This is a genomic window from Flavobacterium esculini, from assembly GCF_048284325.1.
Taxonomy (GTDB): Bacteria; Bacteroidota; Bacteroidia; order Flavobacteriales; family Flavobacteriaceae; genus Flavobacterium.
Genome location: NZ_JBLVPI010000005.1, coordinates 173,015 through 229,302, shown reverse-complemented (window position 1 = coordinate 229,302; position 56,288 = coordinate 173,015). Strand labels below are relative to the sequence as shown.

Here is a 56,288-nt window from a genome sequence, read left to right as displayed (position 1 = left end):
AACCGAACACCCATTGGCATCCGTTGCAGTATAGGTGTAATTACCCGCAGCTAGATTTGTTGTAGCGGTTGAACCAAAAGTAATGTTTCCAGTTCCACCGGTAGGTGTGCTTAAAACTACAGCTCCTTTTTCGCCAAAACATTTAGGTTGGGTTGCCGTAGCCGTGAAACTGATTTCAGTTGGCGCCGCATTGATGGTCACTGATTTTTGAACCGAACACCCATTGGCGTCTGTAATGGTTACAGCATAAGTTCCAGCAATAACACCAGAAATATCTTGAGTAGTCGCTCCATTGCTCCATAAGTAACTGTAAGGACTTGTTCCTCCAGAGACAGTTAAGTCAATTGATCCGTTACCCCCGCTACAAAGCACCGTTGTTGTGGTAGCCAAAGCTGATAAAGCAGCGGGTTGTGTTATAGTTGCCACAGCATTTGTAATACAACCTTTGACATCTGTAACTTTTATAGTGTATGCTCCTGCTACAAGACCTGTTGCTATTGCTGTAGTCTGTACGGGAGTGCTATTCCACGAATAGGTATACGGTCCAGTTCCGCCTGATGATGTAGCAGTTGCAGATCCGTTGTTCCCTCCGTTACAAGATATATTTGTTTGTTGAGAAATAGAAGTAACAAGTTTATTAGGAATAAATATAATTTTAGATGTCGTATTAGAAGCGGGTGTTGGAGATCTTGAATCAGTAACAGTTAGGCTGACAGTAACATTTCCTCCAGTGGTAGTGTAATTATGAAGTGGACTTATTGCTGTAGAGGTTGTTCCGTCTCCAAAATTCCATAAATAGGAAAATGGGGCTTTTCCACCATTTGTAGTATTGGAAAATTGTACAGCTACACCGGTATTAGTAGTGCAAGCGACTGAGTAATCATATTGAACGGCTAAAGGAGCGGTAAAAACGGTAGTTGTGCCAAATTCACATTGTGAGTTCGAATACGTTTGACAACCATAAGTTGAGTTTGCATTAAGCTGTGAATCACCATTACCTGGTTTCCAAACTACTAATATATTTGTAAACGACAACGTTTGACCACAAACCCAGTTTATAGGAACAGTTGTCAATTTAATTTTCCCACCAGATGTACCTTTTGTAGATGCTAAAGTTCCAACATATGTATTAATCTGTATAGGGGTACCACCTCCAATGGATAATGTTGCAAATACTCTTGTATTTGGAATGTCATTATTTTGATTTTGGGTATAATTCAACCAGATAGTTACACTGTATGTATCTAAACCAGCTGTACAAGTAGGGTAAATATCCTCTAGGGGAGTCCCATCATTAACAGTAGCACTAAGATAAACATTTTTAGCAGTTATATTGCCGGAAGGACATGAATAATTACATGATCTTAAATCAGGATGATTAGTATCAAATTGTGAATATATATTACCAACAAACATAAATAAAGTCAGTAAAAGAAGGGTAATTTTTGCTTTCATACAATCAAATTTTAATGTATCGTTTGTAATATTTAATTTTAAAATAAGGGATATTTAATTAAATAAAATCAATTTTAAGTATCATCTTATATTTGTTTAAATTGATACTGTTTTGGTGTAAAATCATAATATTATATGCTAAACTAACTAGAATGATTTAATTAGTTTTTTTTTTTCTACCAATTACCTAAATACTCGTTGAAACGACATTTCTTGTTAAAATTAAAATAAAAAAGGCTACTTATTAGCCTTTTATAAGGTGATTTTAATTTCTTTTTTTTTATTCCTGTTTCTTTTAAAGAAAAGTTTAACATTTCAAATCTATATTTTAAATTAATATTAACAAATAAAAATTAGTATAAAATACTTAATCAGTTGATTATCTAAAATTTTAATTATTTTTTTGTAAGACTAATGGTGTTTTTTAACACGAATACTTAAGTTTTTTATAAGATTAATAATCACAAAAGAGTGTTGTTTTTATTATTTGTGTTTGAATAAAAATTAGATTTGAAAAATATTTTGTAATTTGTAATCTTAAATAAATTGATGCAATGCCATTGATGAATAAAATATGTAAGTATGAAAAATTTAATATTAATACGGCATGCAAAATCAAGTTGGGAAGCTCCTTTACATGATAAAGATCGACCGTTGACTCATAAGGGAATGAAAGATGCCCATTTGGTATCTTCTCATGTAAGTGATTTTATTCCTAATTCATATGTGATGTGGAGCAGTACAGCTGAAAGGGCTTTAGAAACAGCACTTATTTTTGCTCAAAATATAGCATATCCAATAGAATCTATTGATTTTAAAGAAGCGCTTTATACTTTTGATGAAAATAAATTAGAGAAAGTTATTAAATCTTGTGATAATGGTATAGAAAGTGTTATTCTTTTCGGACATAACGAGGCTATTACAAATTTTGTTAATAAATTTGGAGATGCTTTTATTAATAATGTTCCTACAGCTGGATTTGTGTCTTTACAATTTGACACAGACAACTGGAATACCATTAAAAAAGGCAAAACAAAAAAAATAATATTTCCCAAAGAATTAAAATAAAAAAAGTGTTAGAACATAAATATATTGATAGAGAAAAAAGTTGGTTAGCATTCAATGCAAGAGTACTTCAAGAAGCTGCAGATGATTCGGTACCGTTATTAGACAGATTACGCTTTTTAGGTATTTTCTCTAACAATCTTGATGAATTTTTTAGGGTTCGATTTGCAGCCATCAGACGATTAAGCCTCTCAGGAATATCTGGAGAGAAATATCTTGGTGGTATTTCGGCACAACAATTAGTGAAAGATATTACCGAAATAGTAATTCAGCAACAATCTGAAAGTCTACGAATTTTAAACATTATTGAAACTAAGCTGGAAACGGAAAACATATTTATTATAAATGAAAGTCAAATTTCCCGCGAGCAGGAGAATTTTTTAAAAGACTTTTTTATTCAAAAATTAAGTCCCGAATTAGTAACCATTATATTAAATGATTTAGCCGAATTCCCGTTATTAAAAGATACTTTAGGATATTTGGCCGTGAAATTGGTTATGAATCATACCTCTGAAGTTCGATATGCCGTTATTGAAATTCCAAAAACAATTAATCGATTTGTTGTTTTGCCTTCTAATACTGAAAAACAGTATGTAATTCTTCTCGATGATGTGATAAGACATAATTTGAAAAGTATCTTTAATATTTTCGATTATCAAAGTGTTTCAGCGCATATGATTAAAATTACTAGAGATGCACAATTAGACATTGATAGTGATTTGAGTAAAAGTATGATAGAAAAAATTTCTACAAGTGTAAAAGATAGAAGAATAGGGGAGCCTGTTCGTTTTATTTATGACCAGTTGATTGAAAAAGACACACTCCAATTTTTCTTAGATAAGATGAAAATTGTTACTACTGACAGTATTATTCCAGGAGGTAGATATCACAACAGACGTGATTATATGAATTTTCCAAATCTTGGCAGATTTGATTTACTGTACCAAACTAATGAACCGCTACCGATTCCTGGATTAAGTCTTGAAGGAAGTATATTAGAAAAAATTAGTACTAAAGATTATCTGTTAAATGCACCTTATCAATCTTTTTCTTATCTCACTAAATTTTTGAGGGAAGCGGCTCTTGATCCAAAAGTAACTTCAATTAAAATTACGTTATACCGATTGGCAAAAAATTCTCAAATTATAAGTTCTCTTATAAATGCGGCCAAAAATGGAAAAAAAGTAACTGTTCAAATCGAATTACAAGCTCGTTTTGATGAAGCTTCTAATATTTCGTATGCAGAGCAAATGAAAACAGAAGGAATTGAACTTATTTTTGGAATAAAAGGACTGAAAGTTCATAGTAAAATATGCGTAATCGAAAGAACCGAAAATGATAAAATCAAACGTTATGGTTTTATTTCTACTGGAAATTTTAATGAATCAACAGCAAAAGTATATACTGATGTGACTCTTTTTACAAGTCACCAACAAATTTTAAAAGACATTACAAAAATTTTCGAATTTTTCGATATTAATTATAGAGTACATCGATATAAACATCTCATCGTTTCTCCTCACTATACCCGTACTCGATTTTACAAGCTGATTGATAGGGAAATTTTGCATGCTTCAGCAGGTAGAAAAACACATATAAAATTAAAAATGAATAGTTTATCCGATTTTAAAATGATTGATAAATTATATGAAGCCAGTAATGCTGGAGTAAAAATTCAACTGGAAATTAGAGGGATTTGCTCTTTGATACCTGGAATCCCTGGGATGAGTGAAAACATAGAAGCAATAAGTATTGTTGATAATTATCTGGAACATTCCCGGATTTATATTTTTGGGAATGCCGGACAAACGGAAGTTTACATTTCTTCAGCTGATTTTATGACTAGAAATTTGGATGGTCGAGTAGAAGTTACTTGTCCTATTTATGATCAGGAAATAAAAAATGAGCTCATAGACAATTTCGATTTAGGTTGGAAAGGAAATGTAAAAGCGAGATATCATTCTTATAAATTAGATAATAAATACAGAGTACGAAATCATAATCCAGTTTTTAGAGCGCAATTGGAAACGTATAAATATTATCGAAATAAAATTGACGTTTTAGAAGAAATTGTTTAAAAAGTGGTTTCATATTTGCTATTGTCCTCGAATAAAATAAGAAACTAAATTCAAATCATAAATTAAGAATGATTAAATTAAAAAAATATGCTGCAATAGACATCGGTTCAAATGCGATGCGTTTATTGGTTGTAAATATTGTTGAGCAAGATGGGAAAGAACCCCAATTCAATAAAAGTTCTCTTGTACGTGTACCGATTCGTTTGGGACAAGATGCTTTTACTGTTGGTGAAATTTCTCAAGAGAATATGGAAAGGATGTGTGACGCCATGAAAGCATTCAATCTATTAATGAAAGTGCATAAAGTAGAACGTTATATGGCATTTGCAACTTCAGCGATGCGAGAAGCCTATAACGGTAAGGAAGTTGTAGCAATGATTAAGAAAAAAGCGGATATCAAAATAGAAATCATTGATGGAAAAAAGGAAGCTGCCATAATTGCTTCTACTGATTTGCATCATTTATTAAAAACAGATCAAACGTATCTTTTTGTTGATGTTGGTGGTGGAAGTACTGAATTCACCTTGTTTTCCAATGGTAAAATGATAAATTCGAGATCATTTAAAGCAGGAACAGTTCGGTTGTTGAATGAGATGGTTTGCGATGTTGTTTGGGATGAAATTGAAAAATGGATAAAGACAAATACTCAAGAATATGATGAAGTTACTTTGATAGGTTCTGGTGGAAATATCAATAAACTCTTCAAGATGTCTGGGAAAATTCAGGAAAAGCCTTTGTCTTATATTTACATGAATTCACAATATGCTTTCTTGAATTCGCTTTCTTACGAACAAAGAATATCAGAATTAGGATTAAATCCAGATCGTGCCGATGTAATTCTCCCAGCGACAAGAATTTATCTAAATGCAATGAAATGGAGTGGAGCAAGAAATATTTATGTGCCTAAAATTGGACTTTCTGATGGTATTGTAAAAGCGATGTATTACGGAAAAATATAAGTTTTAAAATGAATAAAAACAGACTTGAAGCTTTTAGCGATGGTGTTTTGGCTATCATAATTACCATTATGATACTGGAAATAAAAGTTCCGGAAGGAGAGAATTTCAGCGATTTACTATCGCTTTTCCCTAAATTCATAAGCTACATATTGAGTTTTGTTTATGTGGGTATATACTGGAATAATCATCATCACATGTTACAAAGTGTTACTAAAGTAAATGGTAAAATTCTTTGGGCAAATCTTCATTTGTTATTTTGGTTGTCATTAATTCCAGTTTCTACAGGATGGATGGGGGAACATAATTTTGCCAAAGCTACTATTACATTGTATGGAGTAATTCTTTTTTTTGCAGCAATAGCTTTCTGGATACTTCAAAATGTGATAATATCTAGTGAAGGAGAAAATTCTATATTGGCAAAAGCGCTTGGAAAAAATCTTAAAGGAAGTATTTCTAACCTTTTATACCTAAGTGCAATAGTAATTTCCTTTTTTTATGAAATTTTAGCTGCTTCAATTTATATTATAGTGGCAATAATTTGGCTTGTGCCTTATAAAAGAATTGAAAAAGTTATCAATTCTAAAGAGTAATCTAATTCTAATTGCATAAAATTATACGTCTAAATCTAATCCAAATGTTGTTCGTAAGAGTTCAATATTTGGATTTATTTCAAGAAACCTGTTGTATCGGTCTTGGTCATTAAAGTTTCTTTTACTTTCAACACTTTCATTTACAATAACGGTTATGGTAATATCATGATTGTGTAAATGACCTTTCAAATGCCCTAAAAGGCCATTCAATTCTTTTTCAAAATCTAATTTTGAACCTTCATTTGGTAATTCAAGTGTGATGGCTGTTCCATTCAGTTTAGGATCGTTGATAAGTAATAACGATTCCATAATTTTATACCCTTTATCTCCTAAACGTTGTGCATATTTATTCCAATACAATAACATTTCGGTTTCAGTAAAAGATTCTGTTGGCAAATGAGCAACTTCTTTTACTATTCCTTTGTTACTTTCTTCTAATGCTTTTTTGGCACGAATACTAGACAATGAAAAAGCCGAAACTTTTGGTTCATTAGATTGTGGAATGTCAATTTTTACCGTAGGAGTTGGAACTGGAATTGTAGGAGCATTAGTTATAGCTTCCGGTTCTTTTTCTTGAACTGATGCTGCAATAGCAGTGTTTGCAAAACTTTCGACTTTAGCTTTTGAACTTTCTACAATTGAGTAATCGTTATTTCTAAAATAAGTAGGAGGAATTATAAATTGCTCAACTTTTTTTTTTCTCCATCAAAAGTGATAGAGGCAAGTTGCATCAGGCAAAGTTCAACAAGAAGTCGTTGATTTTGACTCAGTTTGTATTTTAAATCACAATCATTTGAAATTTCGATTCCTTTTAAAAGAAAATCTTGACTGCATTTTTGCGCTTGCACGCCATACATTTGTTGTGCTTGTTCCCCAACTTCTAATAAAGATAAAGTAGCAGGTGTTTTAGAAACTAATAAATCTCTAAAATGGGAAGCTAATCCAGATACAAAATGATGTGCATCAAATCCTTTGGCAAGGATTTCATTGAAAGCGATTAATAAATCTGGAATTTTATTTTCCAGAATCAAATCGGTTACATTGATGTATGTTTCGTAATCCAAAACATTCAAATTCTCCGTAACTGCCTGACGTGTTAAATCTTTTCCACAAAAAGAAACTACTCGGTCAAAAATAGATAAAGCATCACGCATCGCTCCATCAGCTTTTTGGGCTATGATATGCAAAGCATCATCTTCGAAATTAACTCCTTGACTGGTAGCCACTTCAGCAAGATGTTCTTTGGCATCTTTTACGGTAATTCTTTTGAAATCAAATATCTGACAACGAGAAAGTATCGTTGGAATAATTTTATGTTTTTCGGTCGTAGCCAATATAAAAATGGCATGTTTTGGCGGTTCTTCCAGTGTTTTTAAGAAAGCATTGAAAGCTGCCGAAGACAACATGTGAACCTCATCAATAATATATACTTTGTATTGTCCCGTTTGTGGTGGAATTCGAACTTGGTCAATTAAATTCCTGATATCATCAACAGAATTATTGGAAGCAGCATCTAATTCGAAAACATTAAAAGCGAAATCCTCATTTGGATCATCGTATCCTGGCTGGTTAATTTTTCGAGCCAGAATACGGGCGCAAGTTGTTTTACCAACTCCACGAGGTCCTGTAAATAAAAGGGCAGAAGCGAGATGATTGCTTTCTATGGCATTCAACAAAGTATTGGTAATGGCTTTTTGTCCTACAACATCTTTAAACGTTTGAGGACGATATTTACGTGCCGATACAACAAATTGTTCCATAGAATTTTTATTCGAAAGCAAATATAGGTTTTAATTTAATGATGGAAAAATTTGCAGCTTGAAAGATTTTATAATTTTTAAAATGGTCTTTAGTTCCAGAATTCCCTAGCCCAGATAGAAGTGAAAATCCTTATGAGCCGGGGTTCGGCGAATAAGATTGTAACGGATAGCTGGAAATAGCTCTTAATTAAATTGTAATTTCGAAAATATCAATATTTCAAAATCTGATTGAATCATTAGTTAAGAAGGGCTCTCGAAGAATTCGAAAGTTTTAAACCTGATAGTGGATATTCAGGTACTCCTTTTTGTTGGATCAATACTTTGAATTTCATTCCCATATCGATCAGTAATCTATAATTAATAAGTGATTCCTGCAGGACTGATGCCAAATCAGTTGGGTTATTATTCAAAGTTAAATTTTGATATTCTTTGATGCCCAGCGCCAATAAAAACTGTGCTTGGTCCACAATCCCACAACAATCCAAGCCGAATTGCGAACCCCAATGCGCTATTGCAGAAAAGTTGATGTGTGTTGTTATGTCTTGTTGCCCGATAAATTGATACGGATTGTCGTTTTTGTGGTGTTTGTAATAGCATAAGAGGGTACCGCAACTTCTACGATTGTTGTATAACTCAGCCGATAAGGAACCATAATCGATGGTAATTACATACCCTTTTTGTAAAGATTGAGAAATTTCTTTGATCCATGATTGGGCTTCCAAATTAATTTCGGTACGAAATCCTTCTGGTAATTGTACATTTAATGCCGTTAAATAATCGGTAAGTTCTTTTTTGGCGGGTTTTAGAATTTCAATGAAATCTTCTTTATAATCTACGAATACTTCCTTAAGTTCGTTTTCCATAATTACCTGATAAACGGAGAAATTATCAATCAATTCATTGGATAAAATACAGCCGTTTATTTCAGGAATATCTTGAATTGAGCTGTACCAACTCACTTTTTCATGCAAGTGTTTCTTTTGAGTTTCCTGCATGGTGGCACTTTTCTCGATAATGCAGTAAGTTAGGTTCTCATACAAAAGGTGATTAGTCTTGAGATAATCTAAAATATCATGACACAATAAACCTGTACCTGCACCATATTCAACAATTTTAAAAGGCTTTTTTTCTAAGTTTTGCCACATTTCTTCTATTTGGCGCGCAATCATAGCTCCAAAAGCGGTAGTAAGATTGGCACTGGTGTAAAAGTCACCATCCGCCCCAATCTTGTTTTGAGTAGAATTATAATATCCCAATTCCGGATAATATAGTGCCGTCTCCATAAAATCCCGAAAAGATAATGGGCCTTCTTTTTTGATTCGTTCTATTATTATTTCGGAAAGCAACATCGGATTTATAAATTAAATCATGAAGTTTTTTAGGTAAAATAACTTACTGGTAGCCTTTTATAAAACTAAAAAAAAAGAGGTCAAAATAAACCGAATTTATTTTTATTTGTTTCTTCCCTTAATGCTGATATCATTCAAAACTCTGGCAGCATCATTCTCGGAATTTGCTGCAAAACCAGCTACAAACACCCCTTTTTTACCAGAACTCGATTTTATACCGTAAACCGTAGCTTCATCATCAGGGTTACTATCTCCTTCATATCGATAGATGTGCTCGATTTCATAGCGATGTGGATTTTTGATAATGTCTTCTTCATGAAGATTAAAATCAAACGTAAATCCCATTTCACTCAAATCGTCTAAAGCTTCAGAAACACTGGCATAATGATATATATTTGACATAATACTAGATTTATGGTTAATGCTTAAAGGTAACTATTTTATTATGAATTCATTGTCAAAGAGTTGTTAAAGTAAATAATCTAAAATCAAAAAACAGAAATTAAATGTTGTAAATTCGCACCGCAGACCGCCTTATCGTCGTTTTGAGCAATCAAAAGGGAGGAAAGTCCGGACACCATAGGGAAGCATAACGGGTAACGCCCGTCGGGTTGAGTAATCAATTCAGGACAAGTGCAACAGAAAGTATGTACAGGTAATGCTGTAGTGAAACCAGGTAAACTCTATGCGGTGAAATATCAAGTATATCAGCATTTAAGGGCTTCTCGTCCGTTGTTGAAGGGTAGATAGCTTGAGTCCCGTAGTAATACGGGATCTAGATAAATGATAAGGCTCCGATTTATCGGGGACAGAATCCGGCTTATAGGTCTGCATTTTTTTATTAAACCATTTAATAAAAGTAAGGATTGTGAAATCTAAAAAGAACCATTAAGAAATTAAGTATTATTAAGTCGCAAGGCTTAATTTTCTAAATTTCTTAATGGTTTAATTTTTTAAATAGCAGGTATGAAAACAAGAATTGGGATTTTAGGTTTGGGTGGAGTAGGTGGTTATTTTGGAGGATTATTAGCCAAAGCTTATTTTGAATCAGATACTATCGAAATCATATTTATTGCTCGTGGTGAAACCCAAAAAACAATAGCCCAAAATGGATTGAAAATTATTTCTGATACTAATCAAGTAATTGTTTTTCCAAATTTAGTTTCTACTAATCCAGAAGAAATTGGTCAACTCGATTACCTTATTTGTGCGACTAAAACTTATGATATCGAATCCAGTTTTGCATCTATGAAAAATTGTATTGTCCAAAACACAATAATTCTACCTTTATATAATGGTGTTGATGCAGCGGAACGGATACAAACACTGTTTCCAGAAAATATGGTTTTGCAGGGCTGTGCCTATATTGTTTCGATGATTATATCTCCGGGAGTTATTAGAAAATTTGGGCATTTTGAAAAACTGTTTTTTGGTTCAAAAATGGCTGCCATTTCTAAATTGAATGCGTTACAAATCGTATTAATAAGTGCTGGAATAGAAAGTTATCTTGCAGAAAGTATCGAAGAAACGGTTTGGGAAAAGTTCATTTTCATTTCCCCATTGGCTTCGGCTACATCCTATTTGAATCAAAATATTGGTGCTATTTTGAATAATCCAGTTAACAAAGCTATTTATATTTCACTGCTAAATGAGATTACTGCTGTCGCTTTCGCAAAAGGATTAGCGTTGCCAAAAGACATTATTGCCCAAACGATTGTCAAATTGGAAAAATCTCCTCAAGATGCCACTTCATCGATGCACAGGGATTTGTTAGCAAATCGGAAAACGGAAGTAGCTTCTTTGACGGAATATGTGGTAAACGAAGGTATAAAATATGGTGTGGCAACACCTACTTATCAAATGATTTTGGAAAAGTTATTAAAATAATACTAATTAGATTATTCTTCATCATCGTTTTGTTCAGATTCATTTTCAGCACCTTCCGTGTCGTTATCAGAGTTTATTTCGAAGAAACTAAAAATAGAACCGCCGTAACTTTTCTGGAACGAAAAATGAATCATGTGGTCCAGTTTGGTATATTTCGAATGTTCGATTACCATCATTCCTTCTTCATTAAGCAATTCTTTTTCGAAAACTAATAAGATAATTTTTTCGAAAGTTTTTTGGTCCAAAGCATAAGGTGGATCCGCAAAAATAATATCATAAGATGTTTTACATCTTTCCAAATAAGTGAAAACATCACTTTTTGTAGCTGCAATATTAAAATCATATTCGGCTGCGACTTGCTTGATGAATTTTACACAACCAAAATCACCATCAACAGATGTGATTGGAGTGCTTCCTCTTGAGGCAAATTCGTAACTGATATTTCCTGTTCCTGCAAATAAATCTAATATTTTAAGTCCTTCAAAACTGAAATGGTTGTTCAAAACATTGAATAATGCTTCTTTAGACATATCGGTAGTGGGACGAACGGGTAACCCTTTTGGTGGAAAAATGCGTCTTCCTTTGTATTTTCCTGAAATGATTCTCATGAGTTGAAAAGTATAAAATGATTTCTGTTTTCGGCCTCAGAAAAATAATTGTTCCATCGCAAATCTTCCACATCTATAAGGGAAACATTGCGAATGTATTTGTAAGCGATTTTGAAATAATCACTTTCGGTATCAATATTTCCGATTAGTTCCAATGGGAAGTTTTCGGGATTTAAATTCAATTGTTCGGCTGAAAATAAAATGTAATACAAGAAATCTTCGGGCGTGTTGTAATCAAAAGAATTGAAAAGTAATAATTTTTGGTTTTGAACCACAATGATTTCAAAGTGACCAGAATTGATGTGAATGAACATCTTTTTATCATCTTTATTTTTGGATGCAACTAAAAGTTTCGAAACCAAAATACTATTGGCATGTTGGTACTCGAAAGAACCAAATTGGTCAATAAAAAAATTATTGATATTCACATACGGAATATAAACTGAATTCATCTGATAGTTTGGAATTTCATCGAAATCGAAAAAGTCGGTTTCAAAAACTTTGGTATTGTATTGTAAATAACTGCCCAAAAAGTTCTCGTCAAAAAGAGCTGTGGGAACAAATGTGGAAAGGTTGTTATTGTGAATCACCAGAATTTCGTCATACGAATCCTTTAATTCCGGATAATCCCGAAATGCATCACCAAATAATTCTTCAATTTTTGTAGCTTTATGAAAGGTATCAAAATGCACTTCGCTAAATGAAGTTACCGTGTTGTTTAGCGTGTCAAAACAACAAAAAGAAAGTCCAGTCAAGGAAACTTGAATGGACAGTTTTTTATATTTTTTTTCGGTGATGTTCGTATTTTGTATTGACATAATTTGATTTTCAATCCATTTCTACCTTATATATAGTACAAGAATTAAATGCGGTCACAAACTTACAATTTTTTTTGATTCTAATGCCCATTTATGCAATTGCCTCGATTTTCATACTTATATTTGATGTTCATTTATAGTAATCAACTTCACATGAATTCCTCCTTGTTTTACAGTCTTTTACAGAGAAAATTTCCTTTTCAGCCCACTTATAAACAAGATATTTTTTTTCAAAAAATTGCTATTTTTTTAACTGAAGCCGATAATAAGACTATTTTCGTTTTAAAAGGATATGCAGGAACTGGAAAAACAACCGTTATTTCTACGATTGTAAATAGTTTATTGGACATCAATAAAAAATATGTCTTGCTGGCGCCAACAGGTCGCGCGGCAAAAGTGATTGCCAATTATTCGAACAAACCTGCTTTTACGATTCATAAAAAAATCTACTTTCCCAAGAAATCTTCCGGTGGGGGCGTTTCATTTACGTTGCAACAAAACAAACACAAGAATACGATTTTCATAGTTGATGAAGCTTCGATGATTTCGGATACCAATTCCGATTCTAAGTTATATGAAAATGGTTCGTTGCTTGATGATTTGATTTCGTATGTATATTCGGGAACGAATTGCAAGATGATTTTATTGGGTGATACCGCTCAGTTGCCTCCTGTGAATTTGGATATCAGCCCCGCTTTGGACATTCGCACTTTAGGAATGAATTATGATAAGGAAGTAGAACATATCGAATTGGATGAAGTGATGCGTCAGGAAGAAAATTCCGGGATTTTGCATAATGCAACCGAACTTCGGGAATTATTGAAAGATTCATTTATAGATGAATTCAAATTTGATGTCAAGAAATTTAAAGATATTGTTCGGTTGACTGATGGGTATGATATTCAGGATGCCATCAATTCCGCCTACAGTAATTATAGTATAGAAGACACCGCTTTTATTGTTCGTTCCAATAAAAGGGCGAATCAATATAATGAGCAAATCAGAACCAAAATTCTCGACAAAGAAAGCGAACTATCAACCGGAGATTTCTTGATGGTGGTGAAAAATAATTATTTTTGGTTGAAAGATTCTGATGAAGCGGGTTTTATTGCCAATGGTGATATTATCGAAATATTAGAAATTTTCAATATCAAAGAATTGTATGGTTTTAAGTTTGCCAAAGTAAAAATTCGAATGATTGATTACCCCAATCAGATTCCATTTGAAACCGTATTGTTAATGGACACCATAAAAAGTGAATCGCCGTCTTTAACGTTTGAAGAATCCAACCGATTGTATCAGGAAGTATTGAAAGATTACGAAGGTGAAACCAAATTCCAAAAATTCCAAAAGGTAAAAGCCAACGAATATTTTAATGGCTTGCAAGTGAAATTCTCGTATGCAATTACATGTCATAAATCACAAGGTGGACAATGGAATACCGTTTTTATAGAACAACCGTATTTACCGGATGGAATCAATAGAGATTACATTCGGTGGTTGTACACTGCAATGACTCGAGCAAAAAATAAATTATATTTGATAGGATTTAAGGATGAGAATTTTGTGGAGTAAAATAAACACAGATTTCATAGATTGACACAGATTCCTGTCTTATCAAATTTAAAATCTGTGCTAATTTGTGAAATCGGTGTTAGACTTTAAAAATAATTTGTATGAATACACTAAACGACTTGCATAAAATTTCAGGTTCTTTTTCGAATACCGAAAAAATGCCGGTGCTGTTTCTAGGGCACGGAAGTCCGATGAACGCGATTGAAGAAAATCAGTTTGTGACGGGTTTTCGAAACTTGGCTAAAACGTTACCACAACCGAATGCCATTTTGTGTATTTCGGCGCATTGGTTTACCAAAGGGACAAAGGTTACCGCAATGGAAATGCCAAGAACGATTCATGACTTTGGAGGTTTTCCGCAAGCGTTGTTCGACGTGCAATATCCAGCAAAAGGAAGTCCGGAATTAGCGATAGAAACCAAACAATTGTTGACACCGGTAGAAGTAGAGCTGGACGAGCATTGGGGTTTGGATCACGGTGCTTGGAGTGTCATCAAACATTTATATCCCGAAGCGAATGTTCCCGTAATTCAGTTGAGTATTGATTATACAAAATCCGGGCAATACCATTTTGAGTTGGCTCAAAAACTAAGTGCGTTGCGTACCAAAGGAATCCTGATTGTAGGCAGCGGAAATATTGTGCATAATTTAAGGTTGGTAGATTTTCACAATTTCGATAAAGACAATTACGGTTACGATTGGGCAATTGAAGCCAGGGAAACCGTAAACAATTATTTACTCGACGGGAATTTTCAACCGTTAATTGATTTTGAAAAACAAAGCAAAGCGTTTCAATTAGCGATTCCTACACCGGAACATTATTTGCCTTTACTATATACCTTGGGATTAAAAGGAAAATCCGAACAACTGAGTTTATTTAATGATAAATTATTGGCGGGTTCTTTAAGTATGACCTCTGTGAAGATAATGTAGATTTACTTATTTTTTTTTTGAAGTACAAACTTAAGCGTATCCACAAAAGCTCCATCAACACCATTATCGATTTCAAAATTCTGGTAGGAGGGATCTGCCATTATTTGTAAATTTTCTAATTGAAGTGAGTCTATTTTTGCAACATACTGCCCTGATTTTAAACCTAAGAAACTAAAATAGCCATCAGGTTCCGAAAGAATATGGGTGATAAATGTACCGTTCAGGTCATAAATAGTGACTTTTAAGCCACCAATTCCAGAAAGTTGCTGCTTTTCTTTTTGATACACCATTCCAGAGACTTCTCCCACAACTACAACAGGAATTTCAATTATTTTTAATTGATTGGGATTTAAAGTACAATTTAAAGTTTTGTTTTTTATGCGCCAAGCAATGGAATTAACCTTGTTGGTATTAAGTTCTACATAATTTTTAACATAGGGTTCGATACCAGTTACAATGGTGGTTCCGTCTGGATTAATGAGCTGACGATCACCACCAATTAATACAACTTTAACTCCTTTTACCAAAGGTTCTTCAGCATCTCTTTTTCCATTTCTATTGATGTCTAAAAATGGAATAAATTTTATACTTCCTCTACCCACACTTATTCGGTTATTAAAACTTACAAAATCAGATTGGGGTTCAAAGATTATACTTCCGGCAGCAGATTGCGAAAAAGAAGCACTATTTTTATAAAAAATACTAGAAAATCCGGTATTGATACGATCGAAATTATGCGTGAAACTAATTTGAAAACTACTATTTTGATTCTTAAAATTATAATCTAAAGAGGCTTGTATATAGCCTTTTTTAAAAATTGGTTTTCTCAATTGTGTTTGCAATGTGGTCATGGCATCAGCATCATATCCGTACCGCAATTGTGGTACAAGGACAAATTTTTCAGGAAGTTGTAAGGATATAGAAATATTACTGTATACTAATGGTTTGTGCGTTTCGGTAAAAAAGGCATTGGTCGTAAAATTAAAATTAAACCCAAATGAATTTCCCGAAAGCAAAAATTCGGAAGTGGTAAATTTTGTGGTATTAAACAGGTTTTGTTGAATTGTAAATCGGGAATTCCCTGAAAAGAAAGGACCGCGTATCGGCATCGAAATACTTGCTTTCCGAATTTCAGAATAATTGAATCGAATGGCTTGTTGGTTCTTGTCGTATTTGCTATAATCAAAGTCAAATCGAAGGTTTTTCGCAGTCGTATAGTTCAAATTTATTTCATAAAGAACTTTAGCATGATAACTCCCCAAAAGAAATAATTGGGAAGCCAATCGAATGGAAGAATTTAAAAAGGGAATAATTTTATTAGATTCAAAAGAGGAAATATATTCCGCTCCAGCGCCCAAAGTAATATGATTGGAAAGACCATAATTTGCTTTTGCACTACTAAAAACACTACCTTCTCCATCCTCAATAATCCCGGAACTAATTGTATATTCGATTTCCTTTTTTGGAAGAAAAAGAGCAGGAACTACAAATTGATTGCTAAAAAATTGCTCTTCTCCCCAAGGTCCATAATATCTTAGAGTAACTTCGGTTCGTCCGTACATTAGAGGAACGTTAAACGAAAAAAAACCGTTTGTGTCCGCCTGGAGATAATCGATTAATACATTATTGATGTAAAGTTCAACCATCCAATTGGCTTGGGTATGTTCGCTCAAAATATAGGTGCCGAAAGATTTTCGGATTCGAGTAGAGGCATTCGATAGCTGTACTCCGATAATAGGAAACAAAATTGTCGCTTTAGAAGGAGCTGAAATTTTCCCTAGTGTAAGTTGCTTAATATATTTGTTTTCATTATTCACATACCGCCATCGATAAAACTGGTTTTTAGCTACAATGGCCTGGTTGCTGGTATAATTTAGGGAAGTGGTCAGTTCGCCTCCAGCTACAATACTGCCTAAATTGAGGAGCATTCTTTCTGAATGACTTCCTCCTGATTGCTGGATTGAATTAAAGGCCCAATTTGCTGTCCCAAAATGAAGTAGTGGTTTGTCTCGTACTACTGTCGTATCTGCTATAAATTCCAATTTCATTTTGTTTAAATTATCTCGCATACTTTGTAAACGAGCTTCTCTAATAGCAGGAAGTTCGAGTTTTGAAGACAGGTTAACTGATAAACTTCTAAAGCTGAAGCTGTTTTCCAGATTAAATACTTCATTAAAATAAGAAGCTTTCAAGAATAAATTGGTAGTGGTAGAAATTAAATCATCAGATTTTAAACTAAAGACCTGTTCCTTGTAGGTAATCTTGTTGGTGCTTTGGTCAATTTTGAAGGTATTCTTTTGATTGATAAAAAATCCATCAATAACGCTAAAATTAGAATTTGGATTATTTTTTATTTTTATAAAATCGAATACTTCAGATACCGAAAGATAGACTTCGGATTTGCATATTATAGAGGAAATTTCGCTATCTCCAATATATTTGACTTTGAGTAGTACTAAGACTTCATCACACTCTTTCTCTTGTGCCGCACCAGAAAAGGATATCGTGCAGAACAATAAAAGGTACAGGATAAAAGACAGTTTAGTCATGTAGAGCGTAGAGATAGCAAGTACTTTTGCTAAAGAAAGTTAATTTTTAAGAATGAGTTGTGGTTTGGCACAGTAGGAGGTTTTAATCAAAAATCTTGATACGATGTAATTACTCAATACTTTAACCAAATTGTTAAGTAGTAGGATTTTTGCCTGACTGGTTGCAAACCAATGTCGTTAATGAGTTGTCCCTTATGTAATTAATCAGAATTTGTTTGTTCATAAGTGTTTTCAATTCGAATTTTAACCAAAAAAGCCGTCAAAGTTCTTGTGAAGGTGTCCAGTTCAGTGACTGAATCTTTTAAATAAATACATATATTTGATAACTCTTCTTTAGATATATTTTGAGAATCCACATGATTAATCAGACCTTGGATTCTGCATATAGGACTTCGAACTTGATGGGATACTTTAAAGAGTATCTGAGTAATGGAATTTAGGTGTTTCTCTTTTTCTGTATCTTTTTGTTTCCTTATGTCTTTGTATCGAAGAATAATAAAGTAAGATATCCAGATAGTAAGAATTGACAAGGATCTGTCAGTAAAAATACTATAATGCAACTCGGCATTATAATAAATGGCTGTGTCAATTATAGTTAATGTAGTCGATAGGATAGCAAATCTAATTATTTTATTTTTGCTTAATGTATAGGAAATAATTAAAGGAACTATATACAAAATTGCAATTGCTGCACCTGGAGGAACTATCAAGTCTATTATGAAGATAAGTAGGATTAAACAAATGATAAAATATTTCTTCATTTTTAATTTTTTAATATTATTCAATAGTCTATCAATTTAAAGGTTACGTATTTTTGATTTTTTTCGCTTGCAATCTAACCTTTGGATTGCTATATTTTATACAATGTAAAGGGAGAACCCTTTTTATTAATACTTCCCTAGTGCTACATGTAATTTTCTCTCAAAAATTACTCGAACCGACGAAAATTATCATTAAAAACTAATTACACCCAACGAGTTTAATTGCTAATTTTTAAACGTGATTTCATAAAAATCGAAAAGAATAACAAAAGAAGGATTCTTATTTGGTGCCATTAATAACCATATCAAGTGCATAATCTTTTCTAGCTGACAAATCCAAGAATGACTCGGCGTAAACAGTCACTTGATTTAGAGTGTAATAAATAACCTGTAGTTTCCCTTTGGAAAAATCGATACTGGGAATACTATTTAGTTTAATTTTGGTTTTGCGCAAATTTCCCGGAGCATATACTGCAAAGCCTTTTATTAGACCTACATTAGTGCTAATTCCCTCTGGAGAAATATAATTGACATTTAGTTCCCCATAAGCCGATTGATTGCCTGAGCGGTTAATATCCAAGTACAAATCCTGGGAGGGCAACAACGCCAAATTAGATAGGGTCACTGTTGTAGTAACTGGTCCTATCGTAATAATATTTGCAATTGATATTCCATAAACAGGTGTTAATTGAATGTTTAAAACTTTTTGTTTGAGTGTATCCTTTACGGCTGTTTCGTTTTCTAAAAGTTCCGTTTTAGGAACCGCACGGAAATAAAGATGGGAGCGGTATTCGCCTTCTTTTAATTCGCTGGTTTTGATGAGTTGAATTTTTATTACTTGTGATTCATTGGGCGCCAAAGTGATGACTCGGGGATAAAAACGAAGATATGGAGAGGCGAAATTTTGATTATCTTCTGGTTCTTCTATCGTATTAAATTTACCATCTTCATCCATTTGAATCTGATTGTAGGACAATCTATACGTTGTAGTATCCTTCCCAGTATTGGATAAATTAACATTTTGAACTCGGCTTTGAATTCCGTCAAAGAGAATGCGTTTTGGGAATACCATTAAATCGCCTTGCGCCAGTAATGGAAACGAAAAAATTAATAAAAGGACTATAATAAGAACACTTTTTTTAGTCATGAGAATATTTATTTTATAGTATTTTACCTTTCTATGGAAAGCGACCTTAAATTATTTAAAAAGGTGCTCATTCCTAGAGGCCGCTAAAAAAGTCTTTAAAGAATTAGATTTCATTAAAAGAGTAGAAAATAAGATTTTCTACTCTTTTAATGAAATCTTGAAAATGAGATTTTTTAAATAAAAATCTCATTTTGCTTAGTTGTCAAAAATATCTAATTTTACTAAAAAGAGATACTTTTTCAATACCGTCCATTTCTAAGTACCCTCTTTTTATTAAATGTTAGTTATAATTCACGGTAACAGCAAAACCAGCAGCATTTAGATATGTCCCAACAACTTGTTCCGAACCAACGGTTAGTAAAGCTCCAACAGTGAACTCTTGTGATCCACTAACTAAAGTTCCAGTTGTTCCAATTGAACTTTCAAAAGTACCAACTGACATTGTTTTTGTTCCCGTGCCTGTAGCAGTAGTTGTAAGAGTAAGAGCAGTAGGCAATGTAATTGTATAGGCATAAGTTCCTTCACCTGATACATTAAATTTAGCAGCAGTAGGAGATCCTGTAGTTGTAGTCAATTTAACACCTCCAGTAGCTGTTCTAACACCTAGGGAGCTCAAAGCAAGTGTGCCTCCAGTCGATAAGGTTGCAAAGGAGCCAAAATTTAATGGGGTTGTAGTACTAATTGCAATTGGAGCAACAATAGTTGTCGTAGTATTAGCCGAAGTTGCAGAAGCAGGTGCGTTTTGTGCCAAAACACTTGAACTGAACAGAGCAGACAAAGCCATAATAGATAAAAGTGATGTAATTTTTTTCATGGTAAAAGAATTTGGGGTTAGAATTAAGAAGCAAGTACAGGCTTTGCCTTGATCCTTAATCAATTTAAATAATTTGTTTTGCATTGGCAAAAGCACCAACTACGTTACAAATGTATTTAGTCAGTGTATATATGTAAAACGAAAAGTAACAACTGATATCTACTAAGGCATAAGTGAAAAAAAGAAGAAAAATACTTTTAATAAAAACTAAGAAAAGTTTTATTTTTTAAGGTTGCTTATTTTTAGATTTTAAAGTAAAGTTGATAGTTTAACTAAAATAATTTTAATAATTTAAGCTTTTTTAGAAAAAGGTGTTATATCTGTATTTTTTTTTATTTTTTAAATAAAATTGAATTTCCATTCATTTTAAAAAATAAAAAAAAGAATATTAATCGGGTATAATTCGATCCAGAAATTCTTTTGTAATGGGTTTTTGTTGAAAGGAAACCACATTTGGATCCCTACAAACCTTAGCAATATCGAGATTATCAATTGTGTTTGAAATAATAAATACTTTAGCCTTATTTTTTACATTCAGCGGCAGTTTGTCATAAGCTTCCAGGAATTCAAAACCCGAAAAATGTGGCATGTATAAATCTATAAAAATTATCTGAGGCATCTGGTTCGTATTTTCCTGATTTTCTTCTAAATAAGCAAGTGCTTCACTTGCAAGTGAAAACTCGATGACTTTTTTTCCAAAATTATTGTTGAGAATCATTCGAGAAGAGCAGTAGCGTTCGATGGGATTATCATCAACAATTATTACTTTTTCGAATTTTGGTTCTAACTCGTTTTTCATATTTTTTGTTTTTAAGTGCAATCATAAAGGGAATACTCATCGTTTTTAAAACGAAAAATAAACTCCATTATTTTAGTATGAAATTGTTATTCTTTTAGTTTAATAAATTTATTGAAATCCTCTTGACGTCTTTTGGCTACGGCTAAAAGCACACCATTAGGAAATTCACAGAAATAGCCTTCTTTTTTAGAAATTTTCACTACATGCCGCAGATTAATAATATACGAGTGGTGAATTCTAAAAAAATAGTTGGGATCTAGAATCGCACTGTATTCCCCTAAATTTTTACTGGACATAATCTTCTTCCCATTCCGGAGAAAAAAAGTAGTATATCTTCCTTCGGCCTGGCAGTAAATAATTTCTGCCTTCGGAATGAGTTCAATTTTATCCAAAGAGGATACAGCAACATAATCATTTGGCTGATTTAAGGAGTTTAATAACTCAATGGCCTTAATTTTCTGATTTTGATAGGATCGCTCCATTTTAGTTCTTTTAATTACTTTGTATACAGCTAAAAGCAGAGAATTAAAATCGACGGGTTTTAAAATAAAATCAATCGCATTTTGTCTAAATGCTTTTACAGCATCTTGTTTATTGGCAGAAATAAATACCAGTTTTGGAATACTTAGTTCTAATTCATTGAGCATATCAAAAAAAGTATCTTCTTTAAAGGAAATATCTAATAACACGAGATCTGGTTTTTGTAATTGTATACTATTGATTCCTTCAATTATAGAGGTAGTTTCGTTTACTATTTTAAGAATCATAAAGTTTTCATTCTCAAATTCTTTAATGATTTGTAAAGTGTCTTTTTCTTTCGTAATAATTACGGCATTAATGGGGATCATAGGTGTGTACTTAAGGGATAATTTATCTTTAAAACTGACGAATACCATTAATTTTTAATGTAGAGTATTCATTTTAAGTATAATAGGAAAAAGATAAAATGATAATTTTGTGTTTCGAAAATAAAACAATAAATAGCAATATTATGCAGTAGTTCTTTTAAAAAAAATAAAAGTAATAATCGTTACGTTTCCTGTATTAAGTGTGGTCAAAAAGGTTGTTTTGCTAAAACAGTATCATTTTTTTTAATTTCATTTTGGTGTTTCCATTAACAGAATGGAATTTCCAGTTCTTTATTTGTGCTCGTAAAAGGATTAAGAATTCACAATCAAATAGTAGTCTTTTGATCCGTTTGAAGGTGATTAGAATTCATATATTTTAATACTTTTCAAGCAAGGTAGCATTGATTCTCGATAAAAAGAACTGTTTTTGAAAATATGTGCTTTACTCTGAACCTTCACCCAGATTACCAGTTAGTTATAATCTCGTAGGGGATTTAATTATTATTAATATTATTATAAAATAGACTCGTATTGTTTTTCTAAAGCAATTTTATATTTGTATCCAGAAGCCAATGTCTCGATGATTCAGATAAGAAATCCAGGTAAAACTATTTTGAATTGGCTGAGAAACTAAGTACTTTGCGTGCCAAATAAATTTTATTGTAAACAATTATTTAATGGACGGGAATTTCCAACCATTGATTGATTTTGAGAAACAAAGCAAAGCATTTTAATTAGTGATTCCTTCGCCCGAACATTATTTACCTTTATTATATAGTTGGGATTAAAAGGAAAAAGCAAGGAACTGAGTTTGTTTATTGATAAGTTATTGGCGGGTTCGTTGAGTATGACTTCGGTGAAGATTATGTAGGAAGGTTTTGTGGGAATAAATCTTATATTTGAGCAATAATAAAAGTATTCATTTAACAGACTAATAAAATGAAAATTATGTTGACGCTTGATAATTTAGAAAAAATATTTTCAATAATAACAGGGATATTAACAATATGTATCGCTATATGGGTATTATTTGTTGGTCAATCTCAATTTGAAGAAAATTTAAAAATTTCTGAAAAACAATTAAATTTATATAAAGTTGAAAGACAATTAGCAGTTGAATCTGGTGCTCCAATTTTAGCAATCTCAAAAAGTGGATTTACACCAGTTTTCGAAAATAATTATTATGAATATATTTTTAAACTTCAAATTTTGGGGACAGACCAGCTTATAATATTAGAATTGAATTATATGCAATAGTATATGACAAGAATAATAAATTAAATATTATTGATAAATTTGATGAAGTTTCAGCAAATCCCATGACAAAAAACATGGAATGGGATGTTGGTCGGAATTTTTCAACTTCAATTAGATCTAAAATATATCTATACACAAATATTGAATTTTTGGATATGACTACAAAAAATATCCGAAAAGAATCATATTTGTTCTTTATTCCTGAGCATAAATATTTAAAAGATGAAAAAGAAGGAAGGTTAATTAATGCTTCTTCTGCAGAAAAAGATTTGATTAAAAATTTTATAAAAAATCAATAAAATATATTTGATTAAGATTACTCCTTTTAGAATTTTAAGTTAATCTAGTAAGTGAGGATTTACAGTTCGTACCGCTAAACAAAATAAAAAACACATCACAGCTAGTTTAAGTACAGCTTCTTCTTTTAATAATAATCAATCCCAAAATCAACCCCTCAAAACTACTTATTGTGAAAACACCAGACGATAAAAAATTAGATAATCCTGTTTGGTTTTCGTTATCAGAAACGCATCAAAGTTTTGCGGTAGATTATGGCAATATAAAATTCTATCATCCGGATTATTGTCCGTTTGGTGGTTTTGAAAAAGGAAATGCGATTGCAAACTCTATAGATGAATATTCTACTAAGGTTGACAATTTTTTTATTGTTGGAGAAAAGCCGGAACTTTCAAATCTATTAAAAATAAATAAAGAATTGATTTGTCTTCAAATGATTGTTTACAATCCAATTGATATTGTAATTGAAGACCAAATCATAAAACTTACTGCCGAACATATTGATGCTTTATATAAGTTAGTGAACTTGGTACAACCGGGTTATTTTAAAAATAAAACGGCTTTATTAGGTAATTATTACGGTATTTTCAAAAACGATAAACTTGTTGCCGTGACTGGTGAACGGATGCAAATGAATGATTTCATTGAAGTAAGTGCAGTAGTTACACATCCCAATCATACCGGAAAAGGATATGCTAAACAATTAGTTACGCATGCTGTAAATGAAATTTTCAAGCAAAATAAAACGCCTTATTTACATGTGATTGAAGATAACAGGGGAGCAATACAACTGTACGAAAAATTGGGATTTACAATTAGACGAAAAATTAGTTTTAGGAATATCTCAAAGTAAACTTAGGTTGAGAATTGAGAACAATTTTGTAAATCCTAAAAACATACTAACTTAGCACCCAGCTAACCTGATCATTCCGTTTGGAACTAATAAAAATTAAAAATAAAACTTTGCTACTTTCTTGGTGGCAAAATGAAAAATATAAAAATGAAAATAATAGCAGTTATTCCCGCCCGTTACGCTTCCACACGATTTTCGGCAAAACTAATGCAGGATTTGGGGGGTAAAACGGTCATTTTAAGAACCTATGAAGCAGCCATAAACACGCATTTATTTGATGATGTTTTTGTGGTAACAGATTCAGATTTAATTTATGATGAAATCGTTTCTCATGGTGGAAAAGCCATTCGAAGCATCAAAGAACACGAATCAGGAAGTGATCGAATTGCGGAAGCCGTCGAAAATCTGGATGTTGATATTGTGATTAATGTGCAAGGAGATGAACCTTTTATTGATGCGGAACCTTTGGCAAAAGTCATTGAGATTTTTAGAAATGATTTGGATGAAAAAGTGGATTTAGCTTCGTTAATGCGCGAAATTACAAACGAAGACGACATCAATAATCCCAACAATGTAAAAGTAGTGGTAGATCAAAATGGATTCGCTTTGTACTTTTCCCGTTCGGTAATTCCATATCCAAGAGAGAAAAATGTGGGTGTTCGTTATATGCAACATATCGGCATTTATGCCTTTAGAAAAGAGGCGTTATTAGACTTTTACAGTTTGCCGATGAAATCATTGGAAGCATCCGAAAAACTGGAGCAACTTCGTTATTTAGAATTTGGAAAAAAAATCAAAATGGTCGAAACTACTCATGTTGGAATCGGAATCGATACTTTGGAAGATTTAGAAAAAGCAAGAAAGATGCTTGAGTAAATTAAAAAAACGCAGATTCACAGATTGCTAATTAAATCTGCGAATCTGCGGTTGTGTTTCCAGAAGTTATGAATAGGAGTAATTTTCATTCTAATTTTTCAATTACAATTAATTCATTGTGTATTTCAATTCTGGGTATAGTTCTTATTTTGAAATGATTCTCATAAAATTCAGAAACATATTTTTGATTTCTTATATTTTGGGTTTCATTCAAAATCATCGTATTGAAAAGAATGAAACCTCGACTTTTTAAAAGAAAGCAGATGCGGTTGATGAAAAATGTTTCAAATAAAAAATTGGGCATTGTGGTATCTTGAAAAATATCAATTATAATCAAATCGTATTTATTTTTGGTTTTCAAAACAAATTCAAATGCATCTTCAATAACAATATCAAGTTGGGGTATTTTATCTAAGGCAAAATATTTATTTGCCACCTTAATTATATCCGAATCAATTTCAACTCCGGTTATTTTTCCTTTATATTTAATTTCATCAACCAAGGTTTTTATAACGCTGCCTCCGGCCACTCCCAAAACGAGAATATGTTCCATTGTCGCTATTTTTTCAAAGCCAATGTTTTTTAGACCAATTCTTAAGATTCGTTGTAAACTTCCATACGAATAATTGGCATTTTCAGAATCTAAAACTAACTCCCCATTTGCCCAGGTCACTTCAATCGATTTGCTCAATGATGATTTTGATTGATAAATTTTTATTGGAATAAGGTAACTGAATATTTTTTTTATCATTTGGGATAATTTTGCTCAAAAAATAGTTGAGCTGTAAGACTATTTAACGTAAGATATTTCTAGTTATTATTAAAGCTAATTACTGATACTTCACAAAAGTAAAATAACCAAGTAAACTAATTCTTATAAATTAGTTTTTCGACTTGGTACAAATGTATTGATTATTCTAGTATTGTTATACATTATGGTACGGTCAAATATGTATTAATGACCTAATGAGATAAATGAAAATCACATGATTTTAAAGCAAAAAAAAACCTAAAACAACACGTGCTTTAGGCATTTTCTAACTAAATTGAAAATATTTATTTTGAACAGCTTAGACCACTGTGTTTTTTAAAATTCCAATTCCTTCAATCTCCAATTCCACTACATCACCAGGTTCCAAAGGACGGTGAACTGAAAAGTTATTTTCTATCAAACTTCCCCAACCTACAGTTCCAGATCCTAAGATATCTCCTGGCATAAGGTTTACATTGTTTTCTGAAGCGCGTTCCATCATTTGGGGAAAAGTCCAATGAACGGTTTTATAGTTGCCTTCACATATTGTTTCCCCATTAATTCTGGAAGTCATTTTTATATCGAACCGATCGTCTGTGCTTTTTGGCATAGCCAAATGTTCCGGATGCGATTCCCTTGAAATACTGCAACGGTATTTTTCAAACTCATCTTTGGTAACGATGCAAGGACCAATAGCATTAGCGAAATCCTTTCCTTTATGTGGGCCAAGTGGAACAGTCATTTCATGTTTTTGGATGGCACGGGCTGTCCAATATAGGAGTAGAAGGTAAAATTCCTGAAAAAGGATATTTTTTTCAATAAAAGTTAAAATAATACCAAAAAGATAAAACCAAAAGTTTTTGTTTTTCGTAAGTATAATTAAATCTCTAAAATTATACTTATGAAATTTTTTTTTATTACCTCCGCATTTCTAATCGTCCTATTTGCATCATGCGATAATAATGATTCTAATTCTACTCCAGCAGAATTGAACTTGGTTACCTCAAGTAACACTTCAGGAAAAGTTACATATACTAATTTATTGGCAACAATGCCAACAGTAAAATCATATACGGTGAGTTCAGTAGATGCTGAGGGAATCTCATATAACGGTGAAACAGATGAGATTATAATTGCTTCCAGAACAAATAATCGCTTAGAAACCTATTCAGGATTGAAAACTGCATTTACAGCAGGAACAGATAATTTAATGTTGACATTGAACAGTATTACCGGAGAATTTTCTAATGCGAGAGAAACTGCTATTTCAGGAGATAAAATTGTGGTTGCTCAAGACCAATCGACTAGTAATGGGATGATTAATAAATTATTTGTATATCAAAAAACAACTACAGGTTTTACATTGATTAAAACATATACAACCGATTTTAAACTATGGGGAATACACATGGATGGGGCAGATTTGTATGCTGTTGCTGATTTGACAGGAGATATTGTACAATTCAAAAATTTCATGACTAATGCTTCAGGCAATATTTCAGCTACTAAGCGTGTAACTATTGCAGGTTTAACCCGGACTCATGGAATTACATATTCAGCTTCAGATGATGTTATGATTCTTACAGATGTTGCCAGTGCAACTTCGGCAACTGATGGAGGTCTTGTCATAATGAAAAATTTCTCCAGTATTTTTGCTTCAACAACTACATCAGGTACAATTGCTTTGGCAAACCAAGTTAGAGTTTATGGTCCGAATTCACTTTTAGGAAATCCTGTAGACGTTGCTTATGATAGTGTAACAAAGAATATTTATGTTGCCGAAAGATTTAACGCTGGTGGACAAGTATTGACTTATAGTTATCCAACAACTTCTGGTGATTTTGCTCCCATCAATGTAAGAGCCGAAGCAGGCGTGACTTCGATTTTTATTCTAAGAAAATAGTATTAAGTTTTAAGCTTACTTTTTTAAATAACCCTCAATTCCCGAAATCTGAATTGGGGGTTATTTTTTAATCCGGAACATAACTTTTAAAAGTTCCATTTTTATAAAAAATCACAATTTTATCAATTTCACTCGAATTAGATTCTTTAGCTGTATTTTGAGTTTCCGTATTTTTTGTTTCCAAAACAGTTATCGGATTTGTATTTTTTATTTCTGAGAATAAATTTTCTGGAATACTTTCATTGTTTAATGGAGTAGGAATATTTTGTTTTACAACTTCTTCAAATACAGTTTCTTTTTTATCGATATGCTCTATATTTTTTGGGAATGTTCCTTTTCCATTCAAAATCCAATACAAATCAACATCAGGAAAAACGTCTAAAATTTTAAGGATGAAATCCAGACTTGGCTTATTTCTTCCTGAAAGTAGGTGAGATAAACTCGAACGCTGTACGCCAATTTTATCTGCAAAAGAAGAAGCATTCAGACCGTAATAATCCAGTATAATTTCTAGTCTTTTTATAAAATCGTCTGTGTTTACCATTGTAAATTTTAATTAAAAATAATCGATTTACAAATGTAACTAAATTAGATGGAAATACCAAAATCACAAGTGTAAATAGTATTTATTCCAACATTTTACTTAAAGTTAAATTAGTTATAAATATAATTAATTTATTGATAATTAGCATTTTAATAAATAGCAATATTCTAGATAACATTTGTCAATTGTAGAGGGACTGTTCAGAATAATAGAATGCGAAAAAGTGTTTACATCCTTGAAATAACTTAAATTCAACTTGTTTACAAATGTAAATATAAAGATGTTTACTTTTGTAAATCAAATAATATAGTATGAATTTAGAACAATTATTCAGTCAATATAAAGAAGAATCTATCCACGGACGTTATATTACTTTAGATTCTATTGAGCCTTTATTGCAAAAATTAAATTCCAATAAACAACTAAAAATTATTGGAAAATCAGTCTTAGGAAAATCTATTTATTCGTATCAAATTGGAGCAGGTAGAATCAAAATTTTTCTTTGGTCTCAAATGCATGGAAATGAAAGTACAACTACAAAAGCGCTTTTTGATTTCTTAAACGTGCTTAATGGTAGTTCGGATTTAGCAAAGCAATTGCTGTCGGACTTTACTTTTTGCAGTATTCCAATGTTGAATCCTGACGGAGCAACTTTATATACACGTGAAAACGCGAATAAAATCGATCTTAATCGAGACTCTCAAGATCTTTCTCAGCCTGAAAGTAGGGTATTGAGGGAAACTTTCGAATCTTTTAAACCTGATTATTGTTTTAATCTTCATGATCAGCGCACTATATTTGGAGTTAGTGACACAGGTAGACCGGCAACATTGTCTTTTTTAGCACCTTCATATAATGAAGAGAGAGAAATAAATGAATCTAGATTAAAAGCTATTAATTTAATTGCAGGAATGAATGACGTATTGCAGGCTTATTTGCCAAATCAAATAGGACGTTTCGATGATTCTTTTAATATAAACTGTATAGGCGATACTTTTCAGTATTTAGGTGTGCCAACGGTATTGTTTGAAGCGGGACATTTTGCAAATGATTATGATAGGGAAGAAACAAGAAAATTTGCTTTTATGGCGTTAATTTCCAGTTTCACGATACTTAGCGAAAACGTTATAGTTGATAACGGAATTAATAAATATTTGAATATTCCTCAAAATAAAGTCGTTTTTTATGATTTAATGTATAAAAACATCAGAATAAATTATGATGGTATTGAAAAAATCACCAATTTTGCAGCACAATACAAAGAAGAGTTATTTGAAAATCAGATTTACTTTAACGCCTATATTTCAGAAATTGGCGAATTAGAAAATCATTTTGGTCATTATGTATATGATGCTAAAGGAGCACGCTATAAAGATGACAATGATGGTTTTCCGAAATTAAATCAAAAAGCTGATTTTTACTTAGATAATAACATAAAATTTGTTAACGGAATGATAAAAATATAATATTTATATCATTTTATTAATTTTTATGTATATTTTTATACTTTGTAATAGCAATTATTAATATTAATTAAAGAAATATGAGTAAGTTTCGTTTAGATGAAGTAGATCACCAGATATTAGATATGTTGATTGACAACACAAGAGTTCCGTTTACAGATATAGCAAAAAAATTGTTGATTTCTGCAGGAACTGTGCATGTTAGGGTAAAAAAAATGGAAGATGCAGGAATTATAATGGGATCTTCATTAGTTCTTGATTATGACAAATTAGGGTATTCTTTTATTGCATATGTAGGTGTTTTTCTTAATAATACATCTCAAACAAAATTTGTTTTAGAGCGTATTAATGAAATTCCTTATGTAACAGTTGCGTCTGTAACAACAGGTAAATTTAATATTTTCTGTAAAATTAGAGCTAAAGATACTAAACATGCTAAGGATGTTATCTTCATGATCGATGATATAGAAGGTGTTTACAGAACTGAAACCATGATTTCGCTTGAAGAAAGTATAAATGATAAGAAGCGCTTAATGCATACTATTTTTAAAAATATGTAATTAATTCTTGAACGCTATATTCTAAAAATATAACCTCAAGTTTATTCTTGGGGTTTTTTTATGAAAAATTAACTAACTAAATCAACTATAACTGAATTATGTACACGCTACCTAAAATAGAACGTTTCAATCAAGATGTTCTTTCAAAATATCACATTTATAATAGTGTTTTTATTACATTACCTTTTGATTCTATAGATAATACAGGTGTTTTACTTCCTTTGTTTACAGATGTTTGTGATACAGGTTTTAAAAAACAGGAAACGCCTAAAGAAATAGTCGATTTTTTTGCTAAAAGATATTTGCATAGTGCTTCAGAAACAGAAAAAATTGATTTAATGTTTCGTTTTATTCAATATATCGAACGCCAAATTGTGTTGTTTGATGCTATTGAAGATGCTGCTTTTCCTGTAGTAAATAATATGGAAGGAAGAGGGTCTTTAAGAGATATTAAAGAAAAATCAGAAGCAAAAGAGAAAGAAGAGGAGTTGATTAATTTCTTGGAAGATTTCAATGTAAGAACGGTTTTAACTGCTCATCCTACGCAGTTTTATCCTGGTGCTGTACTTGGTATTATCAATGATTTAACGGATGCTATCCGTAAAAATAATTTACTTGATATCAAGCAATTGTTAGCGCAATTGGGTAAAACTCCTTTTATTCAAAATGAAAAACCGAATCCTTTTGATGAGGCGGTAAGTTTGATTTGGTACCTTGAAAATGTATTTTACAAAACTTCGGGAGATATGGTTCATTATCTTCAGAAGAATATTTTTAATGGAAATTCAATTAAAAATCCATTAATTAAACTTGGATTTTGGCCTGGTGGAGACCGTGATGGAAATCCATTTGTAACTACAGAGATTACTTTGAAAGTTGCGGAACGTTTAAGAACCTCTATATTAAAATGTTATTACATTGAAATGAGAAATTTAAAACGTAAGTTAACATTCTCAGGTGTAGATACTTTAGTTTCAGAACTTGAATCTAAGCTTTATCGTTCTGTTTTTTATTCACGAGGAGAGATTTTTATCACGTTGGATGAATTTAAATCACAGTTAAAAAAAATAAAACAGATAATTATTGATCAGCATCAATCATTATATCTTGATGAGTTGGACGCACTTTTAATTAAAGTTAATTTATTTGGTTTTCATTTTGCCTCTTTAGATATTCGTCAAAACAGTAAAATTCACGATGCTGTCTTTAATGATGTTGTGGAATTCTATTTGAATTCAAATCCTGATGTTTTTCCTGAAAATTATTTTGAATTATCGGAAGAAGAGAAATTTGTAGTTCTTTCTAATGTTAATGGAGACTTAAATCCAAATGTCTTCAATGATGAAATGACCAGATCCACTATTGAATCGATTCAGGCTATAAAAACAATACAGGGGAATAATGGAGAATTTGGTGCCAACCGTTATATTATAAGTAATAATGAAAGTGCGCTTAATGTGATGGAAACTTTCGCGTTATTTCGTTTGAGCAATTGGGAAAGCCCATCGGTTGATATTATTCCGCTTTTTGAATCTGTTGATGATTTACAAAATGCACATGCTATCATGGAAAAATTGTATATAAATCCTGCTTATGCGAAACATTTGGTAAACAGAAACAATAAGCAAACTATAATGCTTGGTTTCTCTGATGGTACGAAAGATGGAGGTTATTTAATGGCAAACTGGAGTATTTATAAAGCCAAAGAAGAGCTTACAGAAATCTCCAGAAAATACGGCATAAAAGCTATTTTCTTTGATGGTCGTGGCGGTCCTCCAGCTCGTGGTGGCGGAAAAACACATAAATTTTACGCTTCATTAGGTCCAAACATTGAAAATAATGAAATTCAGGTTACGGTACAAGGACAAACGATAAGTTCTAATTTTGGAACTTTAGATTCGTGTCGTTATAATTTAGAAAATTTACTAAGTGCCGGTGTAACCAATCAAGTTTTTAGCAAAGGTCAAAACGAATTGTCGACTAACGAAAAAGACATTCTGAATCAATTGGCGGAGTTAGGATATGAAAAATACTTGAGTTTTAAGAATCATCCTAAATTCATCCCGTACTTGGAACAAATGAGTACTTTGAAATATTATGCTAAAACTAATATTGGAAGCCGACCTTCTAAAAGAAGTAAATCGGAAAGTTTAGATTTTGCAGATTTGAGAGCAATTCCATTCGTGGGTTCTTGGAGTCAGTTAAAACAAAATGTACCAGGATTTTTTGGAGTAGGTTCAGCTTTGAAGTATTTTGAAGATACGAATCAATGGAATAAAGTTCAAGATTTATATGACAACTCTTTATTCTTTAAGACTTTGTTAGAAAATAGCATGATGTCATTGGCAAAATCTTTTTTTCCATTAACAGCTTACATGAAAAAAGACCCTGAATTTGGTGTTTTTTGGCAAATAATCTATGATGAATTTTTAGAAACAAAACGTTTGCTTTTGAAAATTGCTGGTCATAAAGAATTAATGGAAAATTACCCTGATGGTAAAGCATCCATACAAATAAGAGAGCGTATTGTCTTGCCATTGTTGACAATACAGCAATATGCTTTGTTGAGGATTAATGAAATCAATAAAGAGAAAAATCCAGATGTAGAGTTGATTAAAGTCTATGAGAAAATCGTAACTCGTTCCCTTTTTGGAAATACAAACGCAAGTAGAAATTCAGCTTAATTGTAAAAAATGAAAACAGATCAATTGCCTGTAAGTGAATATTCTGAATTTAACGCAACTTATATAAAAGCTGCGGAGAATGTTGAAATGATTGAAGAATTGGAAATTTGTCTCCATGATTTTATTCGTTTTGTACAAAATATCCCGATGGATAAATTTAATTACAGGTATGCCGAAGGGAAGTGGACAATCAAAGATATTATTCAACACATCATTGATACAGAACGCATTTTTGGGTATCGTGCGTTGCGAATTTCTCGAAATGACAAAACGCCATTGCCTGGTTTTGAAGAAAACGATTATGTAGACAATACGAATGCAAATAATAGAAATATTCAGGACTTATTAGCGGAACTCTCAGCAGTTAGACAGTCTAATTTGTTTCTTTTTAAAAGTTTTTCGCAGGAACAATTAATGAGAATTGGAACTGCTTCAAATAATGAAATTTCAGTTCGTGCAATAGGTTTTATTCTTATAGGTCATCAAAAACACCATCAAGGGGTTTTTCAGGAACGATATTTATAGGGTATTCGAAACAAGTTGACCAGATTTTTAACTTGTTTTCAAAAGACATTGTATTAGCAGGACTCGTGGAAGGCATCACATAATACGTGATGCCTTTTATTTGGCCAAACTTTTTTTGAAAGTATTTATGGCTTTCTTTTCCGTTGAATACGATTTTAGTTATTGCGGGAAATTCTTTAAATAAGGCTTCAAAATCATTTTCTTTATGATTTTTGATGTGAATATCCAAACTTCCTTTTCTTTCGCAATTTTTCAATACATCCCACAATCCAATTTTGTTGGTTTGCAGTACTTGTATTTTTTCTTCAAAAATTTCTGAGATGGGTAAGTTATCCAGTATAGTATACATTATTTTCCAAAAATGATTCCTTTTATGCGCATAATATTCTAGTTTTTCCAGAGAAGCGATACCAGGCATAGTTCCCAAAATCAAAATTTCTGTTTTAGAATTTACAAAAGGGGAAAATGATTGTATCATAATTTTTAAAGTACAGCGTTTTCTTTTTCTAGTATAGCCAATGCCAATCGGATTTTTCCGTAATCTATTTGTTCTTCAAAATAATCAAAATATGGTTTTAATGCATTGGGAGATTCAAGTTTTATTTGTGCTTCAGCAATTTGAGACACTTCCTCTTTTGAAATAAACGGATCTAAATCAATGGCAACTCCATCAACATATAATTTGGCTAAATGTGACATAATCGTACTTAATCCTAATTTTCGCTTTTGAGAAATTTCTTCAACAGATAATCCGTTTTGGTACAATTCTAATGTTTCTTTATACGTTGTGGCTTCTTTCTTTTTTTTGACCACTTTAGATTTTTGAAAATCAATGATGGCTTTTATAAAAGCATCACCATATTTTTCCAGTTTTGCTTTCCCAACGCCATCAATTGCCAGTAACTCCGTATCACTTGTAGGTCTTTCTGTTTCCATTTGGTGCAAAGCCGCATCACTAAAAATAACATATGCAGGCACTGATTCTTCTTTGGAAATTTCGTAACGTAGTTTTCGTAACGTATCAAATAATGAATTTACAGTAGATTTTCTTTTTGTTTCTTTGACTTCTTGTTTCTCAATATTGATTTTTTGGACTGTGGTCAATTGTACTTTCTCTCCTTCAAACAGTACTTTTTTTGCAAATGCAGTCAGTCTAATTTTGTTTTGCTGATGAAAAGCAATTTCGCAATAACCCAAATTGATCAGTTGAATTAAATATTGATTCCAATCAAACCAGGAAAGGTCATTACCAACGCCATAGGTTTTAAGATTTTGATATTCTTTTTCGTAAATATAGGCGTTTTTTGAACCACGTAAAAAGTCAATGATTACAGGTAATGGTTCCGTTTCCTGCAAGCGAATAATCGCCGATAATGCTTTTTGGGCAATAATAGTTCCGTTAAAAAAAGATGGTGGGTTTTTACAAATATCACAATTCCCACAGTTTTCCGTAACGAGTTCTCCAAAATACGAAAGCAATATTTTTCTGCGACAACTCAAGGCATCTGCATATTGCTTCATTCTTTCGAGTTTCGCCAGTTGTACCTCTGCATTTAAGCCTTGGGAAGCAAATTTTTGTAATTGGATGACATCGCCATAGCTTTCAAATAGTACCGTTTCAGATGGTAATCCATCCCGACCAGCACGACCAATCTCTTGATAATAACCTTCTATGTTTTTTGGTAAATTATAATGAATTACCCATCGAACATTTGATTTGTCAATTCCCATTCCAAAAGCTATTGTTGCGCATACTACCTGACAATCATCATTGATGAACTCGTCTTGGGTTTTGGAACGAATTGTATTGTCTAAACCAGCGTGATAGGCTTTTGCATTGATACCGATTTTCTGTAATTTTTCGGCAAGCTCTTCCGTTGTTTTTCTACTTAAGCAATACACTATTCCTGATTCGTTTGGCTTTTCCTGGATAAAATCAATAATCTGTTTTACCCTGTCTAAAGCGGGACGAACTTCTAAACTTAGATTTTTTCTATCGAAAGAAGCTACAAATATTTTAGGATTTATTAGATTTAATTGTTCGCTAATATCCTTACGTGTAGCCTTATCGGCAGTTGCAGTTAAAGCTAAGATTGGAGTAAAAGGGAAGCGATTTTTTAGATAACCCAAATTAGTATATGCTGGACGAAAATCATGTCCCCAAGCCGAAATACAGTGTGCTTCATCAATTGCGATAAGGCTTATCGTTAAACTATTGAAAATAGTGTCAAGATAAGAAAGACTTTCAGGAGCAATGTAAACTAATTTTATTTGGTTCGTTTTTAAGCTTTCTATATAAAAGTGGCGTTCGGCTTCAGTTTGGCTGCTATTTATAAAACAAGCTTCAATGCCATTCGCTTTCAAACTATCGACTTGATCTTTCATCAAAGCAATTAATGGCGAAATTACGATTGTTATTCCTGGCAAAATTAAAGCTGGCAATTGAAAACAAATTGATTTACCGCCGCCGGTAGGCATAATAGCCAAAGTATCTTGACCGGAAAGTACACCATTTATTATGTCTTCTTGATTGGGTCTGAATTTTTCAAAACCAAAGTTTTCCTTTAGTTTGGCATGTAAAATTTGTTGGGTCATTTTGGCGTGTATTTTGAATCCTAAATTAATAAAAAAAGGAACTCGTTTGGGAGTTCCTTTTTATTTTCATCTAAGACTTGAATTTAATCTTCGTCATCCTCATCGTCTTCGTCAGATATATCTTTATCTTCGATATCGTCGTCGTCATCTCCGTCATCTCCTGTGTCAGAATCTGGTTTGTCGATAGCATCGTCATCATCGTCATCATCGTCTACTGAATCATCATCGTCAAGTTCTAAACCGCTTATTGGTTCAACAACTGCATCGATATCATCATCTTCATCATAATTTTCAATCCTGTCTGCTAATTTTGTACTGACTTTTACTAAATAAATGGTGTCTTCCGTACGTACTTCGACAGCTTCTATTAATTCATTTTTAGCATTTCTAAAACGGATAATGTTTGAATCATCATATCCTTCAGGAAATTTTTCTACCAAAAGGTTCAAAATTTCATTTGTAAGTTTTGCGTAATCAACTATTACTCTTTTCATAAAGTTATTCTATAAATCTAATAAATATGCGAAAATTAAAGGTGCTACAATGGTAGCATCGGACTCAATAATAAACTTAGGAGTTTTTATATCTAATTTCCCCCAAGTAATTTTTTCATTCGGTACCGCTCCAGAATAAGAACCATAACTGGTTGTAGAATCTGAAATCTGACAAAAATAACTCCAAAAAGGAATGTCATGCATTTCCATATCTTGGTATAACATTGGTACAACACATATTGGAAAATCTCCTGCAATACCTCCACCAATTTGGAAGAAACCTACGCCGTTAGTACTATTTTTTGGATACCAATCTGACAAGAAAACCATATACTCAATACCTGATTTCATCGTAGATGCTTTTAATTCACCTTTGATTACATAGGATGCGAATATATTCCCCATTGTGCTATCTTCCCAACCTGGTACAATAATAGGTAAATTTTTCTCGGCAGCTGCATACATCCAGCTGTCTTTTAAGTCAATTTCGTAATATTCTTCAAGAACACCTGAAAGTAACATCTTATACATGAATTCATGTGGAAAATATCTTTCCCCTTTATCATCAGCATCTTTCCAAATTTTATAAATATGTTTTTGCAAACGACGAAATGCTTCGTGTTCTGGGATACAAGTATCGGTAACTCGGTTTAAACCTCTTTCTAATAAATCCCACTCATCTTGAGGAGTTAAATCTCTATAATTTGGAACTCTTTCATAATGAGAATGAGCAACTAAATTCATGATGTCTTCTTCAAGATTTGCTCCTGTACAAGAAATAATCTGAACTTTGTCCTGACGAATTATTTCTGAAAAAATCTTTCCAATCTCCGCAGTACTCATAGCACCAGCCATACTCACCATCATTTTTGCACCGTTGGCTAGTTGTTGTTCATATGCCTTAGCCGCGTCAACTAAAGATGCAGAGTTGAAATGCAGGTAATGCTTCTCGATAAACTGACTGATTGGTCCTTTGCTCATTTTTTTAAATTTAAAGATTTAAAAATCGTAACATTGAATTGGTATTTCAAATTTAACGAATTTTTAAATTGACTAATTGTATAATTAATAATTTATTTTTTGTCGTAACCTAATATTTTTAAAACATCTTCGGAAGTTTGTTGTTCTGAGAAAACCTCAGTTGCCAAAATTCCATTTTCATCTCTATCTATTAGTATGTGTTTGGGTTGAGGAATCAAGCAATGGTGTAAACCGCCATATCCACCTATAGTTTCCTGATAGGCTCCGGTATTAAAAAATCCAATATATAATGGTTTTTCTTTGTTGTATTTTGGCAAATAGATAGCATTCATATTTTGCTCTGAATTGTAGTAATCATCACTATCACAGGTCATTCCGCCTAATAAAACTCTTTCGTAGGTTTCATTCCAACGATTTACCGCAAGCATGATAAACCGTTTGTTTATAGCCCATGTATCTGGTAAAGTTGTGATAAAAGAGGAGTCAATCATATTCCATTTCTCTCTATCATTTTGTTGCTTTTGATACAAAATCTGATAAATTGCGCCGCCACTTTCGCCAACAGTAAAGGAGCCAAATTCTGTGAAGATATTTGGAACATCAACTTCTGCTTCATCACAGGCAATTTTTATCTGATTGATAATCTCGTCAATCATGTATTGGTAATCGTATTCAAATGCCAGTGAGTTTTTGATTGGAAAACCACCACCGATATTTAATCCATCTAATGTAGGGCATTCTTTTTTTAATGCAACATAAACTTTGATACATTTTACCAATTCATTCCAGTAATATGCATTATCATTTATGCCCGTATTGATAAAAAAGTGCAACATTTTAAGCTCCAATTTTTTATTTTCTTTGATTTCTTTTTTATAAAAAGGAACTATGTTTTTATATCCAATTCCTAATCTTGAAGTGTAAAATTCAAATTTAGGTTCTTCCTCGGCAGCAATCCGAATTCCAATTTTGAATTTTCCTTTTATTTGGCCTTGAAGTAAATCCAATTCCTCGTAATTATCAATAATTGGAATAGCATTCTTATGTCCATTATTTACTAATCGAGCTATATTGTCAATGTATTGATCTCTTTTAAAGCCATTACAAATAATATAAGTGCTTTTGTTGATTTTTCCATTTGCCAATAAATTTTCAACAATATTAATGTCAAAAGCAGAAGAAGTTTCAATATGAATGTTATTTTTAAAAGCTTCATTCATTACAAATTCAAAATGAGAACTCTTTGTACAATAGCAATAATAGTATTTCGCCTCATATTTGTTTTTTTCCATCGATTTACGAAACCAGCTTTTGGCTTTGTTAATGTTATTGGAAATTTGAGGTAAATAAGTAAATTTTAATGGCGTACCATATTTCTCTACTAGTTTCATCAAATCAATATTGTGAAACTGAAGATTATCTTTGTTTAAAGTAAACTCTTCTTGTGGAAAGTAATAAGTTTGATTTATTAAATCAGAATATTTTGTATTCATTTGGTTTTTAGGATTTTAGATTAAATACACGTAAAAATAATTAATCTAAAATTCAGACTCTGATATTTGCATAAATTATTTGAAGCTTTTCATTGTCTGATTTCAAATATTGAAAAAGATCAAAACTAAAGTTTCCTTTAATAGAATAAAAACGTTTCAATATTCTTAAAAAAGACATATTGTTTCGGTTTTTCTTAGAACTATAATTTCTCTTGTTTTGATTTTTTTTCATCTCAGCAAATGTAAAAAATATTATATACGTAATGCAATCCTTTTTTATAAAAAATAATTAAGATTTATAATCTAGAAATGCTTTAAGAATTAATTCATTTTCAACTGATTGATTGATTTTTATGTTTCCGATGCTTTCGATTAATGCAAACTGGATATTACCGTACTCATTTTTTTTGTCGTGAATAAGCAATTCTAAAATAGGTTCGATATCATTTTCTTCAAAAATAATATCGTCGTATATCGTCTTGATAGTTGATTTTATTTGGAAATATTCTTCCTGATTGATTAAATTTTTATGCAAAGAAATATAGCTTTCCAATATCATTCCAACAGCAATTGCTTCTCCGTGCAATAAAGTAGTTTTGTTTTCATTCTCCAGAAAATAGCTTTCAATGGCATGACCAAGCGTATGACCAAAATTCAATGCTTTTCGAATGTTTTTCTCAGTTGGATCTTGTTTGACAATTTCATTCTTTATTTCTACAGAACGATATATTAATTCGTCAAAATCAGCAAAATCAATAGCTTTCAAATCTAGAAATTGCTCCCAATATTCTTTGTCATATATCAAACCGTGTTTCAGCATTTCGGCAAGACCGGAACGCATTTCATTTTGCGGCGATGTGTTAAGATATTGTGTGTCAATAAGAACCATTTTAGGAACATTGATAACTCCAATTTGGTTTTTTAAATTTCCTAAATCAACACCATTTTTTCCACCAACAGAAGCATCAACCATGGACAATAGTGTAGTAGGGATATGAATAAAATCAACTCCTCTCTTGAATGTTGAAGCGACAAAACCACCTAAATCAGTAACAACACCGCCACCTAAATTAATCACTAGGCTTTTTCTGTCAGCACCAAGTTCAGTTAATACATTCCAAATTTGAACACAAGTTTCTATATTTTTATTGTGTTCTCCTGCTTCAAACTCAATAATTTCAATAGTAAGATCCGTTTCTAAAAAGGGTAGGAATTTTTGTAAACAAAATTCATTTGTATTGTTGTCTACAATAATAAATAGGTTAGAATACTTGTTCTCTTTTAAATGAAGGTTTAATGCTTCGTATCCTTTTTCGTTGAAATGAATAGGGTAACTGTTGGCTTGAATTGATTGCATCTTTATTGATTAATTGAAAGGGCAAAATAAGGTAATTTTTGGGGAATATTATTCAAAACTCTATCTATATTTGTACAAAAATATCACAAAAAATGGAAAAAATATTCAATAATACACAAATTGCATTTGCATTAAAAAGCGATACCGAACTTGATAGAGCTTATTTTCTTTTCAAAATGATTGATAATCAGCCTTTAGTTCGAATAGGAACGGCGGTTACTAATTTTGCATTGAAAGCAAATCTTCCTGTTGAAGGTTTAATTCGCGCTACCGTTTTTGACCATTTTTGTGGCGGAGTAAATGAGGTGGACTGTCTTTCTGTAGTGGACAAAATGTTTACCAAAGGTGTCTCATCTGTATTGGATTATTCTGTGGAGGGTAAAGAAGAAGAAGAACAGTTTGATGCCGCATTGGAAATGACTTTAAAAACGATTGAATTTGCCAAAGAGCGTAAAGCAATTCCTTTTGCAGTCTTTAAACCAACTGGGTTTGGACGTTTTGAATTGTATGAAAAATTAGGAGAAAAACAGCCACTAACTGCTGAAGAGCAAGCGGAATGGAATAGGGTAGTGGAGCGTTTTGATTTGGTTTGTAAAGATGCTCATTCTAAAAATGTAGCACTTCTAATTGATGGTGAAGAAAGTTGGATGCAAGATGCCGCCGATGATTTAGTTACCGTAATGATGCGTAAATACAATAAAGAAAAGCCAATTGTTTTCAATACGCTGCAAATGTATCGTTGGGATCGTTTGGATTATTTGAGAAAATTACACGAACAAGCTAAAAAAGAAGGATTTTTAATTGGAATGAAATTGGTTCGTGGGGCCTACATGGAAAAAGAAATTGCACGTGCTGAAGAGAAGGAATATCCATCACCAATATGTGCTTCAAAAGAGGCTACAGATGAAAATTATGATGCGGCAGTGCGTTACATGGTCGAACATTTAGATACGATGTCTATTTTTGCAGGCACACATAATGAGGCCAGCACTTATACTTTAATGGAATTGATGCAAGAGAAAGGTATTAAAACAAACGATGACAGAATTTGGTTTGGTCAACTCTACGGAATGAGTGATAATATCAGTTACAATTTAGCCGCGCATGGATATAATGTTGCTAAATACCTGCCTTTTGGCCCGGTTAAAGACGTGATGCCGTACTTGATTCGTCGCGCCGAGGAAAATACTTCTGTTGCTGGGCAAACCAGTCGGGAATTATCAATGATAAAAGCGGAGCGCAACAGAAGAAAAGGGAAGTAAAAATCAGTGTTCAGTTTTTAGTACTCAGTTAAATCCATAAAAAACTCCATTCGCTAAAATGGAGTTTTTTTATGCGAAACATTTATGAAGTTTAAGAATTGCTAAACTGTAAATTACTTAAATTCTTATACATGCCATTTTCTAAAGTAATTAGTTCCTGGTGTGTTCCTTGCTCTGTTATTTTTCCATTATCAAGAACTAAAATTTGATCTGCGCTTCGTATAGTAGAAAGACGGTGCGCAATAATGATACTTGTTCTTCCTTCCATTAAAATTTCTAGTGCTTCCTGAACTAGTTTTTCACTTTCGCTATCTAAAGAAGAGGTGGCTTCATCAAGAATCAATATACTTGGATTTTTTAGCAACGCTCTTGCAATGGCAATACGTTGTCTTTGTCCACCAGAAAGTTTAATTCCTCTTTCCCCTACAATAGTTTCAAATTTTTCCGGAAAACTTTCAATGAAATTTAAAGCATTGGCTTGTTTTGCTGCAAGAAGAATTTCTTCCTCAGTAGCATCCGGTTTTCCGTAGGCAATATTTTCTTTGATGGTTCCGCCAAATAAAATCACATCTTGCGGTACAATACTCATATTTCCTCTAAGATTTTCTAAATCATAATCATAGATATTTTTCCCATCCACCAATATTTCCCCGCTGTCAATATTATAGAAACGCAACAATAAAGAAGCGATAGTTGATTTTCCAGTTCCACTCGGACCTACAATCGCTATTTTTTGACCATAATTAGCTGTGAAGCTGACATCTTTCAATACTTTGATTTCTTTTCTCGAATGATAACTGAATGCTACATTCTTGAAAGTAACATTCCCTTTTATTTTGTGGGTAGCGGATGCATTTTGGATTGAATTGATTTTTTCAGGAGTTTCATCTAATAATTCAAAAACACGTTCGGTTGCACCAATTGCCTTTTGAATTTGGGCATAAAGTTCGGCAATTCCTCCAAAAGAAGCACCTACAAATGTAGAGTACAATACAAATGAAATTAATTGTCCTACGCTCATCTCTCCGCTAATGCTTAGACGAACGCCAAACCAAACTACGGCAACAATGGCTCCAAAAAGACAAAAAATAATGAATGAAGCAAAGTAACCTCGGTATTTTCCACCTTTAATAGCTATTTTAACCACTTCTTTTATTTTACCATTATAACGAGCGATCTCGTACCATTCATTGGCGAAAGCCTTAACAATAGTGATTCCTTGCATCGTTTCTTCAACAATAACCTGACTTTCGGCAACTTTATCTTGAACGTTTTTCGAATATTTTCTGATAAATCGTCCAAAAATAACTGCAGCAACAGCGACAAGCGGAACAACAGACAACATCAACAACGTTAATTTGATACTTTCATTTGCCAGTAAAAGGACACCGCCAATAATTAAAATGAATTGTCTTAAAAATTCGGCTATAGTGGAGGTTAAAGTATCTTGTATTTGCGTTATATCAGAACTAATTCTACTGTTCAATTCACCCACACGCTTTTGTGAAAAGAATGACATGGGCAACTTTACCAAGTTACTATACAGTGCTAATCTAAGATTGGCTAACGTATGCTCCGTAAAATTAACAAATAAAGACAATCTAAAAAAAGAGAAAATAGATTGAAAAAATAAAATAACAACTAATCCCAAGGCAATATAATTAGCCTGAGCATTATCTTTATTTTTGACACAATCGATAAGCATTCCCATTAGTTTAGGGAAAGCTAGTGCGGTTGCACCTGTTAGTAGTAAAAAAACTAAACCTACATAAAATTTCCAACGATGATTTCCTGCATATTGAAATATAAGAGTTGCTTTAGTAAGTGAACTTGCGGTAATTTTTGATTTTGGTAAATCATTTTCTTTAAACCTTGCCATTATTTATAATTTATGTCACAAATGTAAGACTATAACGAGTCAATACAAAAAAATAGTCTGGTTTCGTCCTGTATTTAAAGTGCTATTAGAGAGTGTGAAAGAGAATTATTGTTTTATTTTATTTTATTTTTTTAATATTTCACTTGTAAATACGATTTCTAGATGTATATTTGCACTCGCATTCATTTATGATAGCAACCTAATAAAATAGGGCGATTAGCTCAGCTGGTTCAGAGCACCTCGTTTACACCGAGGGGGTCGGGGGTTCGAACCCCTCATCGCCCACAGATCAGATCCGTAATTATCTAAGATAAAGATTTTTACGGATTTTTTATTTTCCATTATCCCGAAATTTCCAAAAAAAAAATGTTAGTTTAATTATCCGTTTTCGCGATTTTCAATCCATTAACGAGATTAAGTTTTTATAATTATCTTCCTGTTCATCTGTGCTTACGCGTATGTATAAAAAAATCACCCTAAAAACTAAAGGTTTCTTAAATTGATTTGAATGCATTTTTACTTATCGTAAATTAGCAATACGATAAAGTTAAAATACATAAACCATGAAAAGGAAAATTATATTTGTCGTATTATTACTGAGTTTTATAATATCGGTCAACGCTCAAAAGAAAATAGAAACCACTGAATTACCAAAAGCTGCCCAGGATTTTCTGCAAAAATATTTTAGCCATACATCAGTTAAAATCGCCAAAAAAGATCCAGAACACGGTAAAAAAGGCTACGAAGTCAAGCTCAAAGATGGTACCAAGTAGAATTTTGGAAAGGTGGTTTCTACCGTGAGATAGATGGTGGTAACAAACCTATTCCAACCACATTCATTACTGAATCAATCAAAGATTATGTGGTAAAGAATTATCCGAATGAAAAAATCACGCACATTGATTATGGACACAAAGACCTCGATGTGGATTTAACGAACAATATTGATCTAGAATTTACCAAGGAAGGAAAATTTTAAAAGGAAAAAAACAAACAAAAGAAAAATAATGCTGCTGCTGTAAGTGCTAAGCACGTTATTGCCATATATTAAAAGCGCTACTCTTTTTATTGTAAATGACAAACTTTATGAAGCAGTAAATACATTTCAAAATAATCCTTTTAAAGTTGGTTACTTAAAATTTTGAAAAATGGGGTTATATAAATTACAAAAACACACATTAGAAATAATACTCTTTTTATGGAATATATAATTTAGGGATTAATCCAATGTTAATGCACCCAGGATTTCTTCGGATAAAAAAGGGCCTCCAGGATATGTAGCAGTATAATCAAGGTTTAACCAAACTTGTCCTCGCTCGTCTATGTGATAATGAAGCTGTTTTTTATTACTTTCATTTGCAAACAGAACATTCTTAACAAGAAAGTTTACTTTTTCTAAATCAATGAGAGAACCTATTAGTATTTCGGGATAAATGTGGCCCTTTGTGTGAATTAATCTAGGAGTTCCGCCAATCGATTTTATACTTGCTGCCATTAAAATAGAATGATCATCACAATCTCCTGAAAAGTATAGTAATGATTCACTAGCAGTTGCAATATAATCTCCTTCTTTTGGATCACTCACATAATTCCATCGGTGATTAATTTCTTTAAACACTGCAAAACATTGAATAATGGTTCTGTAATCAGAATATCCTTTTAAGTTTTTGAAATGCTTTGAGGTAGCCATAATCGCAAAATTCCTGATTTTTGGATTTTGGTATTCAATGGCATTGATGATTTTTGATTTATTAGGAAACGGAAGGAGTTTGGCAATGATTATATCCTGTGGATATGGATTGTCAGACATGGAATACATCATTGAATTATAATCTTCAAAAACGCTGTTGAAACCATAGTTTCCAATAGTAGAACCATAAATCAAAATTAAAAAATAAAAGATGATACAAAACAGTATAATCGTTCTTAGGAATCGTAGAATGATTTGGATAACAACAATTATCAATAAAAACAAAACTACTCTGTCGATATTCAGAAACCAATTTGGATTAATTAAATTTTGATGTACAATTATAAAAACTGGAATAGCAATCAATATGTTCAAAACAAAAATAATAACATCATCCCAGGGTTTTTGAACCTGAAATTTCTGTTTAATGCCCTGAAAATTGATTTCTTTTATTTTTATCATAGTAAAAATAAAAACAGCAATCTAGACTGTTTTTACAATATCCTCAAAAGTACCTTTTTTATCGATAATTTTAAGTTGAAATAGTTGATTTTGAACTTTGTTTAACATTTTTTCTACTAATGGTTTTTGCGACCATTGTGTTAACGACAGCCATTCCTGTATATCTTCTATTTTTTGATTGTAATTTGACGCTAAAGTTTTGTCAATACTTGGAATATCTTTAAATTCTTTAGTTGTTTGATTGATGATTTCTAAAATTTTAGAAATGATTTTTGGATCTTTTTCTAAAACTTCATCCCGAACAGCAATTACAAAACATGGCCAAGGCGTAGGACAATCAGCAATTCTGCGGAAAATTCCTTTATCAACAAGTGGTTTTGTCATAAAACGTTCCCACATAAAATAATCAGCAGTTCCATTGGTCAAAGCTTCAACTGCACCATCAATGGTATTTACAATCTCAAACTGCAGATTATCTGTTTTCCATCCCGAATGAAGTCGGGATTGATTATCAGCATTGACATACGCCATTAATTGTGAACCGGAACCTAATCTAGAAATTGCCACTTTGGTATTTTCTAAATCGGATAACGTTTTATAATTGGATTTTGCAGCTACGTGAATTCCCCAAATTAAGGGACTTTCTACATAAACCTGAACAATTTTACTTGGATTTCCGGCAACGATATCTTTTACAATTCCTTCGGTTAGGATTACAGCAATATCAGTTTCACCATCACGAAGCATTTGGCACATTTTTCCGGTTCCTTCGGGAACGTCAGTCCATTGCAAATCGATATTTTGTTTTTCGAAATCTCCGTTTTCGATGCTTAAATGCCAAGGAAGATTAAAATGTTCTGGAACTCCAGCTATTTTTATTGTTTTCATTATAGGTTAGGATTTTTTAATTCATACCAATTCCAAGAAACACCGGCTTCCATATATTGTTCGGTCATTTTCAGCCCAATTTTTTGTAATATTCTATTTGAGGCGACATTATCCGTATGTGCCGCAGCATCCATCACTTTTATTTTCATTACATTAAAGCCATAATCCAACCATGCAAAACTAGCCTCACTGGCGTATCCTTTGCCCCAGAATTTTTCGTTTAACCGATACCCAATATCATAAAAACCAACTTTGTTATTTACCATTTCGGTGTTGTATTTTAATCCGGCCCAACCAATTAATTCATTGGTTTCTTTCAAAATAACTACAAATCGTCCAATATTATTTTGGATGTATTGTTCTCTAACAATCTCGATATACGAATGTACTTCGCTAATATCTGTCAATGGTTTGTTCCAAAGATATTGATGCACCTTAGGATTACTATCCATTTCATATAAAGCTTCGGCATCTGAAAGTAGCATTTTTCTTAAAATCAGTCGGTCGGTTTCTAAAATAAGATTCATGTTTTACTAAAAATTTGATGGTTCCACGATTTAGCCCTGATGGAAACGTAAATCCTATTGTGCCGGTCCCGAAGCTTCGGGACGGCGCAATAGATTGCAGTGTACAGCAGGAATTAGCTCCTAAATCACACATTAATATCTTTAAAATTATTCACTCTTGCATAACGAATCATATTGGTAAACGCTTCTTGGTCCAGTTTTGGTATTTCAAGAATTGAGTTTAATAAAGTGGTGTCATATTCGTTGGCGGCGGTGGTGAAATAAGGACTTAAATGTTTGCCGATACTTTCATAATACAATTTTTCAATGACATTTTTGTATTTGAAGTCTAATGGATTTTGTATTAAAGTAAAATTGGTGTAACCCACTTCCTTCATAATCAATTGCAAACCTTTTACCATATTGAAACTTTTAGTATTTACAATATTAAGCTGTTCAATATCTTCTCTTTCGAATGTATTTACAATCACTTTTGCCACATAATCGACAGGGATAATGTTCAAAACTGTTTCTTCATTGATGATAAAACGGACATTTTCTTGTTCGCCTTTTCGTTGGGAAGTAAAGTGAAAGAATTTTGCCAACAGATAAAAAACCATGTATTTTGGAATGAAATATTGGTTTTCGGTTCCTAACATTTTGCCTCCAATCACACTTGGGCGAAGAATTTGAAAGGGTAATCCTATTTTTTTACATTCTTGGGCTATAAAATTTTCCGAATGGAATTTGGCATTTTCATACGCATTGCGGTGCTCGGGTTTGAAACTTAAACTATGAAAATCATTAGCAATTAATCCTTTTCGGATTCCTGATGAAAAAGCAGTTCCTATGTATATGAACTTTTTTATAAAGGGATGAAATATAGTGAAAAGTGATTTTGTGATTGTAGTATTTTCATCGAAAATTTTCTCCCGTTGCAGTTCATTTGTAGATAAATTTACGTATCCAGCCGAATGAATAAAATAAGCACCTTTTATTTGGTTTGAAAAAGTATCTTGAATTGAAGCCAAATCAGTATCAATGATTTCAATATATTCGTGTAGATTTGACAGCCCTTTTTCTTTTATGATTTTAGGGGTGTAACTGCTGGATAAGAGTTCATTTATTCTATTTAAAGCGGAGTTATTTCCTTTATTTCGTGTAATAAGAAAAAGTTTTCCTTCAATTTTATTATTGATAAAAAGTTCCAGAATTTCATACATTATATGAGAACCTAAAACTCCTGTAGCACCTGTAAGTATTATTTTCATTATTTAATTGTTCTAAAAGCAAAGGTAGCTTTAAATACTAAATATTTCAGGTTTAAAGTCGCATCGAGTTTTTGAAATAGTCAATCAATAATTATCAATCTTTTACTTTCAAATCAGAAATAACAATTCGGAATCCATCAGGATCAAGAAACATTTTTCCGTTTTCATTCCAATATGTATTGTTTGCAGTAATAATTGAAATATTATTAGCTATGAGTCTATTTATAAATTGATTATATTCTGAAATTGTTTTAGAGTAAAGCACTGTAATATCATCTGGATCAAATGTATGATTGGCTTTTGCGTCAGATTGTGTAAATTCAAAATGCCAATCTAGTTTTGGTTTTCCAATAAAAACACCATCATAATTGTTGTGGTTTTGAAAACTTCCAAGACGTTCAAAACCAAGAATATTAACATAAAAATCTTCTATTTTTTCTAAATCGTCGGTGTGTCTTGCAATACGTAAGTTCATGTTTTTATAAATCTGAGATCAAAAGTCGTTAATCTGCATTCTTAAATCAAAAGTTATTTACTCAATTTATCCAGCGTATACGCAATTAATTCATCAACCGCTTTATATGGATCGTCGCTAAATGTTCCCGAAGCCCGATTGGCAATTATTGCGTTTAATGATAATGCATTATGCCCTAAAAGGGTTGAAAGGCCATATATAGCAGCTGTTTCCATCTCTAAGTTTGTGATTTGGTAGTCACCAAATTTAAAATTATCCATTTTAGAATTTAGCTTTTCATCTTGAATATTTAGACGTAACACACGACCTTGCGGACCGTAAAAACCTCCGGCTGTTGCGGTAATTCCTTTGTGTATTTTGTCGCTTTCAATCATTTTTTCCAGAGTCGAAGAACATGAAATTATATAGGGTTTACCTTTTCGCAAATCCCAATTGGTGTGTTTTACAAAAGCATCTTCCATTTCAAGATTTGAAACTTCATCAATCAAATAGGAGCGGAGCATGTTGTCCAAGCCTAATCCAAATTTAGACATCACAAAACTATCCACGGGAATATCAGCCTGCAAAGAACCCGAAGTTCCAATACGGATGATGTTTAATGAAGTTAGCTTTTCTTTTGGTTGACGGGTTTTCAAATCAATATTAACCAAAGCATCCAATTCGTTCATGACAATATCAATATTATCTGGACCGATTCCCGTTGACATCACAGTAATTCTCTTTCCTTTGAAAATTCCGGTTTGGGTTTTGAACTCTCTTTTTTGAGAAGAAAATTCGATACTGTCAAAAAAATGCGTGATTTTTTCGACCCGATTTTGATCCCCTACAAAGATGATATCATGCGCAATATGTTCTGGTTTTAAATTCAAATGGTATACACTACCATCTGGATTTAATATTAATTCTGATGATTGTATCATTATTTTTTTGTTTAAAATTTAAGGTTTAAAGTTGCTCAACTGAGCACTAATTACTGAAAAAGCTGAACACTTTTTCTAGCCTCCAACACGTTTTACTTTAAAGCCTTTTTCTTTTAAAATAATCATGATTTTATCTCGATAATCGCCTTGTATAATGATGGAATCATCTTTGAAAGTTCCACCAACACTTAATTTAGTTTTGATTTCTTTGGCCAAAATTTTAAACTCCTCGTCTGTTCCTTCGTAACCTTCAATTATAGTGGTAGCTTTTCCTTTCCGCTTTTCGAATTTGCAAATCATAGGTTCTTTTTGAACGTATAATTCGTGGGGAACTTGTTCAATTGCTTCTTCAGGCGATAGTTCATGATCCGGAAAAAGGTTTTTTAATTGGTCTTGTAAGTCCATAATTTTAAAATTAATTTTTATTTAAAACTCTTTAGAAATTAAGAATACTAAAGTTCATTTTCTTAATTTCTAAAGAGTAAAAAACAAAAGACATTAAGCATACACTCAATGTCTTTTAGTATTTGACGTAAATTTAAGTTTTATTTTTTAATAAGTCCCAAATCTACTAAACGTTCGTATAAATAAGCTCCTGCAGTAATATCTTCGAATTTTTTTGGATTTTCTGCATCAATACAGCTCTCCAAACAATCCAATTTCATATCACTTACTGGATGCATAAAAAACGGAATAGAATAACGCGAAGTTCCCCATAATTCTCTCGGCGGATTTACCACTTGATGAATCGTAGATTTCAGTTTATTATTGGTGTGACGCGATAACATATCGCCCACATTAATCACTAATTCGTCAGGTTCAGCAATGGCATCAATCCATTCACCATCATGATTTTGCACTTGCAATCCTTTTCCTTGCGCTCCCATCAACAAAGTAATCAAGTTAATGTCGCCATGAGCCGCGGCACGAATTGCATTGGCAGGCTCAGAAGTAATAGGTGGATAGTGAATAGGTCTTAAGATAGAATTTCCGTCTTTGGCATAATTGTCAAAATAAAATTCATCCAAACCAAGATGCAAAGCCAAAGCTCTCAGGACGTAAACGCCTGTTTTTTCCAACATTTGATACGCTTCTTTACCTACAACATTAAAACGAGGCAATTGTTTTACTTCAACATTTTCAGGGTATTCTGAAGCATATTTGGAATCTTTGGATACATATTGTCCAAAATGCCAAAACTCTTTCAAATCTCCTTCTTTCCTGCCTTTAGCATGCTCTGTTCCAAAAGAAACATAGCCTCTTTGTCCGCCAATTCCAGGAATTTCATAACTGCGTTTTGTTTCTAATGGCAAAGTGAAAAAATTTCTGATTTCACCATACAATTCATCAACCAGTTGGTCGTCTAAAAAATGCCCTTTGAGTGCTACGAAGCCAATATCTTCAAATGCACTTCCGATTTCATTTACAAATTTTTGTTTACGTTTCGGGTCGTCCGAAAGGAAATCACGCAAGTCAACACTAGGAATGTTTTGCATACTTTTAAAATATTTTTTATAACTTACAACGTCTAAAAACCTTGCAGATACAAATGTAAAGAATAATTTTATATCTGTATTTTAAAAATTACAAACAAAATAAAAAAATATAACAAAACAACATCAAACTGTTATATTTTTTTATCTTTGAATCATATAATAAAAACCGAAAAAATGACTTTTGACCGAAAAAATCTTACTGACGATCAATTATTAGATTTATATAAAAGAATACTGAAGCCAAGATTGATAGAAGAAAAAATGTTGATACTTATTCGTCAGGGAAAAGTATCCAAATGGTTTTCGGGAATTGGACAAGAGGCTATTTCTGTAGGAGTTACAGCAGTTTTAGATTCTGATGAGTATATTTTACCAATGCATAGAAATCTAGGTGTTTTTACAGGAAGAAACATTCCATTGTACCGATTGTTTTCGCAATGGCAAGGAAAAGCCAATGGTTTTACCAAAGGTCGGGATCGAAGTTTTCACTTTGGAACCCAACAATATAAGATTATTGGAATGATTTCGCATTTAGGACCTCAATTAGGAGTTGCAGACGGAATCGCTTTGGCCAATAAACTCAAGAAAAACGGAAAAGTTACCGCAGTTTTTACTGGCGAAGGTGCTACCAGTGAAGGCGATTTTCATGAAGCTTTGAATATAGCTTCCGTTTGGGAATTACCTGTGATGTTTGTAATAGAGAATAACGGATACGGACTTTCGACACCTACAAATGAGCAATACCGTTGCGAAAACCTAGCCGATAAAGGAAAAGGATACGGAATGGAAAGCCATATTATTGATGGTAATAATATTCTGGAAGTTTTTAATTTGTTATCCGAATTGAAAGCTTCAATGAAAGAAAATCCACGTCCAGTTTTATTGGAATTCAAAACCTTCAGAATGCGTGGACATGAAGAGGCGAGTGGTACTAAATACGTTCCGCAAGAGTTAATGGACATGTGGGCGATTAAAGATCCGGTAGAAAATTATAGAAAATATTTAACTGAAAACGGAATTCTTACAGCCGATTTTGACGCAGCTTTGCATGCTGAAATAAAAAAAGACATTGATGAAAGTTTGGCTGTTGCCAATGCCGAACCTGAGATTGAATCTACATTAAGTGAAGAATTAAATGATGTTTATAAACCATATACATTCGAGCAAGTTAAACCATCTAAGGAAAAAGAAAATATTCGTTTTATAGATGCTATTTCCACCAGTTTGAGGCAATCAATGGAACGACATCCGAACTCGGTTATCATGGGGCAGGATATCGCTGAATATGGTGGTGCTTTCAAAATTACCGATGGTTTTGTAGCGCAGTTTGGAAAAGAGCGGGTTATCAATACACCTATTTGTGAAAGTGCAGTGGTTTCGGTAGGAATGGGATTATCGATTAATGGATACAAAGCGATTGTGGAAATGCAGTTTGCTGATTTTGTTTCAACAGGATTCAATCCAATTGTGAATTTATTAGCCAAATCACATTACCGTTGGTTAGAAAAAGCCGATGTTGTGGTACGGATGCCTTGTGGTGGCGGAACACAAGCAGGACCATTTCATTCGCAAACCAATGAAGCTTGGTTTACTAAAACACCCGGTTTAAAAGTGGTTTATCCGGCATTTCCATTTGACGCGAAAGGGTTGTTAAATACTTCTATAAACGACCCAAATCCGGTATTATTCTTTGAACACAAGCAATTATATAGAAGCCTTTACCAAGATGTTCCTACTGATTATTATACCATTCCATTAGGAAAAGCAGCTCTATTGAAAGAAGGAAATCAGGTTACTGTAATTTCGTTTGGTGCAGCGGTACATTGGGCTTTGGATACTTTAGCAAAAAACCCTGAAATTTCGGCTGATTTGTTGGATTTAAGAACGTTGCAACCTTTGGATAGCGAAGCTATTTTTTCTTCCGTAAAGAAAACAGGAAGAGTGATTATTTATCAGGAAGACAGTATGTTTGGTGGAATTGCCAGTGATATTTCGGCAATGGTAATGGAAAATTGTTTCAAATACCTTGATGCGCCGGTAAAACGAGTGTCAAGTTTAGACACGCCGATTCCGTTTACAAAAGCATTGGAAGATCAATATTTGCCGAAAGGCAGATTCGAAAATGATTTGAAAGAATTATTAGAATACTAGCATTTGAGTCATTTATTGTCTGAAAGAAAATAAAGAGTATCATTAAAAATCAAAGAAAAGTAAATTTAGTAAAAGAAGTTTGACTTTATCTCCAATTTATTTGAGTAATTAGTGTTGCTATAGAACCAACTTAAGTGAAATTTTTGTTGCGTTTTTTTTAAGTGAGAATTAAAAAGGCCTAAAAATAAATCTATTATATTTTAAGAGTCAATTTACATTGAATGGGTTGATAAAAAAGATCAAAAGCAGTTACTTTTTTTTAATTTTAAATAATTCTCCTCTTTAATAATATTAATTATTTTTTTTTAAAACGGTGCTAAAAATGTATTTCGTCGATAAATATTGTGATTGAACGATTAAATTTTGTATTTATGCTTGTTTTTTTATATTATTTTTTTTAATTTTAATGCATCAATTAATTATCATATAATAATGATGCCTATATGAAAAAAAATACTATAAAGAATTTATTACTTGCATTTGTTTTTTTAGTGTCTATTGTAGGTTTTGCGCAAACAGCAACTATTAATGTAAGTTATGGCAGTCCAGCAATAAATATTGTTAATACCGGTTCAGTTAATTTTGGTTTATCTGGAGAAATAGAGTTTTCAGTTAAAAATATTCCTACAGGAGGGAATCCTTCACTAGTTATTCAAAGCATTACTTCAAATGATCCAAGTTTTATAGTATCATCAGTTCCTTTTATTTCTCAAGTCAATATCAAAAAAGGAGAAGTAGGAAAATTTAAAATAAAAAAGACTTCATATAATTGTGGTTCTGGCTCATCAATTATTACGATAGTTACTAATGTTGGAAATTTTAGTTTTACAGTAAACTACAATAATGCGCCATCAATTTCTGTTCTAGGGGGTACGCCAACTCAGCCTATTCCAAATGGACAGACTATTCCTACTTCAATTACAGGTACTTTGTATGGAACAGTTGATGTATTAGGCTCTACAACAAGAACTTATGCTATTGCAAATACGGGTACTTGTCCTTTGACTCTTGGTTCATTAACCTGTTTTACGTACAATCCTCAAACAGGATCCTCTTCACTGGATTTTACGATAATTGCTCTTACAGCATCTACTATTAATCCAGGAGCTGTAGCCTATTTAGTAGTTAGATTTAGCCCACAATCTACTGGTAATAAATCAGCTATAATCTCAATACCAAATAATGATGCAACAAAAAATCCATATACTTTTGTGGTAAGTGGAGAAGGGTATAATCCAAATATAACCGGACCTGGAGGCATAAGTGCTGATTTTAGACTTTGGCTTAAATCCACCAGAGGGATTAACTTAGCTACTGGAACTAAAGTCTCCCTTTGGAAAGATTTGGGGTCATTGGGTAAAGATGCTTCACAAGCTACTGCGGATAATCAACCAACATTTATTGACGCTTCAAGTACTAATATAAATTTTAATCCCGTTGTACAATTTAAAAATGATGGAACTTCAAGTTTTAATCAATTTATGTATAACGCAGAAAACGGATACTATACACATGAAACTTTTATAGTCATGGAACCTGATGGTGCAGTGGGTACTCCCATGACAATCATCTCAGGAACATCCGCTTCAAATCCTTCCTACCCTGCAGTTGCTAATGAACATTCAGGAATTGGATTAGGGGATTTTACTTCTCGTCTATCCAATGAAAAATTATGGTTTAACCAATGGCAAACATCAAGTGCACCTTATTTTACTATTGCTGATGCTTTGGGGGACTATACCAAAGCAGGTATTATAAATACTCGAAATAAAACGGCTACAGTTTCAGATGGAATGGATTTATTGTTTAATTCTAATGATATAGGTAATCAAACTAGTATTAGTTCAAGCCTTACTTATATTAACTTGGGTTATAATGATGCTGGGTTGTGGAAAGGCAGTCCTTATAATATTGGTAAAAATTTAAATGAGCCAACGTACGGTAATCTTAATGGTAGAGTGGCGGAGGTAATTTCGTATGCTTCTCGTGTTCCTGATGCAGATCGTCTTAAGATAGAAACTTATTTAGCCATAAAATATGGTATTACTTTAGGAATAAACGGAACCAGTAAAAATTATGTTGATTCTGGAGGAAACATCATTTGGAATAGTGCAAATAATTCAGGTTTTAACTATAACATTGCTGGTATTGGTAGAAATGTTGGTTCTGATTTATATCAAAAGCAGTCAAAAAGCATTAATAATACCAATGAAGTGACTATAGGTTTGGGTGTTATTGCCGCAACTAATAGTGCAAACATAAATCAATTTAAAAAAGATCGTGATTTTTTAGTTTGGGGTTCTGATAATGGTACTTATACAGCAAGTGGTTCTAACACCACAACAATAGGTAGTGGATTAACTACTTCGACAGTTCGAATTAACAAGAAATGGAAAATTGTTGAAACTAAAAATGATATTGATGGAGATGTTGAAAATGTATTTGTAGGTATTCCAGCGGCTGCTTTTAGTGCATTTCCAAAACTTTCTAATGAAGAATATGCTTTAATTGTCAGTGACAATGCGAATTTTAGCAATGCTGACATTATTGATATAATACCATTAAAATCGGATGGAAACGGCAATTTACAAACCTGGTATGATTTTGATGATACCAAATATTTTACTTTTGGGAAGGCTCTTAGAGTTGAAACAAAACAGT

Annotated in this window: 53 protein-coding genes, 1 tRNA gene and 1 other RNA gene (1 of these 55 cut by a window edge); 24 read left to right on the top strand and 31 right to left on the bottom strand. The window is 32.4% G+C overall.

What is annotated here, in order from left to right:
- On the bottom strand, positions 1-1,455 hold a 1,455-nt coding region (locus tag ACNQGG_RS06795), incomplete at its 3' end, for a PKD domain-containing protein (RefSeq protein ID WP_417962410.1).
- A 582-nt stretch (positions 1,456-2,037) separates the two neighbouring features.
- Between ACNQGG_RS06795 and ACNQGG_RS06790 the strand changes: the two genes are divergently transcribed.
- From ACNQGG_RS06790 to ACNQGG_RS06775, 4 genes are all read left to right on the top strand, one after another.
- Positions 2,038-2,523, top strand: coding sequence for a SixA phosphatase family protein (locus tag ACNQGG_RS06790; RefSeq protein WP_417962408.1), 486 nt, complete (start codon positions 2,038-2,040; stop codon positions 2,521-2,523).
- A 5-nt stretch (positions 2,524-2,528) separates the two neighbouring features.
- Positions 2,529-4,598 carry a polyphosphate kinase 1 gene (gene ppk1 / locus ACNQGG_RS06785; protein WP_416858726.1) on the top strand — a complete coding sequence of 690 codons (2,070 nt, stop codon included), beginning with the start codon at positions 2,529-2,531 and terminating at the stop codon, positions 4,596-4,598.
- A gap of 68 nt (positions 4,599-4,666) precedes the next feature.
- Entirely contained in the window at positions 4,667-5,557 is an 891-nt protein-coding gene (locus tag ACNQGG_RS06780; protein ID WP_417962406.1) for a Ppx/GppA phosphatase family protein, read from the top strand.
- Between the two features lie 8 nt (positions 5,558-5,565).
- Positions 5,566-6,147 (top strand): TMEM175 family protein, encoded by a 582-nt coding sequence (locus tag ACNQGG_RS06775; RefSeq protein WP_417962404.1) that lies wholly within the window; start codon positions 5,566-5,568, stop codon positions 6,145-6,147.
- Positions 6,148-6,168: 21 nt separating this feature from the next.
- On the opposite strand, the gene ACNQGG_RS06770 is transcribed toward ACNQGG_RS06775, so the two are convergent.
- Positions 6,169-6,612 carry a DNA polymerase III subunit gamma/tau gene (locus ACNQGG_RS06770; RefSeq protein WP_417962402.1) on the bottom strand — a complete coding sequence of 148 codons (444 nt, stop codon included), beginning with the start codon at positions 6,610-6,612 and terminating at the stop codon, positions 6,169-6,171.
- Here ACNQGG_RS06770 and ACNQGG_RS06765 point away from each other — a divergent pair.
- Positions 6,593-6,724 carry a hypothetical protein gene (locus tag ACNQGG_RS06765; protein WP_417962400.1) on the top strand — a complete coding sequence of 44 codons (132 nt, stop codon included), beginning with the start codon at positions 6,593-6,595 and terminating at the stop codon, positions 6,722-6,724. The genes ACNQGG_RS06770 and ACNQGG_RS06765 overlap by 20 nt on opposite strands.
- A gap of 97 nt (positions 6,725-6,821) precedes the next feature.
- Here ACNQGG_RS06765 and dnaX read toward each other — a convergent pair whose 3' ends face one another.
- The 3 genes from dnaX to ACNQGG_RS06750 all read right to left on the bottom strand — a co-directional run bounded on the left by dnaX (position 6,822) and on the right by ACNQGG_RS06750 (position 9,658).
- Complete coding sequence (gene dnaX, locus ACNQGG_RS06760; RefSeq protein WP_417962397.1) at positions 6,822-7,907, bottom strand: DNA polymerase III subunit gamma/tau; 1,086 nt, start codon at positions 7,905-7,907, stop codon at positions 6,822-6,824.
- Positions 7,908-8,143: 236 nt separating this feature from the next.
- On the bottom strand, positions 8,144-9,256 hold the full coding sequence (locus ACNQGG_RS06755) for a class I SAM-dependent methyltransferase (protein WP_417962395.1): 1,113 nt from the start codon (positions 9,254-9,256) through the stop codon (positions 8,144-8,146).
- A gap of 102 nt (positions 9,257-9,358) precedes the next feature.
- A complete protein-coding gene (locus ACNQGG_RS06750; protein ID WP_417962393.1) occupies positions 9,359-9,658 on the bottom strand; it encodes a hypothetical protein in 300 nt (99 codons plus the stop codon).
- A gap of 119 nt (positions 9,659-9,777) precedes the next feature.
- Between ACNQGG_RS06750 and rnpB the strand changes: the two genes are divergently transcribed.
- Together rnpB and ACNQGG_RS06740 are read left to right on the top strand one after the other, a co-directional pair.
- Positions 9,778-10,095, top strand: an RNA gene (rnpB, locus tag ACNQGG_RS06745) — RNase P RNA component class A.
- A 127-nt stretch (positions 10,096-10,222) separates the two neighbouring features.
- Positions 10,223-11,143 (top strand): ketopantoate reductase family protein, encoded by a 921-nt coding sequence (locus tag ACNQGG_RS06740; RefSeq protein ID WP_417962391.1) that lies wholly within the window; start codon positions 10,223-10,225, stop codon positions 11,141-11,143.
- Between the two features lie 11 nt (positions 11,144-11,154).
- Here ACNQGG_RS06740 and ACNQGG_RS06735 read toward each other — a convergent pair whose 3' ends face one another.
- Positions 11,155-11,751 (bottom strand): RsmD family RNA methyltransferase, encoded by a 597-nt coding sequence (locus ACNQGG_RS06735; protein ID WP_417962389.1) that lies wholly within the window; start codon positions 11,749-11,751, stop codon positions 11,155-11,157.
- Positions 11,748-12,569, bottom strand: a complete 822-nt coding sequence (locus ACNQGG_RS06730; protein WP_417962386.1) for a DUF3822 family protein — start codon at positions 12,567-12,569, stop codon at positions 11,748-11,750. Before ACNQGG_RS06730 ends, ACNQGG_RS06735 begins: the two co-directional genes overlap by 4 nt.
- A gap of 153 nt (positions 12,570-12,722) precedes the next feature.
- On the opposite strand from ACNQGG_RS06730, the gene ACNQGG_RS06725 reads away from it, so the two are divergent.
- Complete coding sequence (locus ACNQGG_RS06725) at positions 12,723-14,144, top strand: ATP-dependent DNA helicase (protein WP_417962384.1); 1,422 nt, start codon at positions 12,723-12,725, stop codon at positions 14,142-14,144.
- Positions 14,145-14,245: 101 nt separating this feature from the next.
- Positions 14,246-15,076 (top strand): 4,5-DOPA-extradiol-dioxygenase, encoded by an 831-nt coding sequence (gene ygiD / locus ACNQGG_RS06720; protein ID WP_417962382.1) that lies wholly within the window; start codon positions 14,246-14,248, stop codon positions 15,074-15,076.
- A 2-nt stretch (positions 15,077-15,078) separates the two neighbouring features.
- Here ygiD and ACNQGG_RS06715 read toward each other — a convergent pair whose 3' ends face one another.
- From ACNQGG_RS06715 to ACNQGG_RS06690, 6 genes are all read right to left on the bottom strand, one after another.
- Positions 15,079-17,625, bottom strand: a complete 2,547-nt coding sequence (locus tag ACNQGG_RS06715; protein WP_417962380.1) for a hypothetical protein — start codon at positions 17,623-17,625, stop codon at positions 15,079-15,081.
- A 200-nt stretch (positions 17,626-17,825) separates the two neighbouring features.
- On the bottom strand, positions 17,826-18,410 hold the full coding sequence (locus ACNQGG_RS06710) for a hypothetical protein (RefSeq protein WP_417962378.1): 585 nt from the start codon (positions 18,408-18,410) through the stop codon (positions 17,826-17,828).
- 256 nt (positions 18,411-18,666) lie between these two features.
- Positions 18,667-19,533 carry a fimbrial biogenesis chaperone gene (locus ACNQGG_RS06705; RefSeq protein WP_417962376.1) on the bottom strand — a complete coding sequence of 289 codons (867 nt, stop codon included), beginning with the start codon at positions 19,531-19,533 and terminating at the stop codon, positions 18,667-18,669.
- 280 nt (positions 19,534-19,813) lie between these two features.
- Entirely contained in the window at positions 19,814-20,347 is a 534-nt protein-coding gene (locus ACNQGG_RS06700) for a DUF4402 domain-containing protein (RefSeq protein WP_417962374.1), read from the bottom strand.
- 388 nt (positions 20,348-20,735) lie between these two features.
- The gene (locus tag ACNQGG_RS06695; protein WP_417962372.1) at positions 20,736-21,146 is read right to left on the bottom strand and encodes a response regulator; all 411 of its coding nucleotides are present in this window, start codon (positions 21,144-21,146) and stop codon (positions 20,736-20,738) included.
- Positions 21,147-21,232: 86 nt separating this feature from the next.
- A complete protein-coding gene (locus tag ACNQGG_RS06690) occupies positions 21,233-21,994 on the bottom strand; it encodes a LytR/AlgR family response regulator transcription factor (RefSeq protein ID WP_417962370.1) in 762 nt (253 codons plus the stop codon).
- A gap of 948 nt (positions 21,995-22,942) precedes the next feature.
- On the opposite strand from ACNQGG_RS06690, the gene ACNQGG_RS06685 reads away from it, so the two are divergent.
- The 4 genes from ACNQGG_RS06685 (at position 22,943) to kdsB (ending at position 25,277) form a co-directional block, all read left to right on the top strand.
- The gene (locus tag ACNQGG_RS06685; RefSeq protein WP_417962368.1) at positions 22,943-23,251 is read left to right on the top strand and encodes a hypothetical protein; all 309 of its coding nucleotides are present in this window, start codon (positions 22,943-22,945) and stop codon (positions 23,249-23,251) included.
- Between the two features lie 155 nt (positions 23,252-23,406).
- Positions 23,407-23,550 (top strand): hypothetical protein, encoded by a 144-nt coding sequence (locus ACNQGG_RS06680; RefSeq protein WP_417962366.1) that lies wholly within the window; start codon positions 23,407-23,409, stop codon positions 23,548-23,550.
- Between the two features lie 170 nt (positions 23,551-23,720).
- Positions 23,721-24,401: a GNAT family N-acetyltransferase gene (locus ACNQGG_RS06675; protein WP_417962364.1), complete on the top strand. Its 681-nt coding sequence runs from the start codon at positions 23,721-23,723 to the stop codon at positions 24,399-24,401.
- Between the two features lie 147 nt (positions 24,402-24,548).
- Positions 24,549-25,277: a 3-deoxy-manno-octulosonate cytidylyltransferase gene (gene kdsB / locus ACNQGG_RS06670; RefSeq protein WP_416850910.1), complete on the top strand. Its 729-nt coding sequence runs from the start codon at positions 24,549-24,551 to the stop codon at positions 25,275-25,277.
- Between the two features lie 85 nt (positions 25,278-25,362).
- Here the strand turns inward: kdsB and ACNQGG_RS06665 are convergent, their stop codons facing one another.
- The gene (locus tag ACNQGG_RS06665) at positions 25,363-26,028 is read right to left on the bottom strand and encodes a spermidine synthase (RefSeq protein ID WP_417962362.1); all 666 of its coding nucleotides are present in this window, start codon (positions 26,026-26,028) and stop codon (positions 25,363-25,365) included.
- A 319-nt stretch (positions 26,029-26,347) separates the two neighbouring features.
- Complete coding sequence (locus ACNQGG_RS06660; protein ID WP_417962429.1) at positions 26,348-26,836, bottom strand: fumarylacetoacetate hydrolase family protein; 489 nt, start codon at positions 26,834-26,836, stop codon at positions 26,348-26,350.
- A 93-nt stretch (positions 26,837-26,929) separates the two neighbouring features.
- Here ACNQGG_RS06660 and ACNQGG_RS06655 point away from each other — a divergent pair, with 93 nt between their 5' ends.
- On the top strand, positions 26,930-27,931 hold the full coding sequence (locus tag ACNQGG_RS06655; protein ID WP_417962360.1) for a hypothetical protein: 1,002 nt from the start codon (positions 26,930-26,932) through the stop codon (positions 27,929-27,931).
- A 67-nt stretch (positions 27,932-27,998) separates the two neighbouring features.
- Here the strand turns inward: ACNQGG_RS06655 and ACNQGG_RS06650 are convergent, their stop codons facing one another.
- A complete protein-coding gene (locus tag ACNQGG_RS06650) occupies positions 27,999-28,475 on the bottom strand; it encodes a helix-turn-helix domain-containing protein (protein WP_417962358.1) in 477 nt (158 codons plus the stop codon).
- A gap of 311 nt (positions 28,476-28,786) precedes the next feature.
- On the opposite strand from ACNQGG_RS06650, the gene ACNQGG_RS06645 reads away from it, so the two are divergent.
- From ACNQGG_RS06645 to ACNQGG_RS06630, 4 genes are all read left to right on the top strand, one after another.
- The gene (locus ACNQGG_RS06645) at positions 28,787-29,941 is read left to right on the top strand and encodes a M14 family metallopeptidase (RefSeq protein WP_417962356.1); all 1,155 of its coding nucleotides are present in this window, start codon (positions 28,787-28,789) and stop codon (positions 29,939-29,941) included.
- Between the two features lie 77 nt (positions 29,942-30,018).
- Complete coding sequence (locus ACNQGG_RS06640; protein WP_035672404.1) at positions 30,019-30,498, top strand: Lrp/AsnC family transcriptional regulator; 480 nt, start codon at positions 30,019-30,021, stop codon at positions 30,496-30,498.
- A 98-nt stretch (positions 30,499-30,596) separates the two neighbouring features.
- Positions 30,597-33,182: a phosphoenolpyruvate carboxylase gene (locus ACNQGG_RS06635; RefSeq protein ID WP_417962354.1), complete on the top strand. Its 2,586-nt coding sequence runs from the start codon at positions 30,597-30,599 to the stop codon at positions 33,180-33,182.
- A 9-nt stretch (positions 33,183-33,191) separates the two neighbouring features.
- Positions 33,192-33,707 (top strand): DinB family protein, encoded by a 516-nt coding sequence (locus ACNQGG_RS06630; protein WP_417962352.1) that lies wholly within the window; start codon positions 33,192-33,194, stop codon positions 33,705-33,707.
- Here the strand turns inward: ACNQGG_RS06630 and ACNQGG_RS06625 are convergent.
- The 6 genes from ACNQGG_RS06625 to aroB form a co-directional block, all read right to left on the bottom strand.
- The gene (locus ACNQGG_RS06625) at positions 33,655-34,185 is read right to left on the bottom strand and encodes a DNA-deoxyinosine glycosylase (RefSeq protein WP_417962350.1); all 531 of its coding nucleotides are present in this window, start codon (positions 34,183-34,185) and stop codon (positions 33,655-33,657) included. The genes ACNQGG_RS06630 and ACNQGG_RS06625 overlap by 53 nt on opposite strands.
- Positions 34,186-34,190: 5 nt before the next feature.
- Complete coding sequence (recQ, locus tag ACNQGG_RS06620) at positions 34,191-36,302, bottom strand: DNA helicase RecQ (RefSeq protein ID WP_417962349.1); 2,112 nt, start codon at positions 36,300-36,302, stop codon at positions 34,191-34,193.
- 83 nt (positions 36,303-36,385) lie between these two features.
- Positions 36,386-36,796, bottom strand: a complete 411-nt coding sequence (locus ACNQGG_RS06615) for a DNA primase (RefSeq protein WP_417962347.1) — start codon at positions 36,794-36,796, stop codon at positions 36,386-36,388.
- Positions 36,797-36,805: 9 nt separating this feature from the next.
- The gene (locus ACNQGG_RS06610) at positions 36,806-37,777 is read right to left on the bottom strand and encodes a deoxyhypusine synthase family protein (protein ID WP_314897938.1); all 972 of its coding nucleotides are present in this window, start codon (positions 37,775-37,777) and stop codon (positions 36,806-36,808) included.
- Between the two features lie 92 nt (positions 37,778-37,869).
- Positions 37,870-39,270: a type III PLP-dependent enzyme domain-containing protein gene (locus ACNQGG_RS06605; protein ID WP_417962345.1), complete on the bottom strand. Its 1,401-nt coding sequence runs from the start codon at positions 39,268-39,270 to the stop codon at positions 37,870-37,872.
- 289 nt (positions 39,271-39,559) lie between these two features.
- Positions 39,560-40,627, bottom strand: a complete 1,068-nt coding sequence (gene aroB / locus ACNQGG_RS06600) for a 3-dehydroquinate synthase (RefSeq protein WP_417962344.1) — start codon at positions 40,625-40,627, stop codon at positions 39,560-39,562.
- Positions 40,628-40,719: 92 nt separating this feature from the next.
- Here aroB and ACNQGG_RS06595 point away from each other — a divergent pair, with 92 nt between their 5' ends.
- On the top strand, positions 40,720-41,889 hold the full coding sequence (locus ACNQGG_RS06595) for a proline dehydrogenase family protein (protein ID WP_417962342.1): 1,170 nt from the start codon (positions 40,720-40,722) through the stop codon (positions 41,887-41,889).
- Positions 41,890-41,980: 91 nt separating this feature from the next.
- On the opposite strand, the gene ACNQGG_RS06590 is transcribed toward ACNQGG_RS06595, so the two are convergent.
- Positions 41,981-43,768 carry an ABC transporter ATP-binding protein gene (locus ACNQGG_RS06590; RefSeq protein WP_417962340.1) on the bottom strand — a complete coding sequence of 596 codons (1,788 nt, stop codon included), beginning with the start codon at positions 43,766-43,768 and terminating at the stop codon, positions 41,981-41,983.
- Between the two features lie 210 nt (positions 43,769-43,978).
- Between ACNQGG_RS06590 and ACNQGG_RS06585 the strand changes: the two genes are divergently transcribed.
- The 3 genes from ACNQGG_RS06585 to ACNQGG_RS06575 all read left to right on the top strand — a co-directional run bounded on the left by ACNQGG_RS06585 (position 43,979) and on the right by ACNQGG_RS06575 (position 44,747).
- Positions 43,979-44,053, top strand: a tRNA-Val gene (locus tag ACNQGG_RS06585).
- A gap of 278 nt (positions 44,054-44,331) precedes the next feature.
- A complete protein-coding gene (locus ACNQGG_RS06580; RefSeq protein ID WP_417962339.1) occupies positions 44,332-44,541 on the top strand; it encodes a hypothetical protein in 210 nt (69 codons plus the stop codon).
- 29 nt (positions 44,542-44,570) lie between these two features.
- Positions 44,571-44,747 carry a PepSY-like domain-containing protein gene (locus ACNQGG_RS06575; protein WP_417962427.1) on the top strand — a complete coding sequence of 59 codons (177 nt, stop codon included), beginning with the start codon at positions 44,571-44,573 and terminating at the stop codon, positions 44,745-44,747.
- 240 nt (positions 44,748-44,987) lie between these two features.
- Here the strand turns inward: ACNQGG_RS06575 and ACNQGG_RS06570 are convergent, their stop codons facing one another.
- The 8 genes from ACNQGG_RS06570 to ACNQGG_RS06535 form a co-directional block, all read right to left on the bottom strand.
- The gene (locus tag ACNQGG_RS06570; RefSeq protein ID WP_417962337.1) at positions 44,988-45,920 is read right to left on the bottom strand and encodes a transglutaminase; all 933 of its coding nucleotides are present in this window, start codon (positions 45,918-45,920) and stop codon (positions 44,988-44,990) included.
- Between the two features lie 21 nt (positions 45,921-45,941).
- A complete protein-coding gene (locus ACNQGG_RS06565) occupies positions 45,942-46,808 on the bottom strand; it encodes a substrate-binding domain-containing protein (protein WP_417962335.1) in 867 nt (288 codons plus the stop codon).
- Positions 46,808-47,335, bottom strand: a complete 528-nt coding sequence (locus tag ACNQGG_RS06560) for a GNAT family N-acetyltransferase (protein WP_417962333.1) — start codon at positions 47,333-47,335, stop codon at positions 46,808-46,810. Before ACNQGG_RS06560 ends, ACNQGG_RS06565 begins: the two co-directional genes overlap by 1 nt.
- Before the next feature lie 125 nt (positions 47,336-47,460).
- The gene (locus ACNQGG_RS06555; protein WP_417962331.1) at positions 47,461-48,585 is read right to left on the bottom strand and encodes an SDR family oxidoreductase; all 1,125 of its coding nucleotides are present in this window, start codon (positions 48,583-48,585) and stop codon (positions 47,461-47,463) included.
- Between the two features lie 94 nt (positions 48,586-48,679).
- The gene (locus tag ACNQGG_RS06550; protein ID WP_417962329.1) at positions 48,680-49,060 is read right to left on the bottom strand and encodes a VOC family protein; all 381 of its coding nucleotides are present in this window, start codon (positions 49,058-49,060) and stop codon (positions 48,680-48,682) included.
- A gap of 53 nt (positions 49,061-49,113) precedes the next feature.
- Positions 49,114-49,980, bottom strand: a complete 867-nt coding sequence (locus ACNQGG_RS06545) for a nucleoside phosphorylase (RefSeq protein WP_417962327.1) — start codon at positions 49,978-49,980, stop codon at positions 49,114-49,116.
- A gap of 75 nt (positions 49,981-50,055) precedes the next feature.
- Positions 50,056-50,385, bottom strand: a complete 330-nt coding sequence (locus ACNQGG_RS06540; RefSeq protein ID WP_417962325.1) for a translation initiation factor — start codon at positions 50,383-50,385, stop codon at positions 50,056-50,058.
- 140 nt (positions 50,386-50,525) lie between these two features.
- Positions 50,526-51,476, bottom strand: coding sequence for an isopenicillin N synthase family dioxygenase (locus ACNQGG_RS06535; RefSeq protein ID WP_417962323.1), 951 nt, complete (start codon positions 51,474-51,476; stop codon positions 50,526-50,528).
- A gap of 174 nt (positions 51,477-51,650) precedes the next feature.
- Between ACNQGG_RS06535 and ACNQGG_RS06530 the strand changes: the two genes are divergently transcribed.
- Both ACNQGG_RS06530 and ACNQGG_RS06525 read left to right on the top strand, forming a co-directional pair.
- The gene (locus ACNQGG_RS06530; RefSeq protein ID WP_417962321.1) at positions 51,651-53,627 is read left to right on the top strand and encodes an alpha-ketoacid dehydrogenase subunit alpha/beta; all 1,977 of its coding nucleotides are present in this window, start codon (positions 51,651-51,653) and stop codon (positions 53,625-53,627) included.
- A gap of 443 nt (positions 53,628-54,070) precedes the next feature.
- Positions 54,071-56,288, top strand: the 5' end (the start) of a protein-coding gene (locus ACNQGG_RS06525) for a DUF8202 domain-containing protein (protein WP_417962318.1). 2,630 nt of this gene lie beyond the right edge of the window; 2,218 of the gene's 4,848 nt are visible here — the first part of the coding sequence; its start codon is at positions 54,071-54,073; its stop codon lies beyond the right edge, outside the window.

Bases quoted from the DNA above. Each gene is read 5' to 3' on its own strand.
- ACNQGG_RS06790 (WP_417962408.1), top strand. From the start codon at position 2,038: ATGAAAAATTTAATATTAATACGGCATGCAAAATCAAGTTGGGAAGCT.
- ACNQGG_RS06780 (WP_417962406.1), top strand. From the start codon at position 4,667: ATGATTAAATTAAAAAAATATGCTGCAATAGACATCGGTTCAAATGCG.
- ACNQGG_RS06775 (WP_417962404.1), top strand. From the start codon at position 5,566: ATGAATAAAAACAGACTTGAAGCTTTTAGCGATGGTGTTTTGGCTATC.
- dnaX (WP_417962397.1), bottom strand. From the start codon at position 7,907: ATGGAACAATTTGTTGTATCGGCACGTAAATATCGTCCTCAAACGTTT.
- ACNQGG_RS06755 (WP_417962395.1), bottom strand. From the start codon at position 9,256: ATGTTGCTTTCCGAAATAATAATAGAACGAATCAAAAAAGAAGGCCCA.
- ACNQGG_RS06750 (WP_417962393.1), bottom strand. From the start codon at position 9,658: ATGTCAAATATATATCATTATGCCAGTGTTTCTGAAGCTTTAGACGAT.
- ACNQGG_RS06740 (WP_417962391.1), top strand. From the start codon at position 10,223: ATGAAAACAAGAATTGGGATTTTAGGTTTGGGTGGAGTAGGTGGTTAT.
- ACNQGG_RS06735 (WP_417962389.1), bottom strand. From the start codon at position 11,751: ATGAGAATCATTTCAGGAAAATACAAAGGAAGACGCATTTTTCCACCA.
- ACNQGG_RS06730 (WP_417962386.1), bottom strand. From the start codon at position 12,569: ATGTCAATACAAAATACGAACATCACCGAAAAAAAATATAAAAAACTG.
- ACNQGG_RS06725 (WP_417962384.1), top strand. From the start codon at position 12,723: ATGAATTCCTCCTTGTTTTACAGTCTTTTACAGAGAAAATTTCCTTTT.
- ygiD (WP_417962382.1), top strand. From the start codon at position 14,246: ATGAATACACTAAACGACTTGCATAAAATTTCAGGTTCTTTTTCGAAT.
- ACNQGG_RS06715 (WP_417962380.1), bottom strand. From the start codon at position 17,625: ATGACTAAACTGTCTTTTATCCTGTACCTTTTATTGTTCTGCACGATA.
- ACNQGG_RS06705 (WP_417962376.1), bottom strand. From the start codon at position 19,533: ATGACTAAAAAAAGTGTTCTTATTATAGTCCTTTTATTAATTTTTTCG.
- ACNQGG_RS06700 (WP_417962374.1), bottom strand. From the start codon at position 20,347: ATGAAAAAAATTACATCACTTTTATCTATTATGGCTTTGTCTGCTCTG.
- ACNQGG_RS06695 (WP_417962372.1), bottom strand. From the start codon at position 21,146: ATGAAAAACGAGTTAGAACCAAAATTCGAAAAAGTAATAATTGTTGAT.
- ACNQGG_RS06690 (WP_417962370.1), bottom strand. From the start codon at position 21,994: ATGATCCCCATTAATGCCGTAATTATTACGAAAGAAAAAGACACTTTA.
- ACNQGG_RS06685 (WP_417962368.1), top strand. From the start codon at position 22,943: ATGTTGACGCTTGATAATTTAGAAAAAATATTTTCAATAATAACAGGG.
- ACNQGG_RS06680 (WP_417962366.1), top strand. From the start codon at position 23,407: ATGACTACAAAAAATATCCGAAAAGAATCATATTTGTTCTTTATTCCT.
- kdsB (WP_416850910.1), top strand. From the start codon at position 24,549: ATGAAAATAATAGCAGTTATTCCCGCCCGTTACGCTTCCACACGATTT.
- ACNQGG_RS06665 (WP_417962362.1), bottom strand. From the start codon at position 26,028: ATGATAAAAAAAATATTCAGTTACCTTATTCCAATAAAAATTTATCAA.
- ACNQGG_RS06655 (WP_417962360.1), top strand. From the start codon at position 26,930: ATGAAATTTTTTTTTATTACCTCCGCATTTCTAATCGTCCTATTTGCA.
- ACNQGG_RS06650 (WP_417962358.1), bottom strand. From the start codon at position 28,475: ATGGTAAACACAGACGATTTTATAAAAAGACTAGAAATTATACTGGAT.
- ACNQGG_RS06645 (WP_417962356.1), top strand. From the start codon at position 28,787: ATGAATTTAGAACAATTATTCAGTCAATATAAAGAAGAATCTATCCAC.
- ACNQGG_RS06640 (WP_035672404.1), top strand. From the start codon at position 30,019: ATGAGTAAGTTTCGTTTAGATGAAGTAGATCACCAGATATTAGATATG.
- ACNQGG_RS06635 (WP_417962354.1), top strand. From the start codon at position 30,597: ATGTACACGCTACCTAAAATAGAACGTTTCAATCAAGATGTTCTTTCA.
- ACNQGG_RS06630 (WP_417962352.1), top strand. From the start codon at position 33,192: ATGAAAACAGATCAATTGCCTGTAAGTGAATATTCTGAATTTAACGCA.
- ACNQGG_RS06625 (WP_417962350.1), bottom strand. From the start codon at position 34,185: ATGATACAATCATTTTCCCCTTTTGTAAATTCTAAAACAGAAATTTTG.
- recQ (WP_417962349.1), bottom strand. From the start codon at position 36,302: ATGACCCAACAAATTTTACATGCCAAACTAAAGGAAAACTTTGGTTTT.
- ACNQGG_RS06615 (WP_417962347.1), bottom strand. From the start codon at position 36,796: ATGAAAAGAGTAATAGTTGATTACGCAAAACTTACAAATGAAATTTTG.
- ACNQGG_RS06610 (WP_314897938.1), bottom strand. From the start codon at position 37,777: ATGAGCAAAGGACCAATCAGTCAGTTTATCGAGAAGCATTACCTGCAT.
- ACNQGG_RS06605 (WP_417962345.1), bottom strand. From the start codon at position 39,270: ATGAATACAAAATATTCTGATTTAATAAATCAAACTTATTACTTTCCA.
- aroB (WP_417962344.1), bottom strand. From the start codon at position 40,627: ATGCAATCAATTCAAGCCAACAGTTACCCTATTCATTTCAACGAAAAA.
- ACNQGG_RS06595 (WP_417962342.1), top strand. From the start codon at position 40,720: ATGGAAAAAATATTCAATAATACACAAATTGCATTTGCATTAAAAAGC.
- ACNQGG_RS06590 (WP_417962340.1), bottom strand. From the start codon at position 43,768: ATGGCAAGGTTTAAAGAAAATGATTTACCAAAATCAAAAATTACCGCA.
- ACNQGG_RS06580 (WP_417962339.1), top strand. From the start codon at position 44,332: ATGAAAAGGAAAATTATATTTGTCGTATTATTACTGAGTTTTATAATA.
- ACNQGG_RS06570 (WP_417962337.1), bottom strand. From the start codon at position 45,920: ATGATAAAAATAAAAGAAATCAATTTTCAGGGCATTAAACAGAAATTT.
- ACNQGG_RS06565 (WP_417962335.1), bottom strand. From the start codon at position 46,808: ATGAAAACAATAAAAATAGCTGGAGTTCCAGAACATTTTAATCTTCCT.
- ACNQGG_RS06560 (WP_417962333.1), bottom strand. From the start codon at position 47,335: ATGAATCTTATTTTAGAAACCGACCGACTGATTTTAAGAAAAATGCTA.
- ACNQGG_RS06555 (WP_417962331.1), bottom strand. From the start codon at position 48,585: ATGAAAATAATACTTACAGGTGCTACAGGAGTTTTAGGTTCTCATATA.
- ACNQGG_RS06550 (WP_417962329.1), bottom strand. From the start codon at position 49,060: ATGAACTTACGTATTGCAAGACACACCGACGATTTAGAAAAAATAGAA.
- ACNQGG_RS06545 (WP_417962327.1), bottom strand. From the start codon at position 49,980: ATGATACAATCATCAGAATTAATATTAAATCCAGATGGTAGTGTATAC.
- ACNQGG_RS06540 (WP_417962325.1), bottom strand. From the start codon at position 50,385: ATGGACTTACAAGACCAATTAAAAAACCTTTTTCCGGATCATGAACTA.
- ACNQGG_RS06535 (WP_417962323.1), bottom strand. From the start codon at position 51,476: ATGCAAAACATTCCTAGTGTTGACTTGCGTGATTTCCTTTCGGACGAC.
- ACNQGG_RS06530 (WP_417962321.1), top strand. From the start codon at position 51,651: ATGACTTTTGACCGAAAAAATCTTACTGACGATCAATTATTAGATTTA.